At 32.2% G+C, this 57,671-nt stretch carries 52 protein-coding genes, 8 tRNA genes and 3 rRNA genes (2 of these 63 only partly in view); 30 read left to right on the top strand and 33 right to left on the bottom strand.

Annotated elements, in window-relative coordinates; translation table 11 throughout:
• The 3 genes from H1R17_RS08085 to H1R17_RS08075 all read right to left on the bottom strand — a co-directional run.
• Nucleotides 1–383, bottom strand: partial view of a M4 family metallopeptidase gene (locus H1R17_RS08085; protein ID WP_163432408.1) — the beginning only. 1,624 nt of this gene lie to the left of the window's left edge; 383 of the gene's 2,007 nt are visible here — the first part of the coding sequence; it begins with the start codon at nucleotides 381–383; its stop codon lies beyond the left edge, outside the window.
• A 129-nt stretch (nucleotides 384–512) separates the two neighbouring features.
• Complete coding sequence (locus H1R17_RS08080; RefSeq protein WP_163432409.1) at nucleotides 513–1,211, bottom strand: OmpA family protein; 699 nt, start codon at nucleotides 1,209–1,211, stop codon at nucleotides 513–515.
• A gap of 8 nt (nucleotides 1,212–1,219) precedes the next feature.
• On the bottom strand, nucleotides 1,220–1,678 hold the full coding sequence (locus H1R17_RS08075; RefSeq protein WP_163432410.1) for a lipocalin family protein: 459 nt from the start codon (nucleotides 1,676–1,678) through the stop codon (nucleotides 1,220–1,222).
• Between the two features lie 153 nt (nucleotides 1,679–1,831).
• Here H1R17_RS08075 and htpG point away from each other — a divergent pair, with 153 nt between their 5' ends.
• Nucleotides 1,832–3,682: a molecular chaperone HtpG gene (gene htpG, locus H1R17_RS08070; RefSeq protein WP_163432411.1), complete on the top strand. Its 1,851-nt coding sequence runs from the start codon at nucleotides 1,832–1,834 to the stop codon at nucleotides 3,680–3,682.
• A 52-nt stretch (nucleotides 3,683–3,734) separates the two neighbouring features.
• Here the strand turns inward: htpG and H1R17_RS08065 are convergent, their stop codons facing one another.
• Both H1R17_RS08065 and holA read right to left on the bottom strand, forming a co-directional pair.
• Nucleotides 3,735–3,917: a CAL67264 family membrane protein gene (locus H1R17_RS08065; RefSeq protein WP_163432427.1), complete on the bottom strand. Its 183-nt coding sequence runs from the start codon at nucleotides 3,915–3,917 to the stop codon at nucleotides 3,735–3,737.
• 27 nt (nucleotides 3,918–3,944) lie between these two features.
• Nucleotides 3,945–4,964, bottom strand: coding sequence for a DNA polymerase III subunit delta (gene holA, locus H1R17_RS08060; protein WP_163432412.1), 1,020 nt, complete (start codon nucleotides 4,962–4,964; stop codon nucleotides 3,945–3,947).
• Nucleotides 4,965–5,017: 53 nt separating this feature from the next.
• Between holA and H1R17_RS08055 the strand changes: the two genes are divergently transcribed.
• Genes H1R17_RS08055 through H1R17_RS08040 form a run of 4 tightly spaced genes read left to right on the top strand, consistent with a single transcriptional unit; the run spans nucleotide 5,018 to nucleotide 8,142 of the window.
• The gene (locus H1R17_RS08055; protein ID WP_163432413.1) at nucleotides 5,018–5,452 is read left to right on the top strand and encodes a type I restriction enzyme HsdR N-terminal domain-containing protein; all 435 of its coding nucleotides are present in this window, start codon (nucleotides 5,018–5,020) and stop codon (nucleotides 5,450–5,452) included.
• 9 nt (nucleotides 5,453–5,461) lie between these two features.
• The gene (locus tag H1R17_RS08050; RefSeq protein WP_163432414.1) at nucleotides 5,462–6,370 is read left to right on the top strand and encodes a hypothetical protein; all 909 of its coding nucleotides are present in this window, start codon (nucleotides 5,462–5,464) and stop codon (nucleotides 6,368–6,370) included.
• A complete protein-coding gene (locus H1R17_RS08045; RefSeq protein ID WP_163432415.1) occupies nucleotides 6,370–7,362 on the top strand; it encodes a glycosyltransferase family 2 protein in 993 nt (330 codons plus the stop codon). Before H1R17_RS08050 ends, H1R17_RS08045 begins: the two co-directional genes overlap by 1 nt.
• A gap of 15 nt (nucleotides 7,363–7,377) precedes the next feature.
• Complete coding sequence (locus H1R17_RS08040) at nucleotides 7,378–8,142, top strand: TIGR02757 family protein (protein WP_163432416.1); 765 nt, start codon at nucleotides 7,378–7,380, stop codon at nucleotides 8,140–8,142.
• A gap of 261 nt (nucleotides 8,143–8,403) precedes the next feature.
• Here the strand turns inward: H1R17_RS08040 and rrf are convergent.
• From rrf to H1R17_RS08015, 5 genes are all read right to left on the bottom strand, one after another.
• Nucleotides 8,404–8,515: ribosomal RNA gene (gene rrf, locus H1R17_RS08035) — 5S ribosomal RNA — on the bottom strand.
• Nucleotides 8,516–8,701: 186 nt separating this feature from the next.
• Nucleotides 8,702–11,582 (bottom strand): 23S ribosomal RNA (locus tag H1R17_RS08030).
• Nucleotides 11,583–11,765: 183 nt separating this feature from the next.
• A tRNA-Ala gene (locus tag H1R17_RS08025) sits at nucleotides 11,766–11,839 on the bottom strand.
• A gap of 90 nt (nucleotides 11,840–11,929) precedes the next feature.
• Nucleotides 11,930–12,003 (bottom strand) — tRNA-Ile (locus H1R17_RS08020).
• 69 nt (nucleotides 12,004–12,072) lie between these two features.
• Nucleotides 12,073–13,590 (bottom strand): 16S ribosomal RNA (locus H1R17_RS08015).
• Together the 16S, 23S and 5S rRNA genes with 2 tRNA genes alongside form the textbook arrangement of a ribosomal RNA operon.
• 642 nt (nucleotides 13,591–14,232) lie before the next feature.
• Between H1R17_RS08015 and H1R17_RS08010 the strand changes: the two genes are divergently transcribed.
• The 3 genes from H1R17_RS08010 to H1R17_RS08000 all read left to right on the top strand — a co-directional run bounded on the left by H1R17_RS08010 (nucleotide 14,233) and on the right by H1R17_RS08000 (nucleotide 17,769).
• Nucleotides 14,233–16,254: a M43 family zinc metalloprotease gene (locus H1R17_RS08010; protein ID WP_163430053.1), complete on the top strand. Its 2,022-nt coding sequence runs from the start codon at nucleotides 14,233–14,235 to the stop codon at nucleotides 16,252–16,254.
• 78 nt (nucleotides 16,255–16,332) lie between these two features.
• Complete coding sequence (locus H1R17_RS08005) at nucleotides 16,333–17,064, top strand: SIMPL domain-containing protein (RefSeq protein WP_163430054.1); 732 nt, start codon at nucleotides 16,333–16,335, stop codon at nucleotides 17,062–17,064.
• The gene (locus H1R17_RS08000) at nucleotides 17,065–17,769 is read left to right on the top strand and encodes a DUF1003 domain-containing protein (protein WP_163430055.1); all 705 of its coding nucleotides are present in this window, start codon (nucleotides 17,065–17,067) and stop codon (nucleotides 17,767–17,769) included.
• Nucleotides 17,770–17,820: 51 nt separating this feature from the next.
• On the opposite strand, the gene queA is transcribed toward H1R17_RS08000, so the two are convergent.
• The 8 genes from queA to H1R17_RS07960 all read right to left on the bottom strand — a co-directional run bounded on the left by queA (nucleotide 17,821) and on the right by H1R17_RS07960 (nucleotide 27,136).
• A complete protein-coding gene (queA, locus tag H1R17_RS07995; RefSeq protein WP_163430056.1) occupies nucleotides 17,821–18,870 on the bottom strand; it encodes a tRNA preQ1(34) S-adenosylmethionine ribosyltransferase-isomerase QueA in 1,050 nt (349 codons plus the stop codon).
• Between the two features lie 134 nt (nucleotides 18,871–19,004).
• On the bottom strand, nucleotides 19,005–20,225 hold the full coding sequence (locus H1R17_RS07990; protein ID WP_163430057.1) for a 3-phosphoshikimate 1-carboxyvinyltransferase: 1,221 nt from the start codon (nucleotides 20,223–20,225) through the stop codon (nucleotides 19,005–19,007).
• A gap of 4 nt (nucleotides 20,226–20,229) precedes the next feature.
• Entirely contained in the window at nucleotides 20,230–20,556 is a 327-nt protein-coding gene (locus tag H1R17_RS07985; protein WP_163430058.1) for a nucleotide pyrophosphohydrolase, read from the bottom strand.
• 217 nt (nucleotides 20,557–20,773) lie between these two features.
• Nucleotides 20,774–22,684 (bottom strand): DUF3857 domain-containing protein, encoded by a 1,911-nt coding sequence (locus H1R17_RS07980; RefSeq protein WP_163430059.1) that lies wholly within the window; start codon nucleotides 22,682–22,684, stop codon nucleotides 20,774–20,776.
• The gene (locus tag H1R17_RS07975) at nucleotides 22,685–24,592 is read right to left on the bottom strand and encodes a DUF3858 domain-containing protein (RefSeq protein ID WP_163430060.1); all 1,908 of its coding nucleotides are present in this window, start codon (nucleotides 24,590–24,592) and stop codon (nucleotides 22,685–22,687) included.
• A gap of 37 nt (nucleotides 24,593–24,629) precedes the next feature.
• The gene (gene dtd / locus H1R17_RS07970; protein WP_163430061.1) at nucleotides 24,630–25,082 is read right to left on the bottom strand and encodes a D-aminoacyl-tRNA deacylase; all 453 of its coding nucleotides are present in this window, start codon (nucleotides 25,080–25,082) and stop codon (nucleotides 24,630–24,632) included.
• The gene (gene rsgA, locus H1R17_RS07965) at nucleotides 25,082–26,047 is read right to left on the bottom strand and encodes a ribosome small subunit-dependent GTPase A (RefSeq protein WP_163430062.1); all 966 of its coding nucleotides are present in this window, start codon (nucleotides 26,045–26,047) and stop codon (nucleotides 25,082–25,084) included. The genes dtd and rsgA overlap by 1 nt, the downstream gene beginning before the upstream one ends.
• Complete coding sequence (locus H1R17_RS07960; protein ID WP_163430063.1) at nucleotides 26,048–27,136, bottom strand: chorismate mutase; 1,089 nt, start codon at nucleotides 27,134–27,136, stop codon at nucleotides 26,048–26,050. It abuts the gene before it with no gap.
• A gap of 100 nt (nucleotides 27,137–27,236) precedes the next feature.
• On the opposite strand from H1R17_RS07960, the gene gldA reads away from it, so the two are divergent.
• Nucleotides 27,237–28,133 (top strand): gliding motility-associated ABC transporter ATP-binding subunit GldA, encoded by an 897-nt coding sequence (gene gldA, locus H1R17_RS07955; protein WP_163430064.1) that lies wholly within the window; start codon nucleotides 27,237–27,239, stop codon nucleotides 28,131–28,133.
• Between the two features lie 97 nt (nucleotides 28,134–28,230).
• Here the strand turns inward: gldA and H1R17_RS07950 are convergent, their stop codons facing one another.
• The 11 genes from H1R17_RS07950 to H1R17_RS07900 form a co-directional block, all read right to left on the bottom strand.
• Nucleotides 28,231–28,962, bottom strand: a complete 732-nt coding sequence (locus tag H1R17_RS07950) for a GIN domain-containing protein (RefSeq protein ID WP_163430065.1) — start codon at nucleotides 28,960–28,962, stop codon at nucleotides 28,231–28,233.
• Between the two features lie 2 nt (nucleotides 28,963–28,964).
• Nucleotides 28,965–30,077 carry an acyloxyacyl hydrolase gene (locus H1R17_RS07945; RefSeq protein ID WP_163430066.1) on the bottom strand — a complete coding sequence of 371 codons (1,113 nt, stop codon included), beginning with the start codon at nucleotides 30,075–30,077 and terminating at the stop codon, nucleotides 28,965–28,967.
• A gap of 2 nt (nucleotides 30,078–30,079) precedes the next feature.
• Entirely contained in the window at nucleotides 30,080–30,694 is a 615-nt protein-coding gene (locus tag H1R17_RS07940) for a deoxynucleoside kinase (RefSeq protein ID WP_163430067.1), read from the bottom strand.
• A gap of 5 nt (nucleotides 30,695–30,699) precedes the next feature.
• Nucleotides 30,700–31,473: a hypothetical protein gene (locus H1R17_RS07935; RefSeq protein ID WP_163430068.1), complete on the bottom strand. Its 774-nt coding sequence runs from the start codon at nucleotides 31,471–31,473 to the stop codon at nucleotides 30,700–30,702.
• Entirely contained in the window at nucleotides 31,470–31,961 is a 492-nt protein-coding gene (locus H1R17_RS07930; protein ID WP_163430069.1) for a dihydrofolate reductase, read from the bottom strand. The genes H1R17_RS07935 and H1R17_RS07930 overlap by 4 nt, the downstream gene beginning before the upstream one ends.
• Nucleotides 31,961–32,785, bottom strand: coding sequence for a thymidylate synthase (locus tag H1R17_RS07925; RefSeq protein ID WP_163430070.1), 825 nt, complete (start codon nucleotides 32,783–32,785; stop codon nucleotides 31,961–31,963). Before H1R17_RS07925 ends, H1R17_RS07930 begins: the two co-directional genes overlap by 1 nt.
• 2 nt (nucleotides 32,786–32,787) lie before the next feature.
• Nucleotides 32,788–33,453, bottom strand: a complete 666-nt coding sequence (locus tag H1R17_RS07920; RefSeq protein ID WP_163430071.1) for a bifunctional nuclease family protein — start codon at nucleotides 33,451–33,453, stop codon at nucleotides 32,788–32,790.
• A gap of 115 nt (nucleotides 33,454–33,568) precedes the next feature.
• Nucleotides 33,569–34,216 carry a suppressor of fused domain protein gene (locus H1R17_RS07915; RefSeq protein WP_163430072.1) on the bottom strand — a complete coding sequence of 216 codons (648 nt, stop codon included), beginning with the start codon at nucleotides 34,214–34,216 and terminating at the stop codon, nucleotides 33,569–33,571.
• Nucleotides 34,217–34,393: 177 nt separating this feature from the next.
• Nucleotides 34,394–34,993, bottom strand: a complete 600-nt coding sequence (locus H1R17_RS07910) for a hypothetical protein (protein WP_163430073.1) — start codon at nucleotides 34,991–34,993, stop codon at nucleotides 34,394–34,396.
• A gap of 82 nt (nucleotides 34,994–35,075) precedes the next feature.
• Nucleotides 35,076–36,044, bottom strand: a complete 969-nt coding sequence (locus H1R17_RS07905) for an electron transfer flavoprotein subunit alpha/FixB family protein (RefSeq protein WP_163430074.1) — start codon at nucleotides 36,042–36,044, stop codon at nucleotides 35,076–35,078.
• A 108-nt stretch (nucleotides 36,045–36,152) separates the two neighbouring features.
• A complete protein-coding gene (locus H1R17_RS07900; RefSeq protein ID WP_163430075.1) occupies nucleotides 36,153–36,899 on the bottom strand; it encodes an electron transfer flavoprotein subunit beta/FixA family protein in 747 nt (248 codons plus the stop codon).
• A gap of 209 nt (nucleotides 36,900–37,108) precedes the next feature.
• On the opposite strand from H1R17_RS07900, the gene H1R17_RS07895 reads away from it, so the two are divergent.
• The 7 genes from H1R17_RS07895 (at nucleotide 37,109) to H1R17_RS07865 (ending at nucleotide 44,577) form a co-directional block, all read left to right on the top strand.
• Nucleotides 37,109–37,711 carry a hypothetical protein gene (locus H1R17_RS07895; RefSeq protein WP_163430076.1) on the top strand — a complete coding sequence of 201 codons (603 nt, stop codon included), beginning with the start codon at nucleotides 37,109–37,111 and terminating at the stop codon, nucleotides 37,709–37,711.
• On the top strand, nucleotides 37,711–38,547 hold the full coding sequence (locus tag H1R17_RS07890) for a hypothetical protein (protein WP_163430077.1): 837 nt from the start codon (nucleotides 37,711–37,713) through the stop codon (nucleotides 38,545–38,547). The genes H1R17_RS07895 and H1R17_RS07890 overlap by 1 nt, the downstream gene beginning before the upstream one ends.
• The gene (locus H1R17_RS07885; RefSeq protein ID WP_163430078.1) at nucleotides 38,547–39,815 is read left to right on the top strand and encodes a hypothetical protein; all 1,269 of its coding nucleotides are present in this window, start codon (nucleotides 38,547–38,549) and stop codon (nucleotides 39,813–39,815) included. Before H1R17_RS07890 ends, H1R17_RS07885 begins: the two co-directional genes overlap by 1 nt.
• Nucleotides 39,816–39,895: 80 nt before the next feature.
• Nucleotides 39,896–40,399 (top strand): hypothetical protein, encoded by a 504-nt coding sequence (locus H1R17_RS07880; protein WP_163430079.1) that lies wholly within the window; start codon nucleotides 39,896–39,898, stop codon nucleotides 40,397–40,399.
• 78 nt (nucleotides 40,400–40,477) lie between these two features.
• Nucleotides 40,478–41,458 (top strand): pyruvate dehydrogenase complex E1 component subunit beta, encoded by a 981-nt coding sequence (locus H1R17_RS07875; RefSeq protein WP_163430080.1) that lies wholly within the window; start codon nucleotides 40,478–40,480, stop codon nucleotides 41,456–41,458.
• Nucleotides 41,459–41,512: 54 nt separating this feature from the next.
• On the top strand, nucleotides 41,513–43,987 hold the full coding sequence (locus H1R17_RS07870; RefSeq protein WP_163430081.1) for a DUF5686 and carboxypeptidase-like regulatory domain-containing protein: 2,475 nt from the start codon (nucleotides 41,513–41,515) through the stop codon (nucleotides 43,985–43,987).
• A gap of 65 nt (nucleotides 43,988–44,052) precedes the next feature.
• Nucleotides 44,053–44,577: an inorganic diphosphatase gene (locus H1R17_RS07865; RefSeq protein WP_163430082.1), complete on the top strand. Its 525-nt coding sequence runs from the start codon at nucleotides 44,053–44,055 to the stop codon at nucleotides 44,575–44,577.
• Nucleotides 44,578–44,613: 36 nt separating this feature from the next.
• Here the strand turns inward: H1R17_RS07865 and H1R17_RS07860 are convergent, their stop codons facing one another.
• Entirely contained in the window at nucleotides 44,614–45,105 is a 492-nt protein-coding gene (locus H1R17_RS07860; protein ID WP_163430083.1) for a hypothetical protein, read from the bottom strand.
• A 140-nt stretch (nucleotides 45,106–45,245) separates the two neighbouring features.
• Here H1R17_RS07860 and ubiE point away from each other — a divergent pair, with 140 nt between their 5' ends.
• Nucleotides 45,246–45,974 carry a bifunctional demethylmenaquinone methyltransferase/2-methoxy-6-polyprenyl-1,4-benzoquinol methylase UbiE gene (gene ubiE, locus H1R17_RS07855; RefSeq protein WP_163430084.1) on the top strand — a complete coding sequence of 243 codons (729 nt, stop codon included), beginning with the start codon at nucleotides 45,246–45,248 and terminating at the stop codon, nucleotides 45,972–45,974.
• Between the two features lie 4 nt (nucleotides 45,975–45,978).
• A complete protein-coding gene (locus tag H1R17_RS07850; protein WP_163430085.1) occupies nucleotides 45,979–46,692 on the top strand; it encodes a porin family protein in 714 nt (237 codons plus the stop codon).
• Nucleotides 46,693–46,765: 73 nt separating this feature from the next.
• Here the strand turns inward: H1R17_RS07850 and H1R17_RS07845 are convergent, their stop codons facing one another.
• Complete coding sequence (locus H1R17_RS07845; RefSeq protein ID WP_163430086.1) at nucleotides 46,766–47,773, bottom strand: TPM domain-containing protein; 1,008 nt, start codon at nucleotides 47,771–47,773, stop codon at nucleotides 46,766–46,768.
• 13 nt (nucleotides 47,774–47,786) lie between these two features.
• Nucleotides 47,787–48,527, bottom strand: a complete 741-nt coding sequence (locus H1R17_RS07840) for an RNA methyltransferase (RefSeq protein ID WP_163430087.1) — start codon at nucleotides 48,525–48,527, stop codon at nucleotides 47,787–47,789.
• A gap of 37 nt (nucleotides 48,528–48,564) precedes the next feature.
• Between H1R17_RS07840 and H1R17_RS07835 the strand changes: the two genes are divergently transcribed.
• The 12 genes from H1R17_RS07835 to H1R17_RS07780 all read left to right on the top strand — a co-directional run bounded on the left by H1R17_RS07835 (nucleotide 48,565) and on the right by H1R17_RS07780 (nucleotide 57,345).
• The gene (locus H1R17_RS07835; protein ID WP_181729215.1) at nucleotides 48,565–51,129 is read left to right on the top strand and encodes a BamA/TamA family outer membrane protein; all 2,565 of its coding nucleotides are present in this window, start codon (nucleotides 48,565–48,567) and stop codon (nucleotides 51,127–51,129) included.
• Nucleotides 51,130–51,192: 63 nt separating this feature from the next.
• Entirely contained in the window at nucleotides 51,193–52,260 is a 1,068-nt protein-coding gene (fbaA, locus tag H1R17_RS07830; protein WP_163430088.1) for a class II fructose-bisphosphate aldolase, read from the top strand.
• 19 nt (nucleotides 52,261–52,279) lie between these two features.
• Complete coding sequence (gene accD, locus H1R17_RS07825) at nucleotides 52,280–53,134, top strand: acetyl-CoA carboxylase, carboxyltransferase subunit beta (protein WP_163430089.1); 855 nt, start codon at nucleotides 52,280–52,282, stop codon at nucleotides 53,132–53,134.
• 225 nt (nucleotides 53,135–53,359) lie between these two features.
• A tRNA-Leu gene (locus H1R17_RS07820) sits at nucleotides 53,360–53,445 on the top strand.
• A 29-nt stretch (nucleotides 53,446–53,474) separates the two neighbouring features.
• Nucleotides 53,475–53,547, top strand: a tRNA-Gly gene (locus tag H1R17_RS07815).
• 16 nt (nucleotides 53,548–53,563) lie between these two features.
• A tRNA-Leu gene (locus H1R17_RS07810) sits at nucleotides 53,564–53,649 on the top strand.
• Nucleotides 53,650–53,677: 28 nt separating this feature from the next.
• Nucleotides 53,678–53,750: transfer RNA gene (locus H1R17_RS07805), tRNA-Gly, on the top strand.
• A gap of 16 nt (nucleotides 53,751–53,766) precedes the next feature.
• Nucleotides 53,767–53,852: transfer RNA gene (locus tag H1R17_RS07800), tRNA-Leu, on the top strand.
• Nucleotides 53,853–53,896: 44 nt separating this feature from the next.
• Nucleotides 53,897–53,982 (top strand) — tRNA-Leu (locus H1R17_RS07795).
• Nucleotides 53,983–54,134: 152 nt separating this feature from the next.
• Nucleotides 54,135–56,552: a prolyl oligopeptidase family serine peptidase gene (locus tag H1R17_RS07790; protein WP_163430090.1), complete on the top strand. Its 2,418-nt coding sequence runs from the start codon at nucleotides 54,135–54,137 to the stop codon at nucleotides 56,550–56,552.
• 91 nt (nucleotides 56,553–56,643) lie between these two features.
• Nucleotides 56,644–56,925: a hypothetical protein gene (locus tag H1R17_RS07785; RefSeq protein ID WP_163430091.1), complete on the top strand. Its 282-nt coding sequence runs from the start codon at nucleotides 56,644–56,646 to the stop codon at nucleotides 56,923–56,925.
• A 69-nt stretch (nucleotides 56,926–56,994) separates the two neighbouring features.
• On the top strand, nucleotides 56,995–57,345 hold the full coding sequence (locus H1R17_RS07780) for a hypothetical protein (protein ID WP_163430092.1): 351 nt from the start codon (nucleotides 56,995–56,997) through the stop codon (nucleotides 57,343–57,345).
• 201 nt (nucleotides 57,346–57,546) lie between these two features.
• On the opposite strand, the gene H1R17_RS07775 is transcribed toward H1R17_RS07780, so the two are convergent.
• On the bottom strand, nucleotides 57,547–57,671 hold the end of the coding sequence (locus H1R17_RS07775; RefSeq protein WP_163430093.1) for a peptidylprolyl isomerase. Its footprint extends 808 nt past the window's final position; the window shows 125 of its 933 coding nt (coding positions 809–933); the start codon falls outside the window, past its right edge — the gene reads right to left on this strand; it ends in the stop codon at nucleotides 57,547–57,549.

Genomic DNA, 57,671 nt, shown 5'->3' with positions numbered 1-57,671 from the left:
TATTGTACTTTATCATTCTTTACCTGAATAAAAACAATATCTCCTTCAATTTTAATATCATTAAAATAATGTTGATATTTAAAATATGTATTACCTAAATTATCTGAATGTTCACCCTCTAACTTAAAAGAATTTTTATCATTTAAATTAAAGTAGCTGTTCAATTCATTAACCAAAGCCGTTCTACTTACATTATAATTGAAAAGTTCAACAGAAAAAGTTCCTAAATTATTTTGAAATTGAGGTTTAGGTAACTCTCTAGAATCTATTGAAATAGTTGGAACATTGGCTGCTAAAATAGTACCATTAAAATTAAACAAAAGGACAGTTCCTAGAACAAACCCTCCAAATACTTTTTTAAGTTGATTGAAATTCTTTTTCATTTTTTATAGATTGATTGTAACTATATGTCGTAAGAGTTAAGAAATTGTTACATGTTTTTTTAAAAAAAATTAAAAAAAATCGAAATACTTTTTTAAGCACTTCGATTTTTACCTTCAAGTTGTTGAAAACTAATACTTTGCAGCTTCTTTTCTTGCATCTTGAATCATGTCTTCGTTTGCTACAATACCAAACTCAACACGGCGGTTTTTTGCTTGACCATCCTTAGTATCATTTGAAGCAATTGGATCCGCTTCTCCCATACCTTGAGCAGTAATTCTTTTAGAACCAATACCTTTAGTCCCCATATATGCTCTAACCGCATTTGCACGGCTACGAGATAATTTCATGTTGTATTCATCTTTACCTACACTATCTGTATAACCATAAATAGTAATCATGGTTTTAGGGTTTTGTTTGAATACTTTTACAATTTTATCAAGATTTGCTTGTGCTGTAGGTGTTAATTCAGCTGAATCAAAATTAAAATTAACTGTACTTTCATTTAAAACCACTTTAATACCTTCTCCTACACGTTCAACTTCAGCTCCAGGTAAAGCAGTTTCAATTTCTTGTGCTTGCTTATCCATACCTTTTCCAATAATAGCACCAGCTGTACCACCAATTACACCACCTAAAACAGCTCCTAAAGCACTGTTGTTTTTACTACCTACGTTATTACCTAAAACACCGCCAATTACTGCTCCAGCTGCTGCTCCAGCTGCTGCTCCTTTTTGTGTGTTATTTGCATTTTTAACCGTATTACAACTTGTTAAAAAAGTTCCTGCCAACATAGCAGTAGTTAAAACATATACATTTAATTTTCTCATAACTTTTCTTATTTATTATTTTTTACAAATGAGTATACAATTGTTGCTTCTGTTGAATTATCAATTAATTCAAATGTGCTATCCGTAATATTTGAAGCTGTTAAATTATAACCAGTAGTTACATGTTTTGCTTTTTCATCACCAATAAACTTTAAATTAAATGAACCATCTTGTTTAATGTTCCAAATAATTCTTGAATTAAATGACGGACAATTACTTGAAGCATTGTTTAACGTAACAGTACCCGAGTTATTGTTAGAAACAAATTTCCATTGGCTACCTTCAAAACATTTTGCATCAGCAACATGAAACGAAGTAACTTTATATCCTGAGGGATATTTAACATCAACTAACGTCCACTCTCCTTTTAATTTAATTTGAGTAGGAACATCGTTTTTAGTATTAGTAGCCGTTTTACATGAAAACATAGCCACAGATAAAATTCCTAATGCTAAGATTTTTTTCATAATTATTCTATTTTATTTTCAAAATTAACAAATTTTATGCCTCAAATTAATTTTCACACTTTTTTTTTATGTCTTTTTGTCATCTTTTTTTAAATGGTACTCATTTTGACTAGCATAGAGTACAAATTTATCATTAAAAAAACAGATATAAATATGACAACAGGAAAAATAAATGTAACGGTTGAAAACATATTTCCGTTAATAAAAAAATTCTTATACAGTGATCACGAAATTTTTCTTCGAGAATTAATTAGTAATGCTACCGATGCTACTTTAAAATTAAAACATCTTACATCAATAGGTGAAGCAACTGTTGAGTATGGAAATCCTAAAATTGAAGTAAAAATTGACAAAGACAACAAAACACTTCATATTACTGATCAAGGAATTGGAATGACATCAGAAGAGGTTGAAAAATACATCAACCAAGTGGCGTTTTCTGGTGCCGAAGAGTTTTTAGAGAAATACAAAGATTCTGCTAAAGATTCAGGTATTATTGGTCATTTTGGTTTGGGCTTCTACTCTGCGTTTATGGTTGCTAATAAAGTGGAAATCATTACAAAATCATACAAAGATGAACCAGCTGTGCATTGGACATGTGATGGATCGCCAGAATTTACTTTAGAACCATCTGATAAAACCAACAGAGGAACGGAAATCATTTTACATATTGCGGATGATTCTACTGAATTTTTAGAAGATTTTAAAATTCGTGAATTATTAAGCAAGTACAACAAATTCATGCCTATTCCAATTAAATTTGGCACTAAAACGGAAAAAGAAGGCGAAAATGAGGTTGAAGTTGATAACATTATCAACAACCCAAATCCTGCATGGACTAAAAAACCAAGTGATTTAACTGATGAAGATTACAAGAATTTTTATCGAGAATTGTATCCAATGCAGTTTGAGGATCCCTTATTTCATATTCATTTAAATGTTGATCATCCTTTTAATTTAACTGGAATTTTGTATTTCCCTAAATTATCGGGCGATTTAAACATTCAAAAAGATAAAATTCAGCTTTATCAAAATCAAGTTTTTGTAACCGATAATGTAGAAGGAATTGTTCCTGAATTTTTAATGATGCTGAAAGGTGTTGTTGATTCTCCGGATATTCCGTTAAACGTATCGCGTTCTTACTTGCAAGCCGATGGTAATGTTAAGAAAATATCAAACTACATTACTCGTAAAGTTGCTGATAAATTAAAAGGATTGTTTAATGAAGACAGAAAAGCTTTTGAGGAGAAATGGAACGATATTAAGATTGTTTTAGAGTACGGAATGTTAAGTGAGGACAAATTCTACGAAAAAGCGAAAGACTTTGCTTTGTATCCAACTGTTAACAATTCGTATTTTACTTTTGAAGAGCTGAAAGAAAAAATCAAACCAAACCAAACCAATAAAGAAGGTAAATTGGTAGTTTTATATGCTTCAAATAAAGATGCTCAACATAGCTATATTGCTGAAGCTAAAGCAAAAAATTACGAAATTTTACTTTTAGATTCGCCAATTGTTTCGCATTTGATTCAGAAATTAGAAATGGACAATCAAGATGTAACTTTTACACGTGTTGATGCTGATTCTATTGATAATTTAATTAAAAAGGATGAAAACATTATTTCTAAATTATCTGAATACGAAACTACAAAGTTGAAAGAGGTTTTAGAAAAAGTAATTCCAACTACAACATATCAAATTCAAACCGAAGCTTTAGACAGTAATGCGGCTCCGTTTATGATTACTCAGCCAGAATTTATGCGTAGAATGAAAGAAATGCAAGCAATGGGTGGTAATACAATGTTTGGAAACTTCCCTGATTCTTACAATTTAGTGGTTAATACAAATTCTGATATTGCTTCTAAAATTGTAAATGAATCAAACGACGAAATTAAAACAACTTTAATTAAACAAGCATTAGATTTAGCTAAGTTAGCTCAAGGTTTATTAAAAGGAGAAGAACTTACCGATTTTGTTAAACGAAATTTTGAAAGTATTAAGTAATAAAAAAATCCCGAAACTAAGTTTCGGGATTTTTTTTTATGAAACAGCTTTTTTATACCCTACCTTTTAAAGCATTAAAAACCCAAGCGTTTGCTAAAAAGCCAATACCTACGGTTACAAATCCCCAACCAGATATTTCACTATATTTAAATATCCCTAAGCATATTAAAATCAAACCCATTATAATCATAATAACAGTTGCGTAGCCTAGAATTTTATTTTTGTTTAATCCCATCATTTCTTTTTTACAAATATCTCACTTTTATCTAAATAATTTAATAAGTAATTCTTTTAACAAATCATCATGCGATAAAGCATTTGCATTAACTCCTTTACTTTTTAAATCAATTTGCCTAATAACCGCTATATTTTCACTTACTTTTTTCATAGGATAGTTTTTACTAGCTATTTGATAATCTTTAAGTGCATACGGATTTACACCAATACTTTTAGCAACATCATTACTATTAGCAGATGCATTTTTATAAACAGCCCCGTGATATTGCAATAATTTTGAAAAAAAATTATACAACAAAGCCGTTGTTACAACAAAAGGATTGTTCTTTGTATTTAAAGCAAAATGTTTGGCAATTGTAAATGCCTTTGCCTCGTTTTTATGCGTAATAGCATTAATCAATTCAAAATTATTATACTCTTTGCTAATACCAATATTATCTTCAACAATTTGAGCTGTTATCAAAGTGTCTTTTAAAATAATCTTGATTTTCTCAAGCTCGTTGACAATTTTGTTCAAATCGTTTCCTAAAAACTCAACAATCATAGCTACAGCTTTGGGTTCAATTTCTAAATTTTGATCGCTAACATAATTTTTCACCCAAGCTTCTACCTGATAATCTTTTAATTTATTACTTTCAAAAATCTCAGCATGTTCTGATTTTTCAATTGCTTTATACAAAGCTTTTCTCTTATCCAAGCTTTTGTATTTATAGCAAAAAACTACAATTGTTGTTGGTTGTATGGCTTTAAAATAATCGGCAAATTGATCAATTGTTTTTACTAAATCTTGCGCTTCTTTAACAATAAGTAACATTTTATCGCCCATAAAAGGATATTGGCGTGCTTGCGACATAATATCGTTTACCGAAACATCTTTTCCATAAACAATGGTTTGGTTAAAATCTTTTTCCTCCTCGGAAATAACATTTTGTTGCAGATAATGAGCAATATAGTCAATATAGAAAGGTTCATCACCCATTAAAAAATAAACCGATTTATAATCGTTTTTTTTAAAAGCTGCTAATAATTTTTTTAGCTCGTTCATAAACTTTCTGTGATTTTTACCGTTATTCTAAAGAGATTGGATAAATTTGCAAGATGCGTGATTTAAATTTCCCTAAATTTCAATTTCGATTCAAAAATAGTGAAAATAAACTGTTCATTTTTGATGATATCAGGAAAAAGTATGTTTATCTTACACCTGAAGAATGGGTAAGGCAACATGTGGTTCACTATTTAATTTTGGTTAAGGGATATCCAAAATCGTATATTAATGTAGAAAAAGTAGTTAAAATTAACAATATGAACAAACGTTACGATGTTGTTGTTTTTAACCCAAAAGGCGAAATTTTTCTTTTAGTAGAATGTAAAGAACCTAATGTACCCATTACTCAAAAGGTTTTTGATCAAATTGCGCGTTACAATAGTAATTTAAATGCACAGTTTTTAATGGTAACAAATGGTTTAAATCATTATTATTGTAAATTAGATTATGAAAATAAAAATTATCAGTTTTTAACTGATTTACCTTAATGAAATTACATGAATAAAAATATAATATATTTAAGTTTTCTTATTACATCTATCTTCTTTTCATGTCAGAAAGATAAAAAGTTTGATAGTGATATATCTGAAACAGATACAATAACCGAAATTACGTATTCTAACGATCCTGATTACGTGCTTGCAAACAAAAATGCGCAAGAATTAGTTGAGCATTTAGAAAGTGAACAAACCGATTTAAAGAAAAAATTAAAAAAAGCCAATAAAAAAGAAGCTGAGGCTTTATACATTGATTATTACAAAAGGTTAGGCGTTATTGTAGATTCTATAAATACTGCAGAAGTAAACACCTTAAGTACCTATCATTCTTTAAAACAAAACAAACCCGATTCTATTTTAAGAAAAGAAAATACGTACGGTAAAGTAAATTTATACTTTAGAAAAATAGATTCTAACAACTACGATTTTAGAATAAAACCAGGATTTTACTACAATTTATTTCATAAAAAAGTATCAAGAGAATACGAACAGTTTTTAAAGTTAAGATATGATGAGCATAAATTGGCTTACGATTTACAAATTAAAAACGAAAAAATTTCTCTAGAAGAATTACGTGATTTAAATATTAAGTGGGAAAAATTCATCACTACTTATAAAGATTTTAAATTCATAGACATTGCAAAAAAATCATATGCAGATAATATGATGTTGTATTTATTTGGTAGCGCCAATCAAGCTACTTTTGAAATATCAACCAAAAAATTGCATATGGAAAATGAACAAGAATATATTTCATTTGTAAAAAAGAATCCTAAATTAATTTCTGCCGAAATTACCAAAGCTTTCATGAAACATTTTTATGAAAACGATCGTAATTTCACTGCAGAAGTATTTTATGTAGACCTTAAAGAGTTTACTAAAAAAACCATTGCCGATAAAATTAAGTAATGCAAACCGTAGCTATAGTTTTATTAAATTGGAACGGATTAGGTTTATTACAAAAGTTTTTACCAACAGTTGTAAAATATTCGTCTAATGCGCAAATTTACATTGCAGATAACGCTTCAACTGATGATTCAAAAAACTTTGTATCTGCAAATTATCCTTCAGTAAAATGGATTCAACTTTCAGAAAATTTTGGCTTTGCAAAAGGATATAATGAAGCGTTAAAATTTGTTAACGAAGACATTCTTTGCTTACTAAATACCGATGTTGAAGTTACTGAAAACTGGTTGCAGCCTATCTTAAATTTGTTTGAAACTAATACTAACATTGGTATTATTCAACCTAAAATTTTAGATTATAAAAACAAAACACACTTTGAGTACGCTGGTGCTGCAGGTGGATTTATTGATGCTTATGGTTTTCCTTTTTGCAGAGGAAGAATTTTTGATACTATTGAAAAAGACGAAAATCAGTATGCTTCACAAGAAATTTTTTGGGCATCGGGAGCTTGTTTTTTCATTAGAAACAGTGTTTTTAAACAATTAAATGGTTTTGATGATGCTTTTTTTGCACATCAAGAAGAAATAGATTTATGCTGGCGTGCTTTTAATGCTAACATTACAACCTATTATTGTAACGAATCTAAAGTATATCACGTTGGTGGAGCTACTTTAAAAAAATCGAACCCTAAAAAAACATTTTTGAATTTTAGGAACTCGCTTTTCATGTTGTACAAAAATCTACCTAGAGAAAATCGATTTTCAATTATTTTTAAACGATTATGTTTAGACGGTATTGCTGGTGCAAAGTTGTTTTTATCGTTACAACCCTTACACACTTTTGCAATTATAAAAGCACATTTTAGTTACTATGCACATTTAAATCAACTAAAAAGTAAACAAATTTCGTTGCCAAAAACAAACTACTTTTACACAAAAAATATTGTATATAGCTATTTTATAAGCAAGAGAAAAAAGTTTACAAACATTCTATAATCGTTCTTTTGAGCTATGAATTTTGATGAATTAAAAGATTTTTTAGATTACAAATCAGATCAATACAATAATCCGAATTTTATCGAGTCTGACCCAATTCAAATTCCGCACAGATATCAGGTTAAAGAAGATATTGAAATTAGCGGTTTCTTAGCTGCTACAATTGCTTGGGGAAATAGAAAAATGATTATTAACAGTGCTACCAAAATGATGCAGGCATTAGGTAATAGTCCGTATGACTTTGTAATGCATGCTACAGAAAATCAAATAAATAGCATTGATAATATTGTTCATAGAACTTTTAATTCAGAAGATTTTCGATTCTTTATCAAATCCCTTCGCAATATTTACAATCAGCATGGAGGTTTAGAAAAAGTATTTGCTCATAATCCTACTTTAAACTTACAGCATAGAATTTCAAACTTTAAAGCAACCTTTTTTGAGATTGAACATCCTTTGCGCTCTACCAAGCATATTTCGGATCCGTTAAAAGGTTCTTCGTCTAAAAGAATTAATATGTACTTAAGATGGCTTGTACGTAATGATCATAACGGAGTTGATTTTGGCTTATGGAAATCTATTTCTCCATCAGAATTATCATGCCCACTTGATGTACACTCTGGAAATGTTGCACGAGCATTAGGAATTTTAAATCGAAAACAAAATGATGCCAAAGCACTAGCCGAATTAGATGAATCATTACGAAATTTTGACCCAAATGATCCAGTGAAATACGATTTCGCTTTATTTGGTTTAGGTGTTTTTGAAGGAATTAAATAAGTTATAAAAAAATAATTCCTAACCTGCTTTTGATTTTTAATTGTTAAATCAAATTTTATAATTATGAAATACTCTCTCAAAATATAAAACCCTTCAACCGCATCTATAATCAACTACTAAAAACAGTCCAAACCTTATTATAAACACCATTAATTATCAAAACAAAAAATCCTCATCATTTACTTTGTCAGTTCGCTGCGCTCGTTTCTGATAAGGATTCTAAAAAGAAAACCCCTTCACTTACGTGAAGGGGTCTCTAAAAAAAGGCGGTGACATACTCTCCCACATTAATATGCAGTACCATCTGCGCAATTGGGCTTAACTTCTCTGTTCGAGATGGGAAGAGGTGAGCCCCAACGCTATAACCACCCTAAGTTTTTGTTTAAGGTTTCACGTTTTTTTTTGTTTAAGGTTTGCAACCTTTAACTTTAAACTTGGAACTTTAAACGCAGCTTTGCTGCAATATTGTTAACATATTTTTGATACTATTCTGTAGCTATTTTAGTCTTAATACTTAATTCTAAAATCTTAATACTATAATTTATAAAGCAATCCCTAGAGCACATAAGCTTACGGGCTATTAGTATTACTTGACTATGACATTACTGCCTTTACATCTGTAACCTATCAACGTAGTCATCTTCTACGACCCTTTAAAGAAATCTCATCTTGTGGTGGGTTTCGCGCTTATATGCTTTCAGCGCTTATCCCTTCCCAACGTAGCTACTCAGCAATGCACCTGGCGGCACAACTGATACACCAGAGGTTAGTCCAATTCGGTCCTCTCGTACTAGAATCAGATCCACTCAAATTTCTAACGCCCACAGTAGATAGAGACCGAACTGTCTCACGACGTTCTGAACCCAGCTCGCGTGCCACTTTAATGGGCGAACAGCCCAACCCTTGGGACCTTCTCCAGCCCCAGGATGTGACGAGCCGACATCGAGGTGCCAAACCCCCCCGTCGATATGAGCTCTTGGGGGAGATCAGCCTGTTATCCCCGGCGTACCTTTTATCCTTTGAGCGATGGCCCTTCCATGCGGAACCACCGGATCACTATGCTCTACTTTCGTACCTGATCGACTTGTTGGTCTCTCAGTCAAGCTCCCTTTTGCCATTGCACTCTACGCACGGTTACCAAGCGTGCTGAGGGAACCTTTAGAAGCCTCCGTTACTCTTTTGGAGGCGACCACCCCAGTCAAACTACCCACCAAGCAATGTCCTCAACGTCGTCGAGTTAGATCTCAGATAAGCAAAGGGTGGTATTTCAACAATGACTAACCTACGCCTGGCGACGCAGGATCGAAGTCTCCCACCTATCCTACACATCACTTATCCAAGAACAATACTAAGCTATAGTAAAGGTGCACAGGGTCTTTTCGTCCCACTGCGGGTAATCGGCATCTTCACCGATACTACAATTTCACCGAGCTCATGGCTGAGACAGTGTCCAGATCGTTACACCATTCGTGCAGGTCGGAACTTACCCGACAAGGAATTTCGCTACCTTAGGACCGTTATAGTTACGGCCGCCGTTTACTGGGGCTTCAATTCAATGCTTCTCCGAAGATAACATCTCCTCTTAACCTTCCAGCACCGGGCAGGTGTCAGGCCCTATACTTCATCTTACGATTTGGCAGAGCCCTGTGTTTTTGATAAACAGTCGCCTGGACCTTTTCACTGCGGCCAGCATTGCTGCTGGCGACCTTTCTCCCGAAGTTACAGGTCTATTTTGCCTAATTCCTTAGCCATGAATCTCTCGAGCACCTGAGGATACTCTCCTCGACCACCTGTGTCGGTTTGCGGTACGGGTTGTAATAATCTAAGTTTAGAAGCTTTTCTTGACAGCCTTTAGGTACACTATCACTTTGCCCGAAGGCTCCGTGTACTATCGCATTTCTCCAAATCCTACGCATTTTACTATAAGATCTATAGGTACGTGCTTTAACGAACTATTCCGTCAGTTCGCGGTACTTTCACCACTGTGTCACTCCATCACAACTATTACAAGTACGGGAATATTAACCCGTTGGCCATCGACGTCCCCCTTCGGGTGTGCCTTAGGTCCCGACTAACCCACAGCTGATTAGCATAGCTGTGGAAACCTTGGTCTTACGGTGTGCGGGTTTCTCGCCCGCATTATCGTTACTTATGCCTACATTTTCTTTTCTAAACAGTCCAGCAATTCTCACAAATCACCTTCTACCCAGTTTAGAATGCTCCCCTACCACTTGTATATAATACAAATCCATAGCTTCGGTAGTATACTTATGCCCGATTATTATCCATGCTCGATCGCTCGACTAGTGAGCTGTTACGCACTCTTTAAATGAATGGCTGCTTCCAAGCCAACATCCTAGCTGTCGGGGCAATCAAACCGCGTTTGTTCAACTTAGCATACATTTGGGGACCTTAGCTGATGGTCTGGGTTCTTTCCCTCTCGGACATGGACCTTAGCACCCATGCCCTCACTACTAGTAATCATTTATTAGCATTCGGAGTTTGTCAGGAATTGGTAGGCGGTGAAGCCCCCGCATCCAATCAGTAGCTCTACCTCTAATAAACTATAATAGCGCTGCACCTAAATGCATTTCGGGGAGTACGAGCTATTTCCGAGTTTGATTGGCCTTTCACCCCTACCCACAGATCATCCCAAGACTTTTCAACGTCAACGGGTTCGGTCCTCCATTTGGTGTTACCCAAACTTCAACCTGTCCATGGGTAGATCACACGGTTTCGCGTCTACCATTACTGACTAATGCGCCCTATTCAGACTCGCTTTCGCTTCGGCTGCGTACCTGAAGTACTTAACCTTGCCAGCAACGGTAACTCGTAGGCTCATTATGCAAAAGGCACGCCGTCACCCAACGAATGGGCTCCGACCGCTTGTAGGCGTATGGTTTCAGGATCTTTTTCACTCCGTTATTCACGGTTCTTTTCACCTTTCCCTCACGGTACTGGTTCACTATCGGTCTCTCAGGAGTATTTAGCCTTAGCGGATGGTCCCGCCAGTTTCAATCAAGGTTTCACGTGCCCCGACCTACTCAGGATACCACTATGCATTACATTGCTTACCAATACGGGACTATCACCCTCTGCGGTTCATCTTTCCAGATGATTCTTATTCGCTTTGCATACAATGTCGTGGTCCTACAACCCCAAAATTGCCGTAACAACTTTGGTTTGGGCTATTCCGCGTTCGCTCGCCACTACTTACGGAATCACTTTTGTTTTCTTCTCCTCCGCCTACTTAGATGTTTCAGTTCAGCGGGTTTGCTCATCTATCGATGTGACATGTCTTCAACATGCCGGGTTGCCCCATTCGGATATCTACGGATCAATTCGTGTGTGCCAATCCCCGTAGCTTTTCGCAGCTTATCACGTCCTTCTTCGCCTCTGAGAGCCTAGGCATTCCCCATACGCCCTTATTTTGCTTATTGTGCTCTACTTTTTAATCTCAAAAGATTAAAAATGTGCTTTATATTATTTTACTATAATATTTTTCTACTTTTTAAATGTATCTCAATATGTCAATGAACTTTTTCTTTAGATAATAGAGTATAGATGATAGATAACAGACTAAGTCTATTTTCTCTTTTCTATTCTCTATCTTCTTAAGATAGTGGAGAATATCGGAGTCGAACCGATGACCTCCTGCGTGCAAGGCAGGCGCTCTAGCCAGCTGAGCTAATCCCCCGTGTTTTTAGCTTGCAGTTATCAGCCGTTAGCTTTCAGCGGATTGTTGATAACTCAACTTCTAAAATTTCCTTTTAAATAACTTAAATAGTAGTCCCGGGCAGACTCGAACTGCCGACCCCTACATTATCAGTGTAGTACTCTAACCAGCTGAGCTACGAGACTCTGTATTTTAATTATTCTTGTTTTTTGAACCAACAGTTAAAGAGTAAAAGATGCTTGAACCATCTCTAGAAAGGAGGTGTTCCAGCCGCACCTTCCGGTACGGCTACCTTGTTACGACTTAGCCCTAGTTACTAGTTTTACCCTAGGCAGCTCCTTGCGGTCACCGACTTCAGGTACCCCCAGCTTCCATGGCTTGACGGGCGGTGTGTACAAGGCCCGGGAACGTATTCACCGGATCATGGCTGATATCCGATTACTAGCGATTCCAGCTTCACGGAGTCGAGTTGCAGACTCCGATCCGAACTGTGACCGGCTTTATAGATTCGCTCCTTATCGCTAAGTGGCTGCTCTCTGTACCGGCCATTGTAGCACGTGTGTGGCCCAGGACGTAAGGGCCGTGATGATTTGACGTCATCCCCACCTTCCTCACAGTTTACACTGGCAGTCTTGCTAGAGTTCCCACCATTACGTGCTGGCAACTAACAACAGGGGTTGCGCTCGTTATAGGACTTAACCTGACACCTCACGGCACGAGCTGACGACAACCATGCAGCACCTTGTAATTTGTCCGAAGAAAAATCTGTTTCCAAATCTGTCAAACTACATTTAAGCCCTGGTAAGGTTCCTCGCGTATCATCGAATTAAACCACATGCTCCACCGCTTGTGCGGGCCCCCGTCAATTCCTTTGAGTTTCAGTCTTGCGACCGTACTCCCCAGGTGGGATACTTATCACTTTCGCTTAGCCACTCAAACCGAAGTCCAAACAGCTAGTATCCATCGTTTACGGCGTGGACTACCAGGGTATCTAATCCTGTTCGCTACCCACGCTTTCGTCCATCAGCGTCAATAAATTGTTAGTAACCTGCCTTCGCAATTGGTATTCCATGTAATATCTAAGCATTTCACCGCTACACTACATATTCTAGTTACTTCACAATCATTCAAGAATACCAGTATCAACGGCAATTTTTCAGTTAAGCTGAAAACTTTCACCGCTGACTTAATACCCCGCCTACGGACCCTTTAAACCCAATGATTCCGGATAACGCTTGGATCCTCCGTATTACCGCGGCTGCTGGCACGGAGTTAGCCGATCCTTATTCTTACAGTACCGTCAATAAGCTACACGTAACTCTTTTTCTTCCTGTACAAAAGCAGTTTACAATCCATAGGACCGTCATCCTGCACGCGGCATGGCTGGTTCAGAGTTGCCTCCATTGACCAATATTCCTCACTGCTGCCTCCCGTAGGAGTCTGGTCCGTGTCTCAGTACCAGTGTGGGGGATCTCCCTCTCAGGACCCCTACCCATCATCGTCTTGGTAAGCCGTTACCTTACCAACTAACTAATGGGACGCATGCTCATCTTATACCAATAAATCTTTATAATAAAATCGATGCCAATTCTATTAACCATAAGGTATTAATCCAAATTTCTCTGGGCTATCCCTTAGTATAAGGTAGATTGCATACGCGTTACGCACCCGTGCGCCGGTCTCAAAGCAGCAAGCTGCCTCTACCCCTCGACTTGCATGTGTTAGGCCTGCCGCTAGCGTTCATCCTGAGCCAGGATCAAACTCTTCATCGTATATTTTTTATATTTTTGATGTGTTGTTCAAGACCTCTTAGTTACCTAAAAGCTCTTACTCTTTATTCTCTGTTAATCCAATATGTCTATGAACGTATCTTCTTATTCTCTCGCCTTGTTTCTTAAAGCGGTTGCAAAAGTAGTAACTCTTTTTTAATCTCGCAAATTTTTTTTGAAAAAATTTTTAAACGATTTTTTTAACCTTAAAAAATTATGAACTTTTACAAAACTCCTTTCGGAATCGGATTGCAAAGCTACAACCTTTTTTATTTACAATCCAAATTTATTTTCTAAATTTTTATTGTGTTACCAAATCTTTAAATGAACGTTATTTCTGTAATGCGAGTGCAAAGATACCCCCTTTTTTAAATAGATTCCTAATATTTCACACCCTTTTTTTATTCTTTTTTTTAAATGGCTTTTGGGCAAGGGGTTACATAACGCATTTTAACCTAAACAATCTCTGCAACCACAAAAGTACTTCCTCCTATATAGATCATATCATCTGGTTGGGCAACCTTTTTTGCGTGGGTATAGGCTTTACTAAAATAACAAATATTTATTTTTTTATAAAAAAAACAAACAGAAATATAAAGATATAGAATTGTTTTATTTAATTTGTCAAACAAAACAAATAAAAACATGAAACAAATAATTACTCTCCTACTTTTTTTTATTACTTCAGCAAATTTTGCCCAATCTAAAATAACTTTTGATAATTGTGGAACTGATGATTTATTAGAAAATAAAATTTTTAATGAAGAATTTGAAAATTACTATCAAAGACAAATTAATAATAAAGCAAAAAATCCTGTTGCTTATAACATTCCTGTTGTTTTTCATATTATTCACATTGGTGAGCCTTTAGGTACAGAATCAAACGTTTCTGATTCCAATATCTATCAAGTACTAGAAGGCATGAATAATCATCTAAAAAACAATCATAAACATCAAAATAATTCTAATACAAATATTCAGTTTGTTTTAGCAACAAAAGCACCAAATGGTAGCTGCTCTACAGGTATTAATCGTATAAACTATGGAACAAACAGCACTTATGTACAACATGGAACTCAATATACAAGCACAGATAGCGGAGTTGACCCTGCTAACATTAGAGCCTTATCAACTTGGGATACAAACAAATATTATAATGTTTGGGTAGTAAATAAGATAACTTCTACATCAAGTGTTGCAGCATATGCTTATTTAGCGTCCTCTCACGGAAAAATCTATGATGGAACTGTTATTTCTGCACAATTTGTAAATGGTGATGTTAGTGAAATACTTACTCATGAAATAGGCCATAGTTTAAACTTACACCATACATTTCAGGGATCTATAGGAAGTAATTGTCCTGCACAAATTAACGGTTGTGGTACAGATGGTGATTGTGTAGCCGATACGCCTCCGCATATAAAAAATCATGTAACTGATTTATTACTTGGTGCTCCAAATTCATGTTCTGGAAATAACGATTCATCATTTAAAAACAACTACATGACGTATACGCAAAATGAGTATCGAAGAGTATTTACTCCTCAACAAATTGCACGTATGCAAAGTGCAATTAACTTTTATCGTTCATCTCTATTACCATCAAAAAACAGTGTTTTTACAATGACACAAGCTCCAAATGCACAATTTTTAGTAAATTATAAAAGCTCAGGTGCAAAACAATACTTTTGTGTAGGTACTAGTATTTCATTAAAAAATACATCGACCTGTTTTTTAAACACTTTTAACGATACTTCTTTAACCAATTATAGTAGTAAATGGGTAGTTACAAAAAATGGTCAAACTATTTTAACCTCAACAGAACCTAACCCAAACATTGTACTAACCCAAACTGGAACATATAGCATTACCTTAACATCAACAAACAACATAGGTTCTAATAGCATAACCAAAAATAATATTATTGAAATTATATCTAAAAACACCATAAACTATTGCACGCCAACATCATTAAACAAAGGTTATTATGCATTAGCAATTGACAATGTAAGTATTAACTACTTAAACAACAGTACAGCTGTAGGTGTAAACAATGGTTATACAGATTTTAGTTGTGTACATATAACTCAAGCTTCTTCAACTGCTCCTAATAAAATTGACATCACTGCATCAAATTATAACCCAACAATTTCAGACAACATGATCATGCAAGGATTTATCGATTTTAATGAAAATGGATCATTTGAACAAAGTGAAACTATTTTTAATCAAATTGTACCTCCATCAACTTATAGTAAAAAATACTCGTTTACTTTTTCAGCTCCTGCTACAATAAAAACTGAAAAAATATACCGAATGCGCATTGTTAGTGAAAAAGCCTTATTGAATAATTCAAAAATCAATTGTTCGTCTCAATTTAACATGGGCGATGTAGAAGATTATGGGCTTATCTTTATTAAAAATTTAAGCTCTGATGAATTTGAAAAGGAAAAATACACTATTTATCCAAATCCGGTTTCCAATTTTTTGAATGTTACTTCAGATAATTATGACCATAAAGAAATACAAATATATTCTGTATCTGGAAAACTGGTAAAATCTATAAAATCGTCTGATTCAAACATCCAAATAAATGTTTCAGATTTATCAAGTGGAAACTACATTTTAAATGTAAATAACGTTACTCATCATTTTATAAAGAAATAAACATATACTTTTAAAGCCTACGTTTTTAGATTTTTTTTAAAAGAGTAGGCTTTTTTTGTATCTTTAAATAAAAAAGATATGAAAAATTACATCACAGCAGCTATTGTAGCATTAGGTTTAATAATATCTACTGCTTTTTTAGCAAATGCTTTTAAAAACCGCAACAGAGCAGATGATACAATTAGTGTTACGGGGTTAGGCTCAAAAGATTTTGTTTCTGATTTAATTGTGTGGAACAGTAGCTTTTCTAAAAAAAGTTTTGAATTAAAAGAAGCATATGCCTCATTAGAAACTGACAGAAATGCTATTAAAAATTATTTACTATCAAAAGGTGTTAAAGAAAATGAACTTATTTTTTCATCTGTAAGTATTAGCAAAGAATTTGCTACAACGTATGATGAAAACTCTAATGTACGCTCACAAACGTTTAATGGCTATTCATTAACTCAAAGTGTACAAATAGAAAGTAAGGATGTGGAAAAAATTGAAAATGTATCACGATCTGTTTCGGAATTAATCAATTCTGGTGTTGAGTTATATTCTAACACACCCGAATATTACTATACAAAATTAGCAGCTTTAAAATTAGAAATGATTGCCGAAGCTACAAAAGATGCCAGATTAAGAGCCGAAAAAATTGCAAAAAATGCAGGTTCATCACTTGGCGATTTAAAAAAATCAGACATGGGTGTATTTCAAATTGTAGCTCAAAATTCATCTGAAGAGTATTCTTGGGGCGGTTCATTTAATACAGCTGCAAAAAACAAAACTGCAACAATTACCATGAAACTTGTTTACAAAATTGATTAAATGAAAACCTTTACAAGTGCCGTATCGGGTACAGAATTTGCAGTAAGCGAAGCTGTAAAAGCGAGTTCTTTAAGAAAATCTATTTTTGATTTAATTAAAAAAGAACATCCTTTGTTTGATGAAGAATCAAAACTTTCAATAGACGAGTTAAACTTTTATCGACAAAAGTTTATTTCCGAAAAATTAGTGCAAGAAATTGGCGAGTTAAATGATTTAAAGAAACAAGTAGTTGCTTCTATTTCAAAATCTGAATTAATTACAGATGAATCTTATAAAGACGATTTAAAAAAAGAATCGTTTGGAAACAAAGTTGCTGATAAAGTTGCCGATTTTGGTGGCAGCTGGACCTTTATTTTATCATTCATTTGTTTTTTACTGCTATGGATAGTTGTAAATGCTTTTATTTTTATGAACAAAGGTTTTGATCCTTATCCTTTTATTTTATTGAATTTAATTTTATCATGTGTTGCCGCATTACAAGCGCCAATTATTATGATGTCGCAAAACAGACAAGAAACCAAAGATCGTGAACGTGCAAAGAATGATTACATGGTTAACTTAAAATCTGAATTAGAAATAAGAATTCTTCATGAAAAATTAGATCATTTAATGATGCATCAGCAACAAGAGTTAATGGAAATTCAGAAAGTACAAACCGAACTTATGCATACTATTTTAGAAGAAATTAAAAAGAAATCGGCATAAAAAAACTCATCCATAAAGGATGAGTTTTTTTTTTAAAATATATAACTAAAATTATATTATCAACATTGCATCGCCGTACGAATAAAACTTGTATCCTTCTTTTACAGCTTCATCATATGCTTTCATCATTAAATCGTGACCTGTAAAAGCAGAAATCATCATTAACAATGTAGATTTTGGCATGTGAAAATTAGTAATCATACAATCTGCAATACTAAAATCATAAGGTGGAAAAATAAATTTATTGGTCCAACCTTGATATGGGTTTAAAGTATGGCTTGATGAAACTGAACTTTCTAATGCACGCATAGACGTTGTACCAACAGCACAAATTCTACGTTTTTTCTCTTTTGCATTATTTACAACATCACAAGCTTCTTGTGTAATGATTAACTCTTCAGAATCCATTTTGTGTTTAGATAAATCTTCAACCTCAACCGGGTTAAAAGTTCCTAAACCAATATGTAACGTAATTTTAGCAAAATCAACACCTTTAATTTCTAAACGCTTTAATAAATGCTTAGAAAAATGCAAACCTGCAGTTGGTGCCGCTACAGCTCCTTCTTCGGTAGCATAAATGGTTTGGTAACGCTCTTCATCTTCTGGTGTAACCTCACGGTTAATATATTTAGGAATTGGCGTTTCGCCTAACTCACGTAATTTTAAACGAAATTCTTCGTAAGATCCATCGTATAAGAAACGTAATGTACGTCCGCGAGAAGTAGTGTTATCAATAACTTCGGCAACTAATGAATCATCGTTTCCAAAATACAACTTATTACCGATACGAATTTTACGAGCAGGATCAACCAAAACGTCCCACAAACGTTGTTCTGCGTTTAATTCTCTTAATAAAAAAACCTCAATTCTTGCACCTGTTTTTTCTTTATTACCATATAAACGCGCAGGAAAAACCTTAGTATTGTTTAAAACCATTACATCGCCTTCATCAAAATAATCAATAATATCTTTGAAAAGCTTATGTTCAATAGTTCCTTCTTTGCGGTTAACAACCATTAAACGAGATTCGTCGCGGTTTTCAGCAGGAAATTCTGCTAATAATTCATTGGGTAAATTAAAATTAAAATTTGATAACTTCATACTGATAATAAATCGTTTAGGATGTTACACTTGATTATTTCAAGTTTGCAAATATACAACTTGCAAATAGGGGTTGTCAAGTAAATGGCTGTTTATTTTAATAGCTCACAAATTAAACATTGACAATCAACAACTTAACAAATATTAATTGTATCAAGATCTTCCCAAAAAGCGGGATACGATTTTGAAACAACTTCGCTATCCTTAATAATAATTGATTGTTTTAAAGCCAAAGGTGCAAAAGCCATTGCCATGCGATGATCTTGATACGTTTCTATTTGAATATCTTCGTAAATAAAATCAACTGTATTGTTTATTTTTAAAGAATCATCTGTGATTTCTACAATTGCTCCAAATTTTTCTAATTCGTTTTTCAAAGCTTGTAATCTATCTGTTTCCTTTATTTTCAAAGTGTGTAACCCTTTTAAATTACACTGCACATTTAATCCTAAACAAGTAACAGCAATAGTTTGAGCGATATCAGGGGCATTGTTTAAGTTCAAGTTAAGAAATTGAACTGTATGTTTTTCAATCTTTTCAAGAACCAAAACATCCTTTTCAAAAGTGGTTTGCACACCAAAATTCTTGTAAATATCAATTAAAACAGCATCTCCTTGCAAACTATTTTTTTTGAAAGACGACAACGATAATTTAGAACCAATTGCACTTAAAGCAATAAAAGAAAAGAAATAAGAAGCAGATGACCAATCCGATTCAACAGTAAAGCTTGTTTTTTTAAGTTCAGAAGTCGATTTAATTGTAATGATGTTGTCTTTAAAATGAGTCTCGATTCCAAAATCTTGTAAAATAGCCAATGTCATTTCTAGATAAGGTAACGATGTAATTTTGCCAATTAGTTCAATTTCTAATCCATTTTGTAGTTTGGGAGCAATTAAAATTAAGGCAGAAATGTATTGACTACTAACATTTGCAGGTATGTTAACTTTATTTTTCACAATTTCCTGTCCTTTTATCTTAATTGGTGGAAAACCTTCTTTTTCTAAATATGAAACAGTAACATCTAATTGCTTTAATGCATCGACTAAAATTTTAATTGGTCGTTCTTTCATTCGCGAAGAGCCTGTTAAAATGGTTTCATTTAATGAACTGTCAATTGCATAATACGCTGTAAGAAACCGCATTGCTGTGCCTGCATGATGAACATCAATAATTGTTTGTTTTGATGTTAAAGCATTCATCATAACTTTACTATCATCAGAAAAAGAGGCGTTTATTATTTCTAAGTTTGGATATAACTTTTGCAACAACAACAATCGATTGGTTTCTGATTTTGAGCCAGAAATTGCAATGCTTTGATTGTTTTTTAGAATGCTTTTTTTTAACGCTATATCCATTGTTTTACTTTAACTTATTGTTGTTATGATGACGATCGTGATCGCGATTGGTTTTTACATCCATTTTTTTATCAAAAGCAGCTTGCAGATCAATTCCTGTTTGATTTGCTAAACATAATACTACAAAAACAACATCGGCTAATTCTTCACCTAAATCTTTGTTTTTATCGCTTTCTTTTTCAGACTGTTCACCATATCTACGAGCAATTATTCGAGCCACCTCTCCTACTTCTTCTGTAAGTTGCGCCATATTGGTTAACTCGTTAAAATAACGAACTCCGTGTTCTTTTATCCAATTATCAACGTCTAATTGTGCATTTTTTATGTTCATTTTCTTTATTCTTTTGTTTGTTTAAAAATTTTTGGTCGGATTACTTTATTGTAAATTATAATTAAAAATAAAAAAATAAAATACTTACCAATTAAATTATACCAACACAATTCTTCGCCACTAAATGCACATTGCACTTCATTGTAGCTCATTAAAAAAGTAACAATAATGTAAATTAGGGTGTATAATATTATTTTTTTAAGCATTTTAAAATGAATTAAATTTTCTTTAAAACAATTTTCTCATCCATAAACTTAACTAGTTCTTCAAAAACTGCTTTTATATCTTGGTATTCATTAGCATCAGCATAAGCTGTATTATAATCTAAATTCCATTTTACTTGTATTCTTTTATCGTCTTGATTAATAACCCAACGAGCATTAACTGAATTAGAACCCGTTTGAACCTTTCTTGCTTTTGGAACAAAATCTACAGCATATCCCGCAGGAATATTAAATGTTAAGGTGTAACTATTTTTATTAGGATATAAAAAATCGATTGGATAGGTACGTTTATCTAATTTAAATGGATTTTCGCGCATACTAAAAATAAAACCTGGAGTAATGTAAATTTTATCGCCAATTTTATCAAAAGCATTCTCTCTTGTAAATTTTATATATTCTTCAATATTAGCATCTACATCAGTTAAATTATTAATATTCAAAGAGTCAACTTGAATTTTATACATTTCAGCTAATTTTTCTGAAATTTTATCGTTGTTTAGATTTTTGAATTTATTTCTAAAGAAATACGCTTCGTAATTATTATAATTTCTTCTTAATGTTCCTGTTATTATTCCAGATTCGGGATTTAAATCAAGATAAGCATTTACATTGTATTTAGATTCTATTTTAGGTTCTAATAAAACATCTTTAGAAGATCCATCGTTTCGAACCATTCGCCCAATCCAATTTAGATTATGCATTGGTAAAATATCTTTATTTGATAATTTATCAGTTGCATCGTACAAATACGTTTTAGAACCATCTTCAACACCAATGATAACATTATTAAAAGCTTCTGGATGCGGCATATATGAAATACCTTTTGAACGAGTTGCTAAAAGGACAGGATATGCCTGAACATTTGCACTACGTAACATAGCAATTGTTAACAAATTAATTTCGGCAGCATTACCCGATTTTGCTTTAAAAATTTCTTTTAAGCTTTTTTCTGCACTAATACCTATTTCTTCGTTCCAATTGAAATTATTTTTTACGTAATCAACAATTACTTTTGTTTTATCATCCTGACTTTTTTTATCGCCTATTAAAGTATTAACAAACTCTTTTTCAAAATCGGCTTTCTTTAAATGAGGACCAAAAGTTTCTCTATCATTAATTTGCTTTATTACATCTTCCCAAGAACCTGCGTACATTTTGGCAGATCCATCTTTTTGGCGATAACCGCTAAACGAGTGTGTAATGGATGATCGATAATTATTTAAATTAGATACATATCCTTCTGCCTTTAAAGCAGGAATATCTTTTGCTTTAAAAACATATTTATCGCCAATGGTAAGCTGATTTATTTTCTCGCTTCCTTTTATGTATTTGTAGAAAAATAATCCTTCCGGAATTTTTAATGAAAACTCACTAAATTTTACAGGAATACCGTACTGAAAATACCATTCAGGTATATAAGTAAAAAAAGGAGATGAAATTTTAGTTGTGTATTCAATAATACTACCTTCTTTCACATTTGGCATAGTAAAACTTGCTAAATAATGGTTTCCTTCAACTTTTTCAAAAAACTCACCATCGCCTTTTAACTTTGTTTTTTCAACCTCTCCATTTACTAAATTATACGTAAATGCATTTGAAACATTTAATGTTTCTCTATCTGATAGCTTTCTATATAAAGGTATTTTTACAGTGGCAAAATCATAACCTTCTTTTTTTAAAATTGTAAGTCTGGTTTTAGTTTCAGTAACTACATTATAAGTATTTCCTGCAACAACAAAATAAGTTGATCCAATTTTATAATCAATTACTGCTACGGCAGTAGAGTCATTTGCATAAATTTTTTCTTGAAAATCATTTTTTGTTATCTTTTCAATTTTATACTCTTGCGCATGTACAAGTGTAACTGCAAGTGTAAATATAGGTATAAGTATTTTTTTAAGCATTTAATTGGTTTTTGATACGATAAATTTTGAACTATTATTTAATGAAACATCCATTAAGAATTGATAGTAGGCATTATAATCTTCTTTTAAATATTTGCCCGATTTTACAACAAACTTTTGATTAACTTTTAAGTTTTTACCCTCTTGAAACATTTCTACCACATAAGAACCAAACTTGGTATCTAATTTTTTAATTTCGGGTTTAAAAGATATGGTATATCCTTCGGGAATTGTAAATTCAGTTGTAATATTATATGATTTCCCTCTGTTTATTGTGAACCCCGTTTTTCTATTTGAATACTTTTGAGGAACGCGAGCAATACTAAAAAACGGATTTACACTAATTAAATAATCATTACCTGTTTTTGCGCCAACAAAATCTGAATCAAGCTGAATTTCTTCTGAGAAAACATAATTCTCTTTATTATTTTTTGCTTGATAATCAACAATAGATAAGTTTTTTAATGTTGTAAAAAAGTCTTTTAAATATTTAGCAACCTCATCTTTATCATTCGTATTTAAATAGTAAATATTGTTATAAAAAGACCCTTTATTGGTAAATGAAACATTGGTTTTTACACGTTGCATATTGTTTAAATTTACCTTAAAACTAGCTTCTAACACGTTTTCATTTTCATTATTAGAATTTGTGTTAACAAAAAAAGCTCCATCAGGTTTTATTGCCAATGCTTTTCTGTTATCGGTTGAAGTACTTAAATGACCAAAAGGTATTTTTTGACTGGTACATTCTAAAAAGATATTTCCCTCTTTTGTGGGTACTGTTAAAATAATATGATTTCCTTGTAACGAAATATTCTTTTCTTCAATATTTACAATTTTATCTGATGCGTGAATAATGGTATAATAAGACGTTACACCAACAGCTTCTAACAAACTTTTTGTATAATTTGTTAAGGCTTTACAATCGCCATAACCTAAACGGTCTACTTCTTTTGCAGGAAAAGGTTTCCATCCGCCAATACCAACTTGAATTGAAATGTAGCGTGTATTATTTTGTACATAATCAAAAATGATTCGAGCTTTATCAATATCTGTTTTAGCTTCTTTTGTAAGCCCTTTCATTTTAACAACGGTAGCTTCTGATAACTGATTTAATCCTTTTAGAAAATTTTCATGATACCAAACTCCAAATTCATTCCAATTATTTGCTACTCCTTTCACATTTCCTAAAGCAAAAGTATTGTTAGAAAAACGTACAATTGGTAATACATTTATGTAATCAATATTTAAATCTTCGTACTCTGGAGCTGAAACATTTGAAACTTCATAAGAAATAGTATTTGCTGTTTCCGTTTTAGCAATATTATACTCCTTTAAATTTGTTTCGTTTTTATTAATGGTAAATCCTGCTGGATAATGAAGTTGATAAGAAGCAGATAACAACTTCTCTTCAGGAGATTTTAAAGGTATAAATGAAGGCAGTGCAATGGTGTTAGCTTCTTCTGTTTCATAATCAAACTTTGTAAAAAAAGGATAATTAAAATAATTTAGATTTAAATTTTTCATTCTATTATCTGTTAGAATAGAAAAACCATCAGCTAAACTTGTATCTGTAAAATCTTTTTCTTTATAAGTCTTAACAAGTTCACCTTGTGCATTATAAATCTTAAACTCTAAATTCTTTACTTTTGATAGTTTATCATAAACAATTGATCGATCTACTTCACTTAAACCGTCTTCATTCTTAACAAAATTAATTTCGGAAAAATTTTGTTTGATTACTGTTTGCGATAAAATTTGATGATTTTCTTTCCGATTAACCACAACTCTATCAGCATTCTCTATAAAGGTCTGAGGTAAACTAGCTACAGAATAATCTATTTTTTTTTGACTGTAATTATTTATTGATGTTGCAAAAACAACAACACAAAGTATTTTTTTTATCATAAGTTTCTTTTTTTTGGTTGTAATAAATATAAGAATTTTACTCTTTATTCTTACTGTCTATTACAATGGTAACGGGTCCATCGTTTACTAAGGCAACCTTCATATCAGCACCAAAAACACCTGTTTGAATTTTCTTACCTAAATCAATTTCAAATTGTGTGATGAAATTTTCGTACAAAGGAATGGCAATATTGGGTTTTGAGGCTTTTATATAAGAAGGTCGATTTCCTTTTTTAGTGGATGCATGTAATGTAAACTGACTTACTACAATAACATCTCCTTGCATATCTTTTACCGAAATATTCATAACACCATCGGCATCATTAAAAATACGTAGGTTACCTATTTTAGACGTTAACCATTTAATATCTTCTTCGGTATCGGCATCTTCAATACCTAATAAAATCAATAAACCTTGCTGAATATCAGCTACTTTTTCGTTATTTACGGTTACCGATGCTTCTAAAACACGCTGTAAAACTACTTTCATTATTCTTCTTGATTTTTTCCGTTATTATATACATCAGTACGGTAATTTTCTTCATCACCGTCTAAAATTTGTATATAACTTTTGTAACGCGACCACGTAATTTCATCGGCATCTAAGGCATCTTTAACGGCACAATGAGGCTCTTCTCGATGCAAACAATTATTAAATTTACATTGCTCTTTTAATTTAAAAAATTCAGGGAAATAATCGCCCACTTCTTGCGGTTCCATATCTACAATACCAAAACCACGAATTCCGGGAGTATCTATAATTTTTGCATCAAAACTTAAATCGTACATTTCGGCAAAGGTAGTAGTGTGCTGTCCTTGTTGATGTTGTTCTGATATTTCTTTGGTTTTTAAGTTTAAACTTGGCTCTAACGCATTCACTAAAGTTGATTTTCCTACGCCAGAATGCCCTGCAAACATCGATACTTTATTGTGCATTAATTCTTTTAACTTGTCTAAACCTTTACCTTCGGCCGCCGAAACGCGCAAACATTGATAACCTATGGTTTCATAAACGTATTGCAGGTATAACTGATCATTCAATGTTTCTTCTGAAAACGTATCTACTTTATTAAAAACCAAAATAGGTAAAATACTGTATGCTTCTGCAGTAACCAACAAACGATCAATAAAACTGGTAGTTGTAACAGGATTGTCAATGGTAACCAAAATAAAAAGCAAATCGATATTAGCCGCAATAATGTGTACTTGTTTTGATAAGTTAACCGATTTACGAATTAAATAATTTTTACGGTTGTGAATATTGGTTATAACGCCCGTAACAATATCGGCACTATGATCCAACTCAAAATCAACTACATCGCCAACAGCAATTGGATTGGTACTTTTTATACCTTTTATTCTAAACTTACCTTTTATTCTACATTCATAAAAAGTACCTTCAGTATTTTTTACTGTGTACCAACTTCCTGTAGATTTATAAACAATTCCAATCATTTAGTTGTCTTTTCTGTTGATTATGTGATCTTGACGTGTAATACTTTCATCGTGAATAGCCTTAAATAATGATGTTATAAAAGCTTCGCCTAATTTATTTTCTTTGCCTTCGCGTTTCATTTTAAGCAATACTTCTTGCCATCTTTCGGGTTGCAAAACCGATACGTTTTTTGCTTTTTTAAGCAAGCCAATTTCATCAGCAATTTGCATTCTATCGTTTAATAATTTTAGAATTCGGGTATCAATTTCATCAATTCTTGTTCGATACAACTGCATTTCATGAAGGTACGAATCTTCATGATTGAATACATCACGAATAACCAAATGGTCTATAATATCTTTTAATTTTTGAGGCGTAACTTGTTGTGCAGCATCACTCCATGCTGTATCTGGAGTAGTATGCGTTTCAATCATCAATCCATCAAAATTCAAATCCAAAGCCTTTTGAGCTACTTGTTGAATCAACTCTCTATTTCCTGTGATATGTGACGGATCATTAATCAGTGGAATTTCAGGAAAACGAATTTGTAAATCGATTGGAATTTGCCATTCAGGTTTGTTTCTATATTCTATTTTCTCATAACTTGAAAAACCACGATGTATAAAGCCTAATTTTTCAATTCCTGCATTCTGTAAACGTTCAAAACCACCAATCCATAAACTTAAATCGGGATTTACGGGGTTTTTTATAAAAACAATTTTATCAGTTCCTTTTAAAGCATCGGCAATTTCTTGCACTGCAAACGGATTCACTGTTGTACGTGCACCAATCCAAAGTACATCAATATCATGCTTTAAAGCCAAATCAACGTGTTCAGCAGTAGCAACCTCGGTAGCCAAAAGCATACCTGTTTCGTTTTTAACTTGTTGCAACCAATTTAAACCAATGGCACCTACCCCTTCAAAACCACCAGGGCGCGTTCTTGGTTTCCAAATTCCGGCACGATAAATTGTTGCCGTTTCTTTTATACTATGCGCAATATCTAAAACCTGCTGCGGTGTTTCGGCACTACAAGGTCCTGCAATAACCAACGGTTTATTGTTTGTTAATTCTTTAAACCACAAAGCTTTTTCGTTCACTTTTGTCATAGCACAAATTTACAGATATTTAAACAAAATATGGTATAGTTTTACAGATATAGCCAAGTAATATAAAAAATACTTACTTTTGTGTAAAACATAAAATTCTATGTCGATAGAAGTACAAAATATCTCTAAAAACTACGGAACGCAAAAAGCGTTAAATTCGGTTTCTTTTTCAATAAATAAAGGTGAAATTGTAGGTTTTTTAGGTCCAAACGGAGCTGGAAAATCAACCTTAATGAAAATTTTAACTACTTATATTGAAGCAGATCAAGGTACTGCTACCGTAAATGGATTTAATGTAAAAACGCAATTAAAAGAGGTACAAAAATCAATTGGTTACTTGCCAGAGCACAATCCGTTGTATTTAGATTTATATGTGCGCGAATATTTGGCTTTTAATGCCGATGTTTATAAGGTTGACAAAAAACGTATCGAAGAAGTAATACAACTTACAGGTTTAACGCCAGAAGCGCATAAAAAAATTGGTCAACTTTCTAAAGGATACCGTCAGCGTGTTGGTTTGGCGACTGCTTTATTACACGATCCTGAAGTGTTGATTTTAGATGAACCAACAACAGGTTTAGATCCTAATCAGTTAGCTGAAATTAGAGAATTGATTAAAAACATTGGAAAAAATAAAACCGTTTTTCTTTCTACACACATTATGCAAGAAGTAGAAGCTATTTGCGACCGTGTAATTATTATTAAACAAGGACAAATTGTAACGGATAATAAATTAGAACAAATTTTTAGTAATGAAAACGATCAAGTAATTGAAATTGAATTTGATCATAAAATTGAAGAAGAGTTTATTAAACGTTTACCTCAAATAAAATCGTTTAAAAACATTCACGATATGCAATGGGAATTAGTTTTTAACAGTGATAAAGATATGCGCCCTACTCTTTTTGATTTTGCTAAAGAAATGGATGTCAAAATTTTATCAATGCAACTAAAAAACAAAAACTTAGAAACTATTTTTAGAGAAAAAACATCATAAAATTTAAATTAAAATGTCATTCTGAGTGAAATGAAATGTAACGAAGAATCTCTCAAAATATTAAGAGATTCTTCCTTCGTCAGAATGACAAAATGAGCTATTTATAAAACACATTCCCTGTATACAAACGTTCGATACTAACAGTATCGGGTTTATTGTATAAATAAACATTTCCTACAGAAGCTATAATTCCTTCTAACTTATTTATTGGAAAAAGATGTATGTTTTGATTACTTCTATGATAGATATTTACATATTTTGCTCTTAACTGTTTAGCATCAACAGTTCCATTACCTCCGTACAGTTTTACATCTAACTCATTTACTTTTCCTTTCAACTCAAAATAACCAACCTGATTGTCTTCAACCGTTATTTTTTGACTGTTTAATTTTAAATTAAAATGCGTTGAAGCACCACTTTCATTAGGTACGCTTGTTAAAAGATACAAGCTTGGATATCTTAAGGTATCGTTTGAGTAAACATTAAATTGCGTGTGCGAGTTAATTCTTTTTAAAGTAGGTGTATGAATTTTTAAAACTGCTGTTTCATAACTTTTAAGCATTTCACAACTTACCTCATTTGTTATAATCAACACCGAATCTTTTACAGAAAAAGAAAGAGCTGAAATTCTATTTTCAAAAGAATGAATTTCTAATTTAGACTCGTTATTTGGAATAATTTCTACCGAAACATTCATAGGAATATCAATGGTATGAAACCCTGCTAAAGTTTCTATCTTAGTTACAGCATCTCCTTTTTTTGAAAAACAACCATCTTCACTAGAACATCCAAAAATAAGGAACATTAAAAAAACGATACTCTTTTTCATAATCACAATTTATATCCAACACCAACCTCAAACGCTTCGGCTTTTGCAAAATGAGTTTTTAACGACATTACCCCAAAAACATTAGGCGTAACATAATAACGCATTCCTAATCTTTGATACAACGATCCGTTTTTTTTATATTCATCATGTATGTAATAACCTACGTTGGCTTCAGCTGTTAATTTATTTAAATACCACTCGTAACCAACAAAAACTCCAACCCTTTTCCAATCGGTATCAGCATGCATATTCTCTTCAGGAAATGATGTAGCTAAAAACGGAATTAGCTCTTTTAAAGAATTCGATAAAAAAAGATCTGCCCCTATTTGTGCAGCGCCATAATCATTCAAAGGTTTTTCAGCAATAGCAGTTATATGATAGAAAGGCTTTTGCCCCATACCAATAATATGACTCTCATTTACTCCTGTTCTAAACAACAAGTTATAACGCATTTGCATGGGGTGTTGCGCAAATGACGATGGTTTATTCACAACATCTTCATCAGAAAAATGATAACTTAAACCTACATTAAAAGCTAAAGTGTTGGTACTTGTATTGGGCGATTTTATGGTTGCATTGGAGTGATGTACAAATGAAAAACCTGCATTTACACCAATATTTTGCCAAATTCTGGGTTGATCGTAACATATCATAAAATACGTTGAAGGCATCAATTTAGAACCATAAGCCACATTTCTAAAATTGGTTTCTTTGTTGTAGGGATTATCGGCATAAGCCACACCTTGTGCTATGCGTAATTGTAATTTTCTGTTTAAAAAGTAAAAATTATAATGTCCGTAAAAGCCGTACAAATTTCCTAAAGTTTCATTATGATTGTTTTGTGTATGAATAGAAAAACCAACCTCGGGAAAACGATACATATGATGCCACTCTTTGTCGCCAGTTGTTCTGTGATTAAAAGATAATAAAAAGCCCGTTGGCTTATTGGTAATTAAATGCGAAATATTTTTGCTGTGCGGCAAAATAGATCCTTGGTAATATTGTGCAGTAAAGCTCCAGTTTTCTTGAGCTTTTACACTAAAAGCACTTACTAAAAAAAAACAAGCTACTACGGCTTGTTTGCAAAAACCACGCGTTACATTACAAAAAATCATATTTAGAACAGTCCGTTTATTTCAGCATCAATCCTGTTAATAATCATTCCTAAATCTTCAGGATTATCAACAAAATTAATAGGATCTACATCAATAATTAACAATTTTCCTTTGGTATAGCCTTTAATCCATTCTTCGTACCGTTCGTTTAATTTATTCAGATAATCAATTGATATGGAATTTTCATACTCACGACCACGTTTGTGAATTTGCCCTACCAAGTTTGGAATAGAACTGCGTAAATAAATCAACAAATCGGGGGCGCCAACTAAACCTTCCATCAATTCAAACAACTGACTATAATTTTCATAATCGCGGTTGCTCATCAATCCCATTCCGTGTAAATTAGGCGCAAAAATATGAGCATCTTCGTAAATGGTTCTGTCTTGAATGGTGTTTTTTCCGCTTTGTTTCATCTTTAAAACTTGACGAAAACGACTGTTTAAAAAGTAAATTTGTAGATTAAACGACCAACGATCCATTGAATGATAAAAATCGTCTAAATACGGATTATCAACAACATCTTCATAATGAGGTTCCCATTTATAATGTTTTGCCAACAATTGGGTTAAAGTAGTTTTTCCGGCCCCTATATTTCCTGCAATGGCTACCTGCATGAATTTTAATTTATATTATACAAAAACAATTTATTACTTGTTAAAACGCTTAAACTTTTACCATTAAAAAAGGCCTTTTTTACAGTTGCAGTAACCTCATTTAAAACTTCGGTATCTTGCGTTTCGGTATTAAACAAAAATACAGTATTGTTTAATTGATACAACATTTTATTGCCATTAATTGCTAACAATTTGGCTTGTGTTGGTAAAATTTGTTCTTGTATTAATTTACCATAAACATCAATTCCGTAAACTGTGTTACCGCTTTGCCAATAGGCATAATTACCGTACGATGTTAAAAAATCGTAGTTAATTAAGGGGTTGCTCATAAAATTTGGTCGATCTTGCAAGGTGTTTAAAATACACCAACGTTTACTAGCATCATCAAAAACCCATAAGGTAGATTGCGCTGTAAGTGATGCGTAAGCGGCATCGAGCTCAGGAAATTTTTCAGATAAAATTATTTTATCTTTTATGCTTAACTGGTTATCTAAAAGTACTAACTGTTGCGTATTTCTGTAGAAAACCAATTGTTGCAACGGATTTCTTTCATCGTATTCTGAAATAGTTCCTAAAAAAGGATCTTTAAAGGTATAGGTTTTTAATACAGTTTCTTTTGCAATTTCGTTATCAACAATAGAAGATGTATCGCCCAAGTGATTAATGGCATAATATGTTAACGAAGCTGGGCGCTGAAGTTCTTTTTTAAACGAAGCTATTTGTGCATTTACCGAGAATGCAGTTAATATCACAAAAGCTACGCTTAATTTTTTAATCATTTTTGATAGATTTTTATCGTAAAATCGATGGTGTTTTTTTCGTTTGAAGGATGAAATTCTTCCGAAACGGCTTTCCATTCTGAAGTTATTTCAGGAAAAAAAGCATCTGCATCATAAAATGATGCTTCAACATGTGTAATGATTAATTCGGTTGCTTGTGAAATGGTTTGATTATAAATTTCACCGCCACCAATTACATAAACCACCTCTTGATTTTGACTTTTTGCAAATTGCAAAGCTTTTTCAATAGTAGAAAAAACAAAACAATTTTCGGGAACGTTATAATTTTCTTGTCGCGAAATAATTAAATGCGTTCTGTTAGGTAATGGTTTGGGAAACGATTCAAATGTTTTACGCCCCATTAAAATATAATGACCGCTTGTGGTTTCTTTGAAATGCTTAAAATCGGCAGGTAAATGCCAAAGCAACTCATTATTTTTACCTATCGCATTGTTTTTTGCTATGGCTGCAACTAAACTTACTTTCATTATACCGAAACTTGACCTTTAATTGCGGGATGCGGATCATAATCAACCAATGTAAAATCGTCAAAAGTAAAATCGAAAATATTTTTTACTTCAGGATTCAACATCATTTTTGGCAACGGTTTAGGCTCACGAGACAATTGTAATTCCAACTGTTCAAAATGATTGTTATAAATATGGGCATCGCCAAATGTATGAATAAAATCACCATAACCTAAATCACAAACCTGAGCAATCATCATAGTTAATAAAGCATAAGAGGCAATATTAAAAGGCACACCTAAGAAAATATCTGCCGAACGTTGATACAATTGGCACGATAATTTACCATCGGCTACATAAAATTGAAAAAAGGCATGGCAAGGTGGCAACGCAACTTTACCATTAGCTACGTTTTCTTCAAAAGAAACTGAGGTATCAGGCAAAACCGAAGGGTTCCAAGCTGAGATTAACATTCTGCGGCTGTTTGGATTATTCTTTAAAGTATCAACCAATTCTTTAATTTGATCTATTTCTTCTCCGTTCCAATTGCGCCATTGATAACCATAAACAGGTCCTAAATCGCCATTTTCATTAGCCCATTCATCCCAAATACGTACTCCATTTTCTTTTAAATAAGCAATATTTGTTTCGCCTTTTAAAAACCAAAGCAATTCATGAATAATTGATTTTAAATGTAATTTTTTGGTTGTAACCATTGGGAAACCTTCAGCTAAATCAAAACGCATTTGATAACCAAAAACACTTTTTGTTCCCGTTCCGGTTCTATCGCCTTTTTGTACGCCGTTATCTAAAACGTGTTGTACTAAATCTAAATATTGTTTCATTATTACAGATTTCGTTTAGATAATTCATCTCTTAATCGAGCTGCCTTTTCGTAATCTTCATTAAGAACGGCTAACTCTAACATATCATTTAATTCTTGTACCGAATATTCTGCAAATTCATTTGCTTTTTCTTGAAGAGGCATTTTTAAAAACTCATCAATGACATTACCAATTGGTTCTTCTTTTTCATCGTCATCAAATTCTGCATCGTCATCATAATCGTTGCTTTCATCATCCATATCCCCCAACTCTTGCTCGCGAAGATAAATACCTGCTTTATCCAAAATGTTTTTGTAGGTAAAAATAGGCGCATCAAAACGCAATGCCAATGAAATAGCATCAGAAGTACGTGCATCAATAATTTCCTCAATACCATCGCGCTCACAAATAATGCTTGAAAAGAAAACACCATCAACCAATTTATGAATGATGACTTTTTTAACCACAATATCAAACCTGTCGCAAAATGTTTTAAACAAATCATGCGTTAAAGGGCGTGGCGGTTTTAAATCTTCCTCAATAGCAATAGCAATAGCTTGTGCTTCAAAAGCACCTATGACAATGGGCAACTTACGTTCGCCATCTACTTCGTTTAAAATCAAAGCATAAGCTCCGTTTTGGGTATGGCTATACGATATGCCTTTTATTGTTAATTGTACTAAACTCATAAATATAAAAATAGCCAAAAAAGGCTATTAAACAAAGATAGTATCTTTTAAATTTAATAGCCTTGATTTAGGTTAATTTATTTTGATTGTGATTTTACTTCTTTGATAATTAAATTTACTCCGTTCTATCTAAATCTGTAATTAAAAGTGGATTTTTATCTTTTAATTTATTTAAAAGTTTTTCGGTTTCGTACGTTTTAGGATTTTGTTTTAGTAGTTCATACTCATCTGTAGTTAAACCAACCATTTGTAAAAACTGAACTTCACCGTGAGGCGTTTGAATTTTACCTAATTCAGGATCTAAAACAAAGGCTATTGCCGTTAATTGCGTATCGTAATCTAAACGAATAGGACTGTTTGTTGGAATAAAATGAAACTCTTCAAACCAATTTCCGGTTTCAAAAACATATCGCGCTAAATTTTGCATTAAGTTCATTGCCCAATTAAAATCATCGCCTTCTTTCTTTTTTAGTCTAAAAGTAAATTCAAATCCATATTTACTGAATTCTTTTCCAGCGCTTTCTTCATCATAATACAACTCTGACAGTCCGTACGAAACAAAATGGTAATGATCTTCTTGTTTTTGACTTTCATAAACACTTATACCATCAAGCGGATCTTTACCACCCAACATATACTTTATTATGGTACCAAAGTGTTGCGGCTCTTGACTGCCATATATTTCATTTACTTTCTCATCAATAGCCAACCAGCCTACAGCATCATCTTCTGTAAACTTTTGTTTATACGTTTCTAAATTCATAACCTTTTTTATTTTAAATATAACAAAATCAATAGTAATGAACAAAAAAACAGCCGTGAAATAATCACGACTGTTTATATCATTAGATGAAGATTCTGAATCAAGTTCAGAATGACTCGCTCTAGTTGTTATTTACTTGGAAAGATTGCTTCTATTTTCTATCAAAATTAAATCACTTTACTGTAACTTAATGGGTTTCGTATTTGCTTGGAAAATCTGACCATTTTCTAATTCAAGAGTCATATAAAATTGTAAATTATCTTCAGTAGTAATAGGCTTTTTACATTCAAAGTACCATTCAAAAGCAATGTTAAACTTACCCTCATTCAATATTTTTAGCCAATCGTCAACAGAATATCTAATATTTTTTGAATCGGTATTAAAACCAATCTTATAAACTTGAAAATTATTAAGATCAAGTGGTACATTTGCTGGAATACCAAATAAACTTTGACTACATTTTATTTCAAACTTCACAATAGGGGATTCTAACCCTTTATATGCATCACTATCACAAGTAAACGCATAAGCAGAAGAAACTATTGTATTTGCATTAAAAGATGCTATTTGTATAGCATTAACATCCATTATACACTTTATTCTATAATTATTTTTATTTACAATACCATTTTCTAAGACCTCATTAGTTAAATCTGCATTTTTTATTGTTAAAGTATTTAACTTAAAATTAAAAACTTTAGTAGATGGACAACATGAAATTATTATCACTTGGCATAACAAAAATGTAATATATAAATAAACACTTCTCTTTATCATAATATATTTTCTTTCGAATATACAAAAAAACAGTCGTGAAATAATCACGACTGTTTTTGAAAATATATTTTAAAACAAAGAATTAGTTGTTGTTTGCTTTAAATTCTTTTAATTTATTGATTAATTCTGGAACCACTTGAAAAGCATCTCCTACAATACCGTAATCTGCTACTTTAAAGAAAGGTGCTTCTGGATCTGTATTAATTACCACTTTAACTTTAGAAGCGTTGATACCTGCAATATGTTGGATTGCTCCTGAAATACCTACTGCAATGTATAAGTTAGACGCTACTGGTTTACCTGTTTGACCCACGTGTTCTTCGTGAGGTCTCCAATCTAAATCAGAAACTGGTTTAGAACAAGCTGTTGCTGCTCCTAAAACACTTGCTAACTCTTCAATCATTCCCCAATTTTCTGGTCCTTTTAAACCACGACCTCCAGAAACCACGATTTCAGCATCAGCAATTGTTACTTTTCCTGAAGCTTTTTCTTGGTTTTGAATATGGATATTAAAATCAGCATCGTTTAATGATACAGCGAAATCTTCTGTAGCTGCTGCTCCTGAAGCTTCAGCCAAACCAAATGAATTTTTAGCTAAAGCAAGTACTTTAACGTCTGATGTTAACTCAGTAATATTAAAACCTTTACTTGAAAAAGCATTACGTTTTACTTGGAAAGGGCTTGTTGAAACTGGTAAAGCTACAACGTTAGAAGCATATCCTGCATCTAAACCTACAGCAACAATTGGTGCTAAGTATAAAGAATCGGTTGTTGATGATAAAATCACCACTTTAGCGCCTTCTTTTTGAGCAGCTTGCTTTACAACATCTGCATACGCTTTTGCGTTAAATTTATCCAACTTAGCATCGGTAACTTTTAATACTTTATCTACGCCGTATTTTCCTAATTCAGATACATCACCTGCGTTAATTGCTACTGCTGTAACAGTTGTTCCTAATGATTCTGCTACTTTTTTTGCATAAGAAGCTAATTCTAATGCTACTTTTTTAAATTTTCCTTCAGAAAACTCTGTATATATTAAAACTGACATTTTCGTTTATTTTTTAATTATAATTGAGGCTTATTCTTTTGTCATTCTGACGAAGGAAGAATCTTTTAAAGATTTCTTGACAAGCTCGAAATGACAATCGATTAAAATTTAGATTACTTTAGCTTCGTTATGTAATAAGTTGATTAACTCATCTAAATTATCTGGGCTGATTAATTTTACAGCTGATTTAGGTGCTGGTTTTTCAAACTTAACTGCTTTAGATTTTGCATCTGCAGCAACTGGCTCCATAACATTTAACGCTTTTGTACGCGCTGTCATAATACCACGCATATTAGGAATACGTAAATCTTTCTCTTCAACAATTCCTTTTTGCCCACCAATTACTAAAGGTAAATCGGTAGTTAATGTTTCTTTACCACCATCAATTTCACGAACCAAAGTTGCTTTTGTACCGTCAATTTCAGCACCAACACAAGAGTTCACAAAATTATAGTTTAATAAAGATGCTAACATTCCAGGAACCATTCCTCCGTTATAATCTAATGATTCTTTTCCACAAATAACTACATCATAATTACCTGCTTTTACAACCTCAGCCAATTGTTTTGCAACAAAAAAACCATCTGTTGGGTTAGCGTTTACACGAATTGCCTCATCAGCACCAATTGCTAAAGCTTTACGAATAGTAGCTTCGGTATCAGCACCACCAACATTTACAACTGTAACGTGCGCACCTTGCTTTTCTTTAAACCAAATAGCACGTGTTAAACCAAATTCATCGTTAGGATTGATCACAAATTGTACTCCGTTTGTATCAAACTCTGTATCACCATTGGTGAAATTAATCTTTGCAGTAGTATCAGGCACATGGCTGATGCAAACTAATATTTTCATCTATATAACTTTTTGATAAATTCTTAATTAAAAAAACGAAGATAAAAATTTTTTCGAAACTTTTTACTATGCATGCATACTATTTTTTACTGATTTTTTAAACTTTATATCTTTTTTAAGATTTTAATACATTTTTTGTTCTTAAACTAGCTATATTTAAAATAATTTAATAGTTGAAATCTAAATTTTTGTTTGCAAAATTTTTCTAAATGAAAGTCGTTTTTTTGTTTTTATTCTTGGTATTGTATCACCCAGCAGTTTTTAGTCAAATAAATCCTGAAAAAGTGGCGGAAAAGTATCAACCTAAAAATCATACTACAGCACATCCGCCTATTGTTACAAACTTATGGGGAATTAAAAATGTGGTTATTGCTTTTTATCAAATACCTGTATATCATCAATATAAAGAAACCACTTACGAACATAACAAAGTAACGGGGTATTTGTTGATTCCTGAAGGAAATCAATATAAAAAAGTACAAATTGATGTTTATGAAGATGATAATGTAGATACAGAAATTTTAAGTGTATTTTTTGCGAATGCGGATAATGATCCTGCTAAAGAATTAATTATATTAACCTCAAACGTACATCGTTTACAATATTTATACGAAGGCATCGAATATGGTGTTTATTTTTACGATGATTTTTCATCTGATAAAATTCCAACAGAACTAAAACCTATTTACAGGAAAAACTTAGAACGCTTTCAGGATAATTTTGAAGGTTTTAAAGCCGAAGAGCATTGGAAAAGTAAATTTAAAACGGCTGATGATGTTAAAAAAGAACTTAAACGAATGGGCTATCGCTAATGAAAAAATTATATTACATATTTATATCTTTAGTGGCTTTTGCTTGTACTAAAAAACAGGAAGCTATTAAAAACAACACTTCAACTTATACATCAATCGAAAACAAAGAAAGAGTTGAAGCAACCGATACTTCTAATTTATTAGAGGAAGAAAAAAAATTACTTAAAATTCACGACAACATTACAATTTCAATGGGTAATGTTAGAAACGATAGTTTACTTGCTATTAGTAGTCAACAATTTACTGATTCGTTAACGTATTTGATTAAAAACAATAACAACACTATAAATTATCCTTTTGATTTACTTCAAAAAGAAAACGCATTAAAAATGGCAACATCGGCTGACAAAAAGCTACGTGTTTACAGTTGGGATACTAATTCTGGTGGAAGTATGCGTTTTTTTAATCAAATGTATCAGTTTAATGCTAACGGAAATATTACTTTAAATGTTAGCTTGGCTTCTAATGATTCGCAATCGTATTTTTCAAAGATCTATTCGGTTCAAAACAATAAAAAAGAGACCATTTATTTAGTAATTTCAAACAGTATTCTTTCGGGTAGATATTCAGTTCAGTATGTTGATGCTTATAAAATTGGAACTGAAAACCTAATAAAAACACCTGTTTTTAAAACCAAAACCAAAACGCTAGACAAAATAGCGGTCGATTATGATTTTTTCAGTGTTGTAGATCGTCCTGAACGTCCTGTAGAATTAATTACATTTAACAACAATATTCTTAAAATTGCTTTGGTTGATGATAACCAAAATGTTACCACCAAAAATTTGATTTATGAATGGAATGAGGATTTGTTTATTTATAAAGGAATAGAGTAATGTTAAAAATAGATATCGGTTTAATAAAAGATGCTTTGGATATTTTTGATGTTACTTTAAATGTAAGTGCCAAAAACAGTTTGCAATCTATTTTTAAAACTAAATTAAGCAGTAATGAAGCTATTCAAGAAAGACAACAAATTTTAAAATGTTTTAGAATAAATTATGTGTTATTTAAGCAATACCACTATCCTTTAATACATCAACGTGAAGTTTTTCTTAACTTAGAACAAAACAAGTTTACCAACATATTATCTTTTGAAAACCCTTTAAAAAAACTAAACAGTAACAAACAACTAGCGCAAGATTTAAAAGGAAAAGCAATTCAGTTTATTCACTTCTTTGATTTTTACTATCAAACGTATTTAAGAAGTTTTGACTCTTCTCAATTTCCAGATTTGTATAAAAGTAAATATCAACAATTTGTATCGTATCTAAATTCATTCAACTTAGAAGAACAAAAAAAGAGAATCATTGATAAAAAGTTTCATTTAAAAGAAACCTTAGAAGTTGTTAAAATCATGGAAACTCACTATAAAAATAAGCAACAGCAAATTTTTATTGATTTCTTTTTTGAGTTTGAAGCATTTATAGCAATTACCAATCAAAGCATACTTTATAACTTTTGTTTTGCAGAAACAAGTGAATCGCAAGTATTTATAGACAATTTTTATCATCCAAAACTAACAAAACCTGTTAAAAACACACTTGTAAATAGCAATGGTGTTCTTTTGTTAACAGGTGCAAATATGGCAGGTAAATCAACCTTATTAAAAAGCATTGGCTTATGTGTGTATTTACATCATTTAGGATTACCCATTCCTGCAACCAAAGCGCAAATACCTTTTTACAATCACATTTATATTTTTTTAAATAATAACGATGATTTAAATAGTGGTTACAGCTACTTTATGCAGGAAATTTTAAATTTAAAAGAAGTTGTTGTAAGATGTAGTAATAATGAAACTTGCTTTGCTATTTTTGACGAACTTTTTAAAGGAACCAACTTTGAAGATGCTTTTGCAATTTCACAAACCACCTTGAATGGATTGGTAAAATTTAATACTAGTTTATTTATTATTTCTTCACACATTCATCAATTAAAACAGGTAGTAGAAAAACAGCAAACTATTCAGCCTTATTATTTAGAATGTTTAATAAAGGATAATCATCCGCAATTCACATATGAACTAAAAAAAGGGTTTTCTGATTTAAAATTGGGTCAAATACTTTTTAACAGTGAAAAATTAAACACTTTGTTTGGTTAAGACAAATCTTGCTATTTTTTTATTCATAAAATAAAGGCTAACAAATTATAATCTTATCTTTGCTTCATAACACTAAAAATATGAAAAAACTTGTTTTACTTCTAACTATTTTACTTTGTGTAAGTTGTGATAAAGATGAAATTGATGATAAAGTAAACGAATATAAAAACAAACCAAGATCCGAGGATTTAAAAGGTTTTTGGAAACTTTCTGGTTTTTATAAATCAAAAAATCCTCAATCTCTTTCTGATCTTTCAATTAGCAACGGTGGTGTTGCAAGAATTGGTTATGATGAATTTTTGTATTTTGACAACCTGTATTTACGTTTTTTAAATAAAGTAAATCATGGAAATACATATAGTACAAATAGTAAACATCGGTTTTATTGGTACAATGAAAACAACTTCATAAAATCTGTTTACAAAGAAAATTACTCTTACCAAAATACAGAAATATTACAAGAGTTTCAATTACCTTACAAGTTTGGTGAAACAAAAGACACTTTACTTATTCAAAATAATGGAACAATTATGTATCTACTAAAAACAGAAAATGTTGATTTTACAGAATATTCTTTTGAATAATAAATTCACATTCTTGAGTTTTTAAATCAAAATCAGAATATAATTTTATATTTTTGTGCACCTATCAATTATGATATTATGAGAACAATTCAATTTAGAGAGGCTATTTGCGAAGCAATGAGCGAAGAAATGCGCCGCGATGACAAAATATATTTAATGGGTGAAGAAGTTGCCGAATACAACGGAGCTTACAAAGCCAGTAAAGGAATGTTAGATGAATTTGGTGCAAAACGTGTTATTGACACTCCAATTGCCGAATTAGGTTTTGCAGGTATTGCAGTAGGTTCTGCTATGAACGGCTTACGCCCTATTGTAGAATTTATGACCTTTAACTTTTCATTGGTTGGTATTGACCAAATTATAAACAATGCAGCTAAAATGCGTCAAATGAGTGGCGGGCAATTTACTATGCCAATCGTTTTTCGTGGTCCAACAGCTTCTGCTGGTCAGTTAGCAGCAACACACTCACAAGCTTTTGAAAACTGGTTTGCTAACACTCCAGGTTTAAAAGTAGTAGTACCATCAAACCCATATGATGCAAAAGGATTATTAAAATCGGCAATTCGTGATAACGACCCTGTTATTTTCATGGAATCAGAACAAATGTATGGTGATAAAATGGAAGTTCCTGAAGGCGAATATACCATTCCATTAGGGGTTGCTGATATTAAACGCGAAGGTACTGATGTTACTATTGTATCATTTGGTAAAATTATTAAAGAAGCTTACTTAGCTGCTGACGAATTAGCAAAAGAAAACATTTCTTGTGAAATTATCGATTTACGTACCGTTCGTCCTATGGATTACGACGCTATTATTAAATCGGTTCAAAAAACGAACCGTTTGGTAGTTTTAGAAGAAGCTTGGCCATTTGCATCGGTTGCTTCAGAAATAACATATATGGTTCAAGAGCGTGCTTTTGATTATTTAGATGCACCAGTACAACGTATTACAACTGCTGATACACCTGCACCTTACTCACCAGCTTTATTAAAAGAATGGTTGCCAAACGCTCAAGATGTAATTAAAGCAGTAAAAAAGGTACTTTATAAAAATTAACAAAAATTTAAACTAAATTTGTAACTCCAATCCTATCGATTGGAGTTTTTTGTTATGAAAAATTTTCTAAGCATAGCTTTCTCGCTTTTCTATATCTATACCTTTGCGCAAACAAAGGTTAGCGGTATTGTTATTGATGAAAAACAACAACCTGTATCCTATGTTAGTGTGTATTTTAAAAACACCACAGAAGGAGTTATTACAAATGAGAATGGTTCCTTTTATTTAGAATCGGCAACCAAGCAAGATACTTTAATTGCCTCTTTTACGGGGTATGATGATGTTGTAATTCCAATAACAAAAAACACACTTCTCGATCTAAAAATCATTTTAAAAGAAGATAATTTACTAGACGAGATTAAAATCTACTCTGGTAAAACATCTAAAAAAGATAATCCTGCTTTAGATATTCTAAGAAAAATATGGGAAAACCGTAGAAAAAATGGTTTGCATAAATTTGACCAATACACCTATCAGAAATACGAAAAAATAGAATTCGATTTAAATTCTATTGATAGTGCTTATATGAAAAGTCGCTTGTTTAAAGGTATGGAGTTTGTTTTTGATAAAGTAGATACTTCTAAAATCACAGGCAAAACGTATTTACCCATTTTTATAAATGAGCAAGCATCTAATGTTTATGGAGATAATGTTGCAAAACTAAAAAAGGAGATTATTTCAGGCAATAAAAACTCTGGCTTTGAAAACAACCAGCATATCATGGCTTTCTTAAAAGACTTATATGTTGAATACGATATTTACGATAATTACCTAAAATTATACGATAAAGATTTTGTTTCGCCATTATCGCGCACGGGTATTAATGTGTATAATTATGTGCTAAACGATACTGCTGATATAGACGGTAAAAAATGCTACAACATTGTGTATTATCCACGCAGAAAAGGTGAATTAACTTTTAAAGGCGATTTTTGGGTAAACGATGGTACTTGGGCTATTAAGAAAATTAACATGGCAATTAGCAAAGATGCCAACATTAACTGGGTTCGCGATATTTACATTGAACAAGAATACGATGTTTTAAATGATTCTGTTTTCTTGTTAACCAAAGATCATTTAATGACCGATTTTAGTATCCGTCAAAACGAAAAATCAAAAGGTATGTATGGTAAACGAACCACGTACTTTAAAAATTTTGATTTCAATAAAAAGAAACCCGTTAATTTTTACAAAAGCGAAGTTAACAGTTATAACGAAGCCTTAATGAACCGCCCAGATGAGTTTTGGGAAGGATATCGTTTTGAACCTTTATCGCAAGAAGAAAAAGGCATTTACACCATGCTAGACCAGTTACAGCAAAACAAGCGTTTTCAAACCTACGTAAACTTAGCAACTATTTTAGCAAGTGATTACGTACAAATTGGCAATTTTGATTACGGACCTATTTTCTCTTCTTTTGGATTTAACGACATTGAAGGTTTTCGTTTAAGAATGGGCGGACGTACTTATTTTGGACAAAACGATATGTGGCGTTTAGAAGGTTACACCGCTTATGGTTTTAAAGATGATAAGTTTAAATACGGTATTTCTGGGCGCTTTATGTTAGATAAAGATTCGCGCTTTATTTTCTTTGCCGGAAACCGTAGAGATGTTGAGCAAATTGCCGCTACCCTATCACCTATTACCGATGTTTTAGGTCGTAGTTTTGCATCAAGTGCTTTGCTAGCAAGTGGCGATAATTCTAAATTATCAAACATTAACTTAAGTTCAGCAGGTTTAGAAATTGAACCTTTAAAGAACTTGAAATTTGCGGCATCATTTAATTACAAAACATTAAAATCAGCCTCTCCTACTTTTTCATTAGGCTATTTTGATGAAGCTGGCACAATACAAAACGATTTAAAACAATCGGAAATTAATCTTTCTGTAGATTATACTCCAAGAAGAAAAACCGTTGGCTTTGGTGTAGACCGTACCGATGTTGATTATAATTATGCGCGCCTTTTCTTTAATTATTCTTTAGGAGTAAAAGGAATGTTGGGTAGCGATTTTGATTACAAAAAAGTACAGCTTTTGTACCGCCATCCTATTTTAGTTGGTGGTTTTGGCAGATTAACACCTACGTTAGAAGCCGGTAAAACCTTTGGTACTGTTCCTTTAGGTTTAATGAGTGTAATTCCAGGAAATCAATCGTATTTTATCATAGATAACGCTTTTAGTCAACTAAATTATTATGAATTTATTACAGATGAGTATATTGCGTTGCATCTAGAACACAACTTTAACGGTCGCATTTTTTCAAGAATTCCAGGTATTCGCAAATTAGGAATTAGAGAGTTTGTAGGAATTCGTGGTGTTTGGGGCGACGTATCTCAGAAAAACATTGCTATAAACGCTTCAAATATTCCTTACGTGGCACCAAAAGATAAAATTTATTACGAGTATTTTGTTGGTGTTGGCAACCTATTTAAATGTCTACGAATTGATGTTACTTGGCGAGGTAATTACCTTGAAAATCCTGATGCACGAAAAATAGGCGTAAAAGCAGTTTTTGGTTTCCATTTTTAAATTTGTAAGAAATTGAATTTTAGCGTACTTTTGCACTCAATTTCGAAATAAAGAAAAATAGTAATATGACAAATGTTGAACAATTCGATGTATTCATCGAAATACCTGCAGGAAGCAGAAATAAATACGAGTTTGATTTTGATTTAAAAATGATGAGATTTGATCGTTTATTATTCTCATCAATGAAATACCCTACAGATTACGGTTTCATTCCAGAAACTATGGCTTTAGATAATGATCCGTTAGATGTTTTAGTATTAACAACAGAACCTACTATTCCAGGTTTGTTAATGGAAGTAAAACCAATTGGTGTTTTCTATATGGCTGATGATAAAGGTAACGATGAAAAAATCATTTGTGTTCCTACAGGCGATCCTTTAATGCGCGAATTGAACGATTTAGGTGATATTAACAAACACCTTATCAAAGAAATTGAGCATTTTTTCCAAACTTACAAAGATTTAGAAAAGAAAAAAGTTGAAACAAATGGTTTTGGTGATAAAGCAGCTGCAATTGCTATGATTAAAGAATGTCAAGAGCGTTTTGCACAATTACCTGTTGAAAAACAAAAATCTTTTAGCATAAGATAATTATAAATCCAGAACTTAAGTTCTGGATTTTTTTATTTAAAACTGTACTATTATATTTATTAAAAAAACAATGGCTGTAGGTATAGCAAAATAAGGAATAAGTTTAAAGAAATCCTTTTTTGTAGAATTATAAAACAAATAACAATAGCTCATTACAGCAACAAAAAGTAAATAAATAAAATAAGGGTTATAGCAATGGTAACCAATAAATACTTTATTAGTATAAAAACTATCTTCATTAAAAACCTTAATAAAAGCTCTATTATTAAAAAAAACATTCTTCTGTAAGTAATACTTGTTTTCAGGATTTTTATCAAGAATTTTTGAAACATCATTGTTTCCATATATTGTAAATGTATCAAACTCAATTATCACTTGCTTCTTACTTCTTCTACTATCAAAGCCTTTTGTATAAACATGTTCAAGAAAAATTTCTTCTTCACTTTTGGGAAAAGTAAAATCAACTATTAAGAACAAAATATTTAACAGTACTGATAAATGAACTATCCAAAGAGAAATTTTATTCATTTTTAACCTCATATTACTTCCTTATTTAAAACAGAATCTAAAAATACCTTTTTTTCAATACTTCCCAATATAATTAATTAAATCCACACACTACTTTACTATTTTTATTATAATTATATTTGTAAAAATTTCAATTAAAAATGGCTGATCAAATCAATCCTTATAAAGATTCTAACCTAGGTAAAAAACAACAAGTTGAACAAATGTTTGACACTATTTCGGGAAATTATGATAGTTTAAACCGAATGATTTCTTTAGGAACAGATCAAGGATGGAGACGAAATGTCTTAAAAATGGTATCAGACACCAATCCTGAATCTATTTTAGATATTGCAACAGGCACAGGTGATTTGGCTATTTTATTATCAAAATCAAACGCTAAACGCATTGTTGGTTTAGATTTATCGGCAGGTATGTTAGAAGTTGGTAAAGAGAAAGTAAAAGCTTTAGGTTTACAAAATAAAATTGAAATGATTCAAGGCGATTCTGAAAATTTACCTTTTCAAGACAATACTTTTGATGCTATTACCGTTGCATTTGGTGTACGTAACTTTGAAACTTTAGAAAAAGGTTTGTCAGAAATTTTACGAGTATTAAAACCAAACGGAATTTTTGTTATCTTAGAAACCTCGGTTCCAACAAAATTTCCTTTTAAACAAGGCTACAATTTTTACATGAAAACCTTTATGCCTTTAATGGGAAAAATGTTTTCTAAAGATCAAAAAGCGTACAAATATTTATCAGAATCGGCAAAAAACTTTCCTTACGGTGAAAAACTAAATGGTATTTTACAAAAGGTTGGTTTTAAAAATGTAAAGCATAACCCACAAACAATGGGCGTTGCAACCATTTATTCAGCATCAAAATAAAAATATGAAAAAACTACTTGTTATAACCTGTTTGCTATTAAGTATTTCTTCTTTTTCACAAGGAATATTTGGAAAAAACCCGTACCGAAATCAACAAGAATGGGACAAGCAACGTTTGCATTATGGTTATTTTTTAGGTTTTAGTTCGTATAATTTTAAATTTGATTATGCTAAAAGCTTTCATGAAAAAAACGGAAGCAATGAAATATTAGTAACACCATCTACAGGTTTTAATGTTGGTTTGGTTGGTAATTTACGTATTATGGAGTATTTAGATTTGCGTTTTGAACCAGGTTTGTATTACACCAAACGTAAGCTTTTTTATCCACACATTGCAAATCCTGATCAAAATATGCGCGATGTTACTTCAACATACATTCACTTTCCTTTATTATTAAAATTCTCTGCTTTACGCGCCGGAAATGTACGCCCGTATATATTGGCAGGTCTTTCAGAATCGTTAAATTTAAGTAGTAATGAAACAGCTAAAGAGGATAATTATGCAGGAAGATTTAGAATGCGTAAATGGACAGCGAATTACGAATTAGGTTTGGGAATTGATTTGTACTTTGAGCACTTTAAATTTTCACCATCAATTAGAGGTGTTTTTGGATTACAAGACGAATTGGTTAGAGACCGTGCTGCTAATAGTCCGTGGACAGGTGATATAGAATCAATGAAATCTCGTGGAATATTTGTTAACTTCACGTTTCATTAAAAAAGCATAAAATTTTACATACAAAAAAATCCTGCAAATTAACATTGCAGGATTTTTTTATGATATTGCTTATTTATTCGGGCATTTTAACTTGCTGACCCGATGCTTCTACTAAAGCTATTTCAAATTGCATCAATATTTCGTATAAGCCTTTGTACACTTCTTTCTTTTTTAAGGATTGATTCAACTTGTTTTTTAGTTGCTGTAAAGGTAATTTACTCAATATTTTTCCATTTTCGGTGCCAAAATAAACAAACGACTTATTTTCAACTTCATCAAACAAAATAACAATGTTATTTTTTATTCTTTCTTCATCATTAAACACTAAATGTGATGCGTAAGGCTCCATCATATCAGGAGTCATATTTTGATTTCCTACATTCTGCACAGCCACTTCTATACCATAATTCATTTCAAACTTTGTAATATAATTTGCTAGCTTGTTTATTTCTTCAGATATAAAAATAGCTGAATCTACATAACCAAATCCCATTGGTACTGTTGTACCATAAGCAACTTCGGCAACCGCATAAGCATTATCGTCACCTGTAACAGTAGTTTCGTATTCATTAGAAAAAGAACCATCACTTAGAGCTACAAATTCTTTAGCTCTTAATTTTTTTTTATAATAAGCTACCGATTTTTTAAGTTTAGCTGCTGTTTCATTACCATCATTCCAAATGGTAATAAGATATTTATCTACTGTTAAAAAAGCATAATTACTTTGCGAATAAAGTGTTGGCAATATATTTTCTAAATCTTGTATCGTATTAAATTCAGAAACAACAACACCTGCATCATTATCATCTTGTTTCACTTCTTGGTAGCATTCAATATAAACTCTATTTACATGGGTAATGTCATAATTATAGATAACAGCTTGCATTTGCTCTTTTTGTAAAAGTACCGTTGGGTTTTCAAAAATTCCTACATCACGTGTTTCTTTTGTTATTTTAGCTAACTTCATTTCGGGTAAAATACTAGCATCGTACTTAAAACTTTCAGGAAACTGAATTTTCTGGCAAAAAACAAAAGGAGTTGTTATTAAATTGAATAAAACAAAATACAATATTTTTTTCATAGCGATTAATTTATTATTTGGATACAGAATTGCTTCTTTTAAACTCGCTTAAAATAATAGCGGTAGCTGTTGCAACATTTAAACTTTCGGTTTCTTGAAGAGTACCAAAACGAGGTATGGCAATTTTCTTGGTAACCATTTGCTCTATTTCGTTAGAAATTCCATTAGCTTCATTACCCATAACAATAATACCATTATCGGCTAATGTTTCTTTATAAACATTGGCACCATCCATAAAAGTGCCATAAATATCATGGTTATATTCTTTTAAATAAGCAACCAAATCGGTATAAAAAACATTCACACGGGTTAAAGATCCCATAGTTGCTTGAACCACTTTTGGATTATATACATCAACCGATTCATGACTACAAATTAAATCCTCAATACCAAACCAATCGCACAAACGTATAATGGTTCCTAAATTTCCAGGATCGCGCACATCATCTAAAGCAACTTTTAATCCCTTATTCACAGGCAACTGAATATCCTTCATTTTAAAAAGCGCCAAACACTGATTAGGTGTGCTTAAATTTGATATTTTCTTAAGCTCGTCTAATGAAATAAGTGTTAACTGATTATTGGAAACTTTGAAATCAATATACGATGTACTATATATATGAACAAGCTCTAAAGACGAATTTAACAGCTCTTCAATTACCTTAAAACCTTCGGCAATGAAAATTTTATGTAAATCGCGGTATTTTTTTTGCTTTAATTGCGTTATATATTTGATTTGGTTCTTACTAAGCATGTCGTAAAAAATTGTAATTTTACCGTTTGAAATTGTTATGAAATTGAAAAATAATGTATCAAAATTAGTACTTATTACCGTAATTACCAGCTTTTTTTTAGCTTGTTCTTTAACAAAACGCGTTGATGATGATGAACGCTTGCTTATGGAGAACATTTTGTTGGTAAACGGTAAAAAAGAAACTAATGAAAATATAACCCAACAAATTTACCAGCAACCTAATAGTAATATTTTAGGATATCGTTTGCGTTTGCAAATGTACAATATGGCAAAGGTAAACCCCGATTCTACGTACCAAGCGTGGTTAGATAGACATCCTAAAAACGAACGTTTTTTAACCAATTTTTTATCGGCAAAACAAGTAGATCGTTTGGGAACTTCATTTTTTGTTTCGGGCTTAGGTAGAACTTTAAAAAATTTGGGCGAAGCACCTGTTATTTATGATAATGAGCGTACTAAAAAATCGGCAATTCGTTTAAAAAACCATTATTTTAATCAAGGGTATTTTAACACAAAAGTTTCGTACGCGTTAGATTCTTTAAAAACAAAAAAAATCACCGCTAAATACACTGTAAATACTGATAAACCGTATTATTACGATAGTATTGCAACTATCATTCAATCACAAGAATTAGATACTTTATTTGCTAAAAACAAACGCGCTGCATTGATAAAAAAAGGAGATCAATACAATTCAAAAAAACTAGATGAAGAGCGCGACCGCATTACGACTTATTTTAGAAATAATGGCGCTTACGATTTTCAGAAAACGTATATTACCTATGAAATTGATACGCTGCAAAACAATTATACTGCCAATATTGTTTTAAATATTGACAATAAAAACATTAAAGAAGGCGATACTTTACGCGCAGAACCGTTTAAATTATATAAAATTAGTCAGGTAAATGTTTTCACAAGTAATACATCAAGTACCGAAACATCAATAACCGATTCTGTTCAATACAAAAACATCAATATTTATAGTAAAGGTCCGTTAAGTTACAAACCTAAAACTTTAAAAAACGCTATTTTTATTGATAAAGATGGTTATTTTTCAGACATGCGCCGTTTAATTACATCACGTTCTTTAAGTAATTTAAAGGTTTTTAATTATCCAACCATTGAATATATTCCCGATTCTAGAGACAGTTTAGGAAAATCGTTAATTGCCAACATTACATTAAATCCTAAAAAACGCTTTACTTTTAATCCATCTATTGACTTAAATCATTCTAACATTCAAGATTTTGGTATTGAAGGAAATATTGGTTTTGTTTTCAGAAATCTTTTTAAAGGTGCCGAAATTTTAGATATTGGTTTTAGAGGAAACATTGGTTCATCGGCTTCAAAATACCGCAATGATCAAAATACCTTTTTTGATATTTTAGAATATGGTGCCGATATTAAGTTAACTTTCCCTCGCTTTTTATTCTTTTCAAATCAAATTGATAAAATTATCGACCGTACTTCGTTCCCTAACACCGCTTTAAGTATTGGTTTTTTCAATCAACAAAACATTGGTTTAGACAAACAAAATCTTACAGGCGTATTTAATTACAGTTGGTCTTACAAGCGTAGAAACACAATAAGTTTAGATGTTTTTAATCTACAGTTTGTTCGTAATATGAATCCTGGTAACTATTTTAAAGTTTACCGCTCATCATACAACACACTTAATACGATTTCTGATAACGTAACTACCAACCCATCTTATTTAGATGAAAACGGTAATTTAACTATTGCCGATGGTGGTGCCGATGCTTTCATTTCTGATGTTTTAGCAGGAAACACAAATGCTAATGCCAATCAATACAATTCTGTACGAAGCATTTCTGAACGTAAACAGCGTTTAACCGAGAACAACTTGATATTAGCAAGTAACATTGTGTACACCTACTCTAACCGCTTTAATATTAAAGACCAAGAGTTTTTTATTTTTAAAACAAAGATAGAATCGGCAGGAAATTTACTAAATGCTATAGCAAAATCATCAACCGATAATTACGATGTAACAGGTAAAAAACGTACTGTTTTAGATGTGGCTTATTCTCAATATTTTAAAGGCGAGCTTGATTTTATAAAGTATTTTGATTTAGGTAATAAAAATGTTTTAGCCTTACGCGCCTTTGGTGGTATTGCAATACCTTTTGGAAACAGTAATTACATTCCTTTTTCTCGAAGTTATTTTGCTGGTGGTTCTAATGATAACCGTGCATGGCAATCGTATCGTTTAGGACCAGGACGTTCTGGTGGCATCAACGATTTTAACGAAGCCAATATGAAATTAGCCTTTAATGTAGAATATCGTTTTAATGTTTCAGGCCCTTGGAATATGGCTATTTTTGCCGATGCTGGTAACATTTGGAATACGCTAGACAACGAAACTGATGAAAGAATGACTTTTAATGGATTAAAATCTTTACAAGATATTGCATTAGGAACTGGTCTTGGTATACGATATGATTTTAGCTTTTTTGTGATACGATGCGATTTAGGTTTTAAAACCTACAACCCAGCCAATGAAAAAGACAGACAATGGTTTAAAGAATGGAATTTAAGTAAAACGGTTTTAAATGTCGGAATTAACTATCCGTTTTAATAAAATTATTACTTTTGTAAGCTAAACTATTTTTATACTGAATAAAAAACACAACATACTATTATGGCACATAACATTAAACCTGGAGTTGCAACAGGAGATCAAGTTCAAGAAATATTTAATTACGCAAAAGAAAAAGGCTTTGCTTTACCAGCAATCAACGTTACTTCATCAAGCACTATTAATGGTGTAATGGAAACGGCAGCTAAATTAAACGCACCTGTTATCATTCAGTTTTCTAATGGTGGTGGTTTATTTATGGCAGGTAAAGGCTTAAATAACGATAATGAAAAAGCAGCCATTGCAGGTAGTATTGCAGGTGCTAAACAAATACATGAATTAGCAGAATTATACGGTGCAACTGTAATTATACACACAGACCACTGTGCTAAAAAATTATTACCTTGGATTGATGGTTTGTTAGATGCTAGCGAAAAGTTTTATGCAGAAACAGGAAAACCGTTGTTTTCTTCGCACATGATTGATTTATCTGAAGAACCAATTGAAGAAAACTTAGAAATTTCTAAAAAATACCTTGAGCGTATGAGCAAAATGGGTATGACATTAGAAATTGAATTAGGTATTACTGGCGGTGAAGAAGATGGTGTTGATAACTCTCATGTTGATTCTTCTAAATTATACACACAACCAGAAGAAGTTGCGTATGCTTATGAAGAGTTAATGAAAATTTCACCTCGTTTCACTATTGCAGCTGCTTTTGGAAATGTTCACGGAGTTTACAAACCAGGAAACGTAAAATTAACGCCAAAAATCTTAGACAATTCTCAGAAATTCGTTCAAGAAAAATTCAATACAAAAAACAATCCTGTTGATTTTGTTTTCCACGGAGGATCAGGTTCTACATTAGAAGAAATTCGTGAAGCTATTTCTTACGGAGTTATCAAAATGAATTTAGATACCGATTTACAATTTGCTTTTACAGAAGGTGCTCGTGATTATATCTTATCTAAAAAAGATTATTTGATGACGCAAATTGGAAATCCAGAAGGAGAAGAAATCCCTAACAAAAAATATTACGATCCACGTAAATGGTTGCGTGAAGCAGAATTAACTTTTAACAAACGTTTAGAGCAAGCTTTTGCCGATTTAAACAATGTTAACACATTATAAAACTATTAAACGCTAAGATATGGCTTGGTTTAAAAGAAAAGAAAAAGGTATTACTACAGCTACCGAAGATAAAAAAGATATTCCAAAAGGTTTATGGTACAAATCGCCAACAGGTAAAATTGTAGAATCAGAAGAATTAGCAAAAAACCTATGGATTAGTCCAGAAGATGATTATCACGTAAGAATAGGTAGCAAAGAATATTTTGAAATTTTATTTGATGACAATCAGTTTAAAGAATTATTTGGTTCTATTACATCAAAAGATCCTTTAAAATTTGTTGATACAAAAAAATACAGCGATCGTTTAAAAGAAGCAAAAGATAAAACCAAGCTAAAAGATGCTGTTCGTGTAGCAGTAGGAAAATCAAAAGGTAATGATTTAGTTGTTGCTTGTATGGATTTTGCTTTTATTGGTGGATCAATGGGTTCTGTAGTAGGTGAAAAAATTGCCCGTGGTATTGATTATTCTATCAAACATAAAATACCTTTTATGATGATTTCTAAATCAGGAGGTGCACGTATGATGGAAGCTGCTTTTTCATTAATGCAAATGGCTAAAACATCAGCTAAGTTAGCTTTACTTGCCGATGCTAAAATTCCATACATATCATTATGTACAGATCCTACCACTGGTGGTACTACAGCTTCTTATGCAATGTTAGGCGATATTAATATTGCAGAGCCAGGTGCTTTAATTGGTTTTGCAGGTCCACGTATTGTAAAAGATACTACAGGAAAAGATTTACCTGATGGTTTTCAAACATCTGAATTTTTATTAGAACACGGTTTCTTAGACTTTGTTGTTCATAGAAAACAATTAAAAGATAAAGTAAACCTTTATATTGATTTAGTTTTAAATCAGTCTTTAAGATAATTTAAAAAGCATTGCAGTAGCAATGCTTTTTTTCTTTCCCTATTTTATTTAGCATACAAAGTAAAGTAGAAACTAAAATTTACCATTTGCTAGTTGCAACATTATCAGAAAATTAAAAAATAATTAAAAATTAGTTTTTAAAAAACCTTGTACAATAAAATAAACATACTATATTTGCACTCGCAATACAGCAGTATTGCTACGTTCATGTAAGCAATGAAAATTGCTCGAGTGGTGGAATTGGTAGACACGCTGGACTTAAAATCCAGTGAGCAGTAATGCTCGTGCGGGTTCAAGTCCCGCCTTGAGTACAAAAAAAAGTTCTTTAAAAAAATGCAATGCGAAAATAGCTCAGTTGGTAGAGCGCAACCTTGCCAAGGTTGAGGTCGCGGGTTCGAACCCCGTTTTTCGCTCTAAAACACAATTATTGCTCGAGTGGTGGAATTGGTAGACACGCTGGACTTAAAATCCAGTGAACAGTAATGTTCGTGCGGGTTCAAGTCCCGCCTTGAGTACAAAAAAACAAGTTCTTTTAAAAATTATGCGAAAATAGCTCAGTTGGTAGAGCGCAACCTTGCCAAGGTTGAGGTCGCGGGTTCGAACCCCGTTTTTCGCTCAAAATCTATTTATCTGCTCGAGTGGTGGAATTGGTAGACACGCTGGACTTAAAATCCAGTGAGCAGTAATGCTCGTGCGGGTTCAAGTCCCGCCTTGAGTACAAAGACTCATGGTCATTAAAAGCTTTTAAATAGATTTTCACTCGCTCGAGTGGTGGAATTGGTAGACACGCTGGACTTAAAATCCAGTGAGCAGTAATGTTCGTGCGGGTTCAAGTCCCGCCTTGAGTACAAAAAAACCTGAATTGAAAAATTCAGGTTTTTTTTATTTTATCTCTTACCTTTAAATACAATCAAACTAAAACTTAAAAAAGTCTTAAAAATACAAAGTCTTGTTAAAGTATAGCCTATTTGGTTATTTTTGTAGAAATCAATATTAAAACATGAAAAAAATTAAACTTACCCTTTTTGCACTAATTTTAGCCACAACAACTATGCTAGGACAAGAAAATGTAACCTATCAAAAACCATCAAAAGAGATTTTGCAGTTAGCCGATTTTGAAAGAGCACCATCGGTTTCTATGAACTCTAAAAAAGATTGGATGCTTCTTACTTATAGAAACACTTATAAATCGTTAGATGAATTAAATAAAGACGAATTACGTTTAGGAGGTTTACGTATTGATCCTAACACTAATATAGCAAGTACAACTACCTTTATTAACAATTTAAAAGTTAAAAAAGTAAGCGATAAAAACGATACGCAAGTTAAAGGATTACCTGCAAATGCTTTGATAAGTAATTTAACTTGGTCTCCTGATGAAACCAAATTAGCTTTTACCAATACCACAGCAACAGGTAACGAATTATGGATTGTTGAGTTACAAACTGCAACTGCAACCAAATTAACCGATGCTGTTTTAAATGCCAATTTAGGCAACCCTATTACCTGGTACAAAAACGGAAACGAATTGTTAATTAAGGTAATTCCTGCTAACAAAGCGGCTATTATTGACGCTTCTAAAGCAATTCCTAAAGGACCTATTGTATCAGAATCGCAAGAAGGAGTTGTTTCGCAAAACAGAACCTATCAAGATTTATTAAAAAACAAAACCGACGAAACTAATTTTGAAAACATTGTAACTTCAGAATTATACACGATTGATTTAAAAGGAAACAAAAAGCTTTTTAAACCTGCTAATTTGTATGCAGGTGAAACTTTTTCGCCAGACGGAAACTATATTTTATTAACTACCATTCAAAAACCTTTTTCGTATTTGGTGCCTTTAAGTCGTTTTCCTATGAAAACTGTTGCTTATAATACAAGCGGTAAAGAAATTGCTTTGGTAAATGATGTGCCTTTAAGCGAAATTATGCCAAAAGGTTTTATGGCGGTACGCGAAGGTAAACGCAGTATGAGTTGGAGAGCTGATAAACCTGCGTCGTTATTTTTTGTTGAAGCTTTAGATGGTGGTGATCCTGCAACCAAAGTAGAACATCGCGATGCTTTATATACTTGGGATGCACCTTTTAACAATGCACCTGAATTGCTTACTAAAACACCACAACGTTTTGGAGGTATTTTTTGGGGCGATGATGAAACGGCAATTGTGTACGATCAATGGTACGATACCCGTAACATGAAAACCTATTTATTTAATCCTTCGAAAAAATCGGAATTAAAAACAATTTGGGATCGTAACTATCAAGATATCTACAGCGATCCAGGTGATTTTCAAACCAAGAAAAATCAATACGGTCGTTACACTTTACAAAAAGACAATGGCAAATTATTTTTAATTGGTGAAGGACACACCAAAGAAGGTCAATTTCCTTTCATTGATCAGTTTGATTTGAATTCTTTGAAAACAGAACGTTTGTATCAATCAAACGCAAAAGATCAAATCGAATCCATTTCTGAAATCATCGATGCTAAAAAAGGTGAAATTTTAGTAAACATTCAATCTAAAAACGATTATCCAAACTATTATTTCCGTAACATCAAATCTAAAAAAGGATTACAACAAATAACACATAATAAAAATCCGTTTGAAAGTATTAAAGATGTTCATAAAGAAGTGATTAAATACAAACGTAAAGACGGTGTAGAATTATCGGGAACTTTGTATTTACCAGCAGGTTTTGATCGAAAAAATCCTAAACAAAAATTACCTTTATTAATTTGGGCATATCCTGCTGAGTATAAAGATAAAAACAGTGCAGGACAATCATCGGCAAACCCTAACGAATTTACGTTTCCTTACTACGGATCTTTTGTTTATTGGGCTGCTAAAGGATATGCAGTGTTAGACGATGCTGCTTTCCCAATTATTGGCGAAGGTGATCAAGAACCAAATGATACGTTTATTGAGCAATTAGCTATGAATGCGGAAGCTGCTATTGATGCTGTGGATAAATTAGGTTACATTGACAGAACACGTGTTGGTGTTGGCGGACATTCATACGGAGCTTTTATGACAGCTAACTTATTATCGCATACCAACTTATTTGCTTGTGGTATTGCACGTTCGGGTGCTTATAATAGAACATTAACACCGTTTGGTTTTCAAAGTGAGCAACGTAATTATTGGGAAGTACCAAATGTTTACAATGGTATGTCGCCTTTTATGAACGCCGAAAAAATGAAAACACCTATGTTATTAGTTCACGGTGAAGCCGATAATAACCCTGGTACGTTTACTTTACAAACCGAGCGTTATTACCAAGCGTTAAAAGGTTTAGGCGCACCTGTACGTATGGTCATTTTACCAAAAGAAAGTCATAGCTATGTGGCTAAAGAAAACATTTTACATTTGCTTTGGGAACAAGAACAGTTTTTAGATAAACATTTAAAAAAGTAAATAAAGCTATTAAACCGTCTTTTTAAGACGGTTTTTTTATTATTGTATAAATAAAAAAGCTAATTTCATTTAATAAAAATACTTTTCTCAAATGCTTTACAAGATAATTTTAAGTGCTTTTTTGATTTTTCCAATCTTCTTAAGCGCACAAGAAAGTAAGAACGATACCCTTTTTCTAGAAAAAAGTGCTAAAGAAGGCAGTTTGCAAAGTGTTTATTTTGATACTAATGAAAACAGCGAAGCATATAATGAAATTTCGAATTTTGATTTTGATGAATTCGATGAGCAATCATATCAATCTTCTTTCGATTATTTAAGAGAAAGCAATGTAAAAATCACAAAGCAAAAAATCATTCTACCTATAAAAAAATAGATTATTTTACATCAGTATAAAAACAAACTGTATGCTTATAAACCATGCGACTTTTTTAATCACTATCAAGTGTCAATAACCGATTCGGTTTATATTGATTATGCAGGCGAAGGTCCAATTGCAAATAAAATAGTGTCACAAAAAAAGATAAATAATAATACCTACAAATTCCATTTAAACGGTGTGTTTGGTACCAATAGAATTTTAACTATTAAATTGATTAATCAAGAAAAAGGAATTGCTATTTTTAAAGAACAAAACGGCAACGATTTAATAGAGTATGTAATGATTGATGTTACAAAAATTAAGAAAGTACCTTTAATTGTAAACCGATGTGATGTTCACAAACAACAAGAATTTGAATTTGACACTATTGATTTTGAAAAATTATACAAAGATTCCATTGATACAAATAACTAATGCAAAACTAAAAACAGTTGTTTTAATTGGTCTTATTGCCTTTATTTCTTGTAAAAAAGAAGTATCTCATACGATTTATGAGGAAGATATAGAAATGAATGTGCAACCTGAAATGGAGTACAGCACTTTTAAAAAAAACATTACATCCCAAAAAGCTTTATTAAAAAAGGAGTACAAAATTATGTACTCCTTTTTTTATTACTATTTAACGTCTACTAATTCAACATCAAAAATTAAAGTTGCATTTGGTGGAATAACGCCACCTGCACCACGTGAACCATATCCTAATTGAGACGGAATTACAAAACGAGCTTTATCGCCAACGT

The sequence above is a fragment of the Flavobacterium sp. xlx-214 genome (assembly GCF_013874595.1).
Classification (GTDB): Bacteria; Bacteroidota; Bacteroidia; order Flavobacteriales; family Flavobacteriaceae; genus Flavobacterium.
This window is presented reverse-complemented; position numbering and strand designations above follow the sequence as displayed.

Excerpts from the sequence above, each read along its gene's own strand:
- H1R17_RS08080 (WP_163432409.1), bottom strand. The coding sequence starts at position 1,211 with ATGAGAAAATTAAATGTATATGTTTTAACTACTGCTATGTTGGCAGGA.
- H1R17_RS08075 (WP_163432410.1), bottom strand. The coding sequence starts at position 1,678 with ATGAAAAAAATCTTAGCATTAGGAATTTTATCTGTGGCTATGTTTTCA.
- htpG (WP_163432411.1), top strand. The coding sequence starts at position 1,832 with ATGACAACAGGAAAAATAAATGTAACGGTTGAAAACATATTTCCGTTA.
- H1R17_RS08065 (WP_163432427.1), bottom strand. The coding sequence starts at position 3,917 with ATGGGATTAAACAAAAATAAAATTCTAGGCTACGCAACTGTTATTATG.
- holA (WP_163432412.1), bottom strand. The coding sequence starts at position 4,964 with ATGAACGAGCTAAAAAAATTATTAGCAGCTTTTAAAAAAAACGATTAT.
- H1R17_RS08055 (WP_163432413.1), top strand. The coding sequence starts at position 5,018 with ATGCGTGATTTAAATTTCCCTAAATTTCAATTTCGATTCAAAAATAGT.
- H1R17_RS08050 (WP_163432414.1), top strand. The coding sequence starts at position 5,462 with ATGAATAAAAATATAATATATTTAAGTTTTCTTATTACATCTATCTTC.
- H1R17_RS08045 (WP_163432415.1), top strand. The coding sequence starts at position 6,370 with ATGCAAACCGTAGCTATAGTTTTATTAAATTGGAACGGATTAGGTTTA.
- H1R17_RS08040 (WP_163432416.1), top strand. The coding sequence starts at position 7,378 with ATGAATTTTGATGAATTAAAAGATTTTTTAGATTACAAATCAGATCAA.
- H1R17_RS08010 (WP_163430053.1), top strand. The coding sequence starts at position 14,233 with ATGAAACAAATAATTACTCTCCTACTTTTTTTTATTACTTCAGCAAAT.
- H1R17_RS08005 (WP_163430054.1), top strand. The coding sequence starts at position 16,333 with ATGAAAAATTACATCACAGCAGCTATTGTAGCATTAGGTTTAATAATA.
- H1R17_RS08000 (WP_163430055.1), top strand. The coding sequence starts at position 17,065 with ATGAAAACCTTTACAAGTGCCGTATCGGGTACAGAATTTGCAGTAAGC.
- queA (WP_163430056.1), bottom strand. The coding sequence starts at position 18,870 with ATGAAGTTATCAAATTTTAATTTTAATTTACCCAATGAATTATTAGCA.
- H1R17_RS07990 (WP_163430057.1), bottom strand. The coding sequence starts at position 20,225 with ATGGATATAGCGTTAAAAAAAAGCATTCTAAAAAACAATCAAAGCATT.
- H1R17_RS07985 (WP_163430058.1), bottom strand. The coding sequence starts at position 20,556 with ATGAACATAAAAAATGCACAATTAGACGTTGATAATTGGATAAAAGAA.
- H1R17_RS07980 (WP_163430059.1), bottom strand. The coding sequence starts at position 22,684 with ATGCTTAAAAAAATACTTATACCTATATTTACACTTGCAGTTACACTT.
- H1R17_RS07975 (WP_163430060.1), bottom strand. The coding sequence starts at position 24,592 with ATGATAAAAAAAATACTTTGTGTTGTTGTTTTTGCAACATCAATAAAT.
- dtd (WP_163430061.1), bottom strand. The coding sequence starts at position 25,082 with ATGAAAGTAGTTTTACAGCGTGTTTTAGAAGCATCGGTAACCGTAAAT.
- rsgA (WP_163430062.1), bottom strand. The coding sequence starts at position 26,047 with ATGATTGGAATTGTTTATAAATCTACAGGAAGTTGGTACACAGTAAAA.
- H1R17_RS07960 (WP_163430063.1), bottom strand. The coding sequence starts at position 27,136 with ATGACAAAAGTGAACGAAAAAGCTTTGTGGTTTAAAGAATTAACAAAC.
- gldA (WP_163430064.1), top strand. The coding sequence starts at position 27,237 with ATGTCGATAGAAGTACAAAATATCTCTAAAAACTACGGAACGCAAAAA.
- H1R17_RS07950 (WP_163430065.1), bottom strand. The coding sequence starts at position 28,962 with ATGAAAAAGAGTATCGTTTTTTTAATGTTCCTTATTTTTGGATGTTCT.
- H1R17_RS07945 (WP_163430066.1), bottom strand. The coding sequence starts at position 30,077 with ATGATTTTTTGTAATGTAACGCGTGGTTTTTGCAAACAAGCCGTAGTA.
- H1R17_RS07940 (WP_163430067.1), bottom strand. The coding sequence starts at position 30,694 with ATGCAGGTAGCCATTGCAGGAAATATAGGGGCCGGAAAAACTACTTTA.
- H1R17_RS07935 (WP_163430068.1), bottom strand. The coding sequence starts at position 31,473 with ATGATTAAAAAATTAAGCGTAGCTTTTGTGATATTAACTGCATTCTCG.
- H1R17_RS07930 (WP_163430069.1), bottom strand. The coding sequence starts at position 31,961 with ATGAAAGTAAGTTTAGTTGCAGCCATAGCAAAAAACAATGCGATAGGT.
- H1R17_RS07925 (WP_163430070.1), bottom strand. The coding sequence starts at position 32,785 with ATGAAACAATATTTAGATTTAGTACAACACGTTTTAGATAACGGCGTA.
- H1R17_RS07920 (WP_163430071.1), bottom strand. The coding sequence starts at position 33,453 with ATGAGTTTAGTACAATTAACAATAAAAGGCATATCGTATAGCCATACC.
- H1R17_RS07915 (WP_163430072.1), bottom strand. The coding sequence starts at position 34,216 with ATGAATTTAGAAACGTATAAACAAAAGTTTACAGAAGATGATGCTGTA.
- H1R17_RS07910 (WP_163430073.1), bottom strand. The coding sequence starts at position 34,993 with ATGATAAAGAGAAGTGTTTATTTATATATTACATTTTTGTTATGCCAA.
- H1R17_RS07905 (WP_163430074.1), bottom strand. The coding sequence starts at position 36,044 with ATGTCAGTTTTAATATATACAGAGTTTTCTGAAGGAAAATTTAAAAAA.
- H1R17_RS07900 (WP_163430075.1), bottom strand. The coding sequence starts at position 36,899 with ATGAAAATATTAGTTTGCATCAGCCATGTGCCTGATACTACTGCAAAG.
- H1R17_RS07895 (WP_163430076.1), top strand. The coding sequence starts at position 37,109 with ATGAAAGTCGTTTTTTTGTTTTTATTCTTGGTATTGTATCACCCAGCA.
- H1R17_RS07890 (WP_163430077.1), top strand. The coding sequence starts at position 37,711 with ATGAAAAAATTATATTACATATTTATATCTTTAGTGGCTTTTGCTTGT.
- H1R17_RS07885 (WP_163430078.1), top strand. The coding sequence starts at position 38,547 with ATGTTAAAAATAGATATCGGTTTAATAAAAGATGCTTTGGATATTTTT.
- H1R17_RS07880 (WP_163430079.1), top strand. The coding sequence starts at position 39,896 with ATGAAAAAACTTGTTTTACTTCTAACTATTTTACTTTGTGTAAGTTGT.
- H1R17_RS07875 (WP_163430080.1), top strand. The coding sequence starts at position 40,478 with ATGAGAACAATTCAATTTAGAGAGGCTATTTGCGAAGCAATGAGCGAA.
- H1R17_RS07870 (WP_163430081.1), top strand. The coding sequence starts at position 41,513 with ATGAAAAATTTTCTAAGCATAGCTTTCTCGCTTTTCTATATCTATACC.
- H1R17_RS07865 (WP_163430082.1), top strand. The coding sequence starts at position 44,053 with ATGACAAATGTTGAACAATTCGATGTATTCATCGAAATACCTGCAGGA.
- H1R17_RS07860 (WP_163430083.1), bottom strand. The coding sequence starts at position 45,105 with ATGAATAAAATTTCTCTTTGGATAGTTCATTTATCAGTACTGTTAAAT.
- ubiE (WP_163430084.1), top strand. The coding sequence starts at position 45,246 with ATGGCTGATCAAATCAATCCTTATAAAGATTCTAACCTAGGTAAAAAA.
- H1R17_RS07850 (WP_163430085.1), top strand. The coding sequence starts at position 45,979 with ATGAAAAAACTACTTGTTATAACCTGTTTGCTATTAAGTATTTCTTCT.
- H1R17_RS07845 (WP_163430086.1), bottom strand. The coding sequence starts at position 47,773 with ATGAAAAAAATATTGTATTTTGTTTTATTCAATTTAATAACAACTCCT.
- H1R17_RS07840 (WP_163430087.1), bottom strand. The coding sequence starts at position 48,527 with ATGCTTAGTAAGAACCAAATCAAATATATAACGCAATTAAAGCAAAAA.
- H1R17_RS07835 (WP_181729215.1), top strand. The coding sequence starts at position 48,565 with ATGAAATTGAAAAATAATGTATCAAAATTAGTACTTATTACCGTAATT.
- fbaA (WP_163430088.1), top strand. The coding sequence starts at position 51,193 with ATGGCACATAACATTAAACCTGGAGTTGCAACAGGAGATCAAGTTCAA.
- accD (WP_163430089.1), top strand. The coding sequence starts at position 52,280 with ATGGCTTGGTTTAAAAGAAAAGAAAAAGGTATTACTACAGCTACCGAA.
- H1R17_RS07790 (WP_163430090.1), top strand. The coding sequence starts at position 54,135 with ATGAAAAAAATTAAACTTACCCTTTTTGCACTAATTTTAGCCACAACA.
- H1R17_RS07785 (WP_163430091.1), top strand. The coding sequence starts at position 56,644 with ATGCTTTACAAGATAATTTTAAGTGCTTTTTTGATTTTTCCAATCTTC.